This is a genomic window from Tenacibaculum sp. Ill (assembly GCF_051938915.1).
Classification (GTDB): domain Bacteria; phylum Bacteroidota; class Bacteroidia; order Flavobacteriales; family Flavobacteriaceae; genus Polaribacter; species Polaribacter larymnensis.
Genome location: NZ_JBPSCW010000002.1, coordinates 5,001 through 62,671, shown reverse-complemented (window position 1 = coordinate 62,671; position 57,671 = coordinate 5,001). Strand labels below are relative to the sequence as shown.

54 protein-coding genes and 1 rRNA gene (2 of these 55 cut by a window edge) are annotated in these 57,671 nt (G+C 32.7%); 32 read left to right on the top strand and 23 right to left on the bottom strand.

The window, feature by feature from the left end; translation table 11 throughout:
• A protein-coding gene (locus ACTPNM_RS00300) for a TatD family hydrolase (protein ID WP_440120138.1) crosses the window boundary here: on the bottom strand, positions 1-201 show its 5' portion. The gene continues 564 nt to the left of window position 1, outside the view; 201 of the gene's 765 nt are visible here — the first part of the coding sequence; the start codon lies at positions 199-201; the stop codon falls past the left edge of the window.
• Between the two features lie 36 nt (positions 202-237).
• On the opposite strand from ACTPNM_RS00300, the gene ACTPNM_RS00295 reads away from it, so the two are divergent.
• Positions 238-717, top strand: coding sequence for a retropepsin-like aspartic protease (locus ACTPNM_RS00295; protein ID WP_440120137.1), 480 nt, complete (start codon positions 238-240; stop codon positions 715-717).
• A gap of 61 nt (positions 718-778) precedes the next feature.
• On the opposite strand, the gene ACTPNM_RS00290 is transcribed toward ACTPNM_RS00295, so the two are convergent.
• Both ACTPNM_RS00290 and ACTPNM_RS00285 read right to left on the bottom strand, forming a co-directional pair.
• Positions 779-1,966: a pyridoxal phosphate-dependent aminotransferase gene (locus ACTPNM_RS00290; protein WP_028891394.1), complete on the bottom strand. Its 1,188-nt coding sequence runs from the start codon at positions 1,964-1,966 to the stop codon at positions 779-781.
• A 24-nt stretch (positions 1,967-1,990) separates the two neighbouring features.
• The gene (locus tag ACTPNM_RS00285; protein WP_440120136.1) at positions 1,991-3,082 is read right to left on the bottom strand and encodes a fatty acid desaturase family protein; all 1,092 of its coding nucleotides are present in this window, start codon (positions 3,080-3,082) and stop codon (positions 1,991-1,993) included.
• A 145-nt stretch (positions 3,083-3,227) separates the two neighbouring features.
• Between ACTPNM_RS00285 and rsmG the strand changes: the two genes are divergently transcribed.
• The gene (gene rsmG, locus ACTPNM_RS00280; protein ID WP_099215171.1) at positions 3,228-3,857 is read left to right on the top strand and encodes a 16S rRNA (guanine(527)-N(7))-methyltransferase RsmG; all 630 of its coding nucleotides are present in this window, start codon (positions 3,228-3,230) and stop codon (positions 3,855-3,857) included.
• An 11-nt stretch (positions 3,858-3,868) separates the two neighbouring features.
• On the opposite strand, the gene ACTPNM_RS00275 is transcribed toward rsmG, so the two are convergent.
• From ACTPNM_RS00275 to chrA, 6 genes are all read right to left on the bottom strand, one after another.
• Positions 3,869-4,678 carry a hypothetical protein gene (locus tag ACTPNM_RS00275; RefSeq protein WP_440120135.1) on the bottom strand — a complete coding sequence of 270 codons (810 nt, stop codon included), beginning with the start codon at positions 4,676-4,678 and terminating at the stop codon, positions 3,869-3,871.
• Positions 4,679-4,730: 52 nt separating this feature from the next.
• A complete protein-coding gene (locus ACTPNM_RS00270; protein ID WP_440122808.1) occupies positions 4,731-5,357 on the bottom strand; it encodes an arsenate-mycothiol transferase ArsC in 627 nt (208 codons plus the stop codon).
• 1 nt (position 5,358) lies between these two features.
• Positions 5,359-5,826 (bottom strand): DUF6428 family protein, encoded by a 468-nt coding sequence (locus tag ACTPNM_RS00265; protein ID WP_440120134.1) that lies wholly within the window; start codon positions 5,824-5,826, stop codon positions 5,359-5,361.
• A 47-nt stretch (positions 5,827-5,873) separates the two neighbouring features.
• Complete coding sequence (locus ACTPNM_RS00260; RefSeq protein WP_440120133.1) at positions 5,874-6,203, bottom strand: ArsR/SmtB family transcription factor; 330 nt, start codon at positions 6,201-6,203, stop codon at positions 5,874-5,876.
• Between the two features lie 78 nt (positions 6,204-6,281).
• A complete protein-coding gene (locus ACTPNM_RS00255) occupies positions 6,282-7,514 on the bottom strand; it encodes a DEAD/DEAH box helicase (RefSeq protein WP_440120132.1) in 1,233 nt (410 codons plus the stop codon).
• A gap of 48 nt (positions 7,515-7,562) precedes the next feature.
• Complete coding sequence (gene chrA / locus ACTPNM_RS00250) at positions 7,563-8,684, bottom strand: chromate efflux transporter (RefSeq protein WP_440120131.1); 1,122 nt, start codon at positions 8,682-8,684, stop codon at positions 7,563-7,565.
• A 155-nt stretch (positions 8,685-8,839) separates the two neighbouring features.
• Between chrA and ACTPNM_RS00245 the strand changes: the two genes are divergently transcribed.
• Positions 8,840-9,475, top strand: coding sequence for a YceI family protein (locus ACTPNM_RS00245; RefSeq protein WP_440120130.1), 636 nt, complete (start codon positions 8,840-8,842; stop codon positions 9,473-9,475).
• 108 nt (positions 9,476-9,583) lie between these two features.
• On the opposite strand, the gene ACTPNM_RS00240 is transcribed toward ACTPNM_RS00245, so the two are convergent.
• The gene (locus tag ACTPNM_RS00240; protein WP_440120129.1) at positions 9,584-10,318 is read right to left on the bottom strand and encodes a hypothetical protein; all 735 of its coding nucleotides are present in this window, start codon (positions 10,316-10,318) and stop codon (positions 9,584-9,586) included.
• A 98-nt stretch (positions 10,319-10,416) separates the two neighbouring features.
• The gene (locus tag ACTPNM_RS00235) at positions 10,417-11,328 is read right to left on the bottom strand and encodes a glutaminase (RefSeq protein WP_440120128.1); all 912 of its coding nucleotides are present in this window, start codon (positions 11,326-11,328) and stop codon (positions 10,417-10,419) included.
• Between the two features lie 326 nt (positions 11,329-11,654).
• Between ACTPNM_RS00235 and ACTPNM_RS00230 the strand changes: the two genes are divergently transcribed.
• Positions 11,655-12,041 (top strand): hypothetical protein, encoded by a 387-nt coding sequence (locus ACTPNM_RS00230; RefSeq protein WP_440120127.1) that lies wholly within the window; start codon positions 11,655-11,657, stop codon positions 12,039-12,041.
• 91 nt (positions 12,042-12,132) lie between these two features.
• Here ACTPNM_RS00230 and pruA read toward each other — a convergent pair whose 3' ends face one another.
• On the bottom strand, positions 12,133-13,758 hold the full coding sequence (gene pruA / locus ACTPNM_RS00225) for an L-glutamate gamma-semialdehyde dehydrogenase (protein WP_440120126.1): 1,626 nt from the start codon (positions 13,756-13,758) through the stop codon (positions 12,133-12,135).
• A 141-nt stretch (positions 13,759-13,899) separates the two neighbouring features.
• On the opposite strand from pruA, the gene ACTPNM_RS00220 reads away from it, so the two are divergent.
• Genes ACTPNM_RS00220 through ACTPNM_RS00205 form a run of 4 tightly spaced genes read left to right on the top strand, consistent with a single transcriptional unit; the run spans position 13,900 to position 18,449 of the window.
• The gene (locus ACTPNM_RS00220) at positions 13,900-14,616 is read left to right on the top strand and encodes an NRDE family protein (RefSeq protein ID WP_440120125.1); all 717 of its coding nucleotides are present in this window, start codon (positions 13,900-13,902) and stop codon (positions 14,614-14,616) included.
• A gap of 35 nt (positions 14,617-14,651) precedes the next feature.
• Positions 14,652-15,323: a hypothetical protein gene (locus ACTPNM_RS00215; protein ID WP_274638615.1), complete on the top strand. Its 672-nt coding sequence runs from the start codon at positions 14,652-14,654 to the stop codon at positions 15,321-15,323.
• A 7-nt stretch (positions 15,324-15,330) separates the two neighbouring features.
• The gene (locus ACTPNM_RS00210) at positions 15,331-17,112 is read left to right on the top strand and encodes a hypothetical protein (RefSeq protein WP_440120124.1); all 1,782 of its coding nucleotides are present in this window, start codon (positions 15,331-15,333) and stop codon (positions 17,110-17,112) included.
• 5 nt (positions 17,113-17,117) lie between these two features.
• A complete protein-coding gene (locus ACTPNM_RS00205) occupies positions 17,118-18,449 on the top strand; it encodes a hypothetical protein (protein WP_440120123.1) in 1,332 nt (443 codons plus the stop codon).
• On the opposite strand, the gene ACTPNM_RS00200 is transcribed toward ACTPNM_RS00205, so the two are convergent.
• From ACTPNM_RS00200 to ACTPNM_RS00190, 3 genes are read right to left on the bottom strand one after another with little or no spacing between them, the layout of a single operon-like run.
• Complete coding sequence (locus ACTPNM_RS00200) at positions 18,446-19,558, bottom strand: DUF3667 domain-containing protein (protein ID WP_440120122.1); 1,113 nt, start codon at positions 19,556-19,558, stop codon at positions 18,446-18,448. The two genes, ACTPNM_RS00205 and ACTPNM_RS00200, sit on opposite strands and share 4 nt — an antisense overlap.
• Positions 19,558-19,944, bottom strand: a complete 387-nt coding sequence (gene apaG / locus ACTPNM_RS00195; protein WP_440120121.1) for a Co2+/Mg2+ efflux protein ApaG — start codon at positions 19,942-19,944, stop codon at positions 19,558-19,560. Before apaG ends, ACTPNM_RS00200 begins: the two co-directional genes overlap by 1 nt.
• A 51-nt stretch (positions 19,945-19,995) precedes the next feature.
• On the bottom strand, positions 19,996-21,228 hold the full coding sequence (locus ACTPNM_RS00190) for a DUF5103 domain-containing protein (RefSeq protein ID WP_440120120.1): 1,233 nt from the start codon (positions 21,226-21,228) through the stop codon (positions 19,996-19,998).
• A gap of 162 nt (positions 21,229-21,390) precedes the next feature.
• Here ACTPNM_RS00190 and ACTPNM_RS00185 point away from each other — a divergent pair, with 162 nt between their 5' ends.
• The 6 genes from ACTPNM_RS00185 to nqrF are packed head-to-tail and all read left to right on the top strand — an operon-like array spanning position 21,391 to position 27,448.
• Entirely contained in the window at positions 21,391-22,743 is a 1,353-nt protein-coding gene (locus ACTPNM_RS00185) for a Na(+)-translocating NADH-quinone reductase subunit A (RefSeq protein WP_440120119.1), read from the top strand.
• A 3-nt stretch (positions 22,744-22,746) separates the two neighbouring features.
• Positions 22,747-23,952, top strand: a complete 1,206-nt coding sequence (locus ACTPNM_RS00180) for an NADH:ubiquinone reductase (Na(+)-transporting) subunit B (protein ID WP_440120118.1) — start codon at positions 22,747-22,749, stop codon at positions 23,950-23,952.
• 2 nt (positions 23,953-23,954) lie between these two features.
• Positions 23,955-24,695 (top strand): Na(+)-translocating NADH-quinone reductase subunit C, encoded by a 741-nt coding sequence (locus ACTPNM_RS00175; protein ID WP_440120117.1) that lies wholly within the window; start codon positions 23,955-23,957, stop codon positions 24,693-24,695.
• Between the two features lie 2 nt (positions 24,696-24,697).
• Positions 24,698-25,342: an NADH:ubiquinone reductase (Na(+)-transporting) subunit D gene (locus ACTPNM_RS00170; protein ID WP_099215191.1), complete on the top strand. Its 645-nt coding sequence runs from the start codon at positions 24,698-24,700 to the stop codon at positions 25,340-25,342.
• A gap of 31 nt (positions 25,343-25,373) precedes the next feature.
• Positions 25,374-26,132 carry an NADH:ubiquinone reductase (Na(+)-transporting) subunit E gene (nqrE, locus tag ACTPNM_RS00165; RefSeq protein WP_440120116.1) on the top strand — a complete coding sequence of 253 codons (759 nt, stop codon included), beginning with the start codon at positions 25,374-25,376 and terminating at the stop codon, positions 26,130-26,132.
• Complete coding sequence (nqrF, locus tag ACTPNM_RS00160; protein WP_274638606.1) at positions 26,132-27,448, top strand: NADH:ubiquinone reductase (Na(+)-transporting) subunit F; 1,317 nt, start codon at positions 26,132-26,134, stop codon at positions 27,446-27,448. Before nqrE ends, nqrF begins: the two co-directional genes overlap by 1 nt.
• A gap of 114 nt (positions 27,449-27,562) precedes the next feature.
• Here nqrF and ACTPNM_RS00155 read toward each other — a convergent pair whose 3' ends face one another.
• The gene (locus ACTPNM_RS00155) at positions 27,563-28,024 is read right to left on the bottom strand and encodes a Na(+)-translocating NADH-quinone reductase subunit F (RefSeq protein WP_440120115.1); all 462 of its coding nucleotides are present in this window, start codon (positions 28,022-28,024) and stop codon (positions 27,563-27,565) included.
• A gap of 68 nt (positions 28,025-28,092) precedes the next feature.
• Between ACTPNM_RS00155 and ACTPNM_RS00150 the strand changes: the two genes are divergently transcribed.
• The 7 genes from ACTPNM_RS00150 (at position 28,093) to ACTPNM_RS00120 (ending at position 36,674) form a co-directional block, all read left to right on the top strand.
• A complete protein-coding gene (locus ACTPNM_RS00150) occupies positions 28,093-29,451 on the top strand; it encodes a DEAD/DEAH box helicase (RefSeq protein WP_440120114.1) in 1,359 nt (452 codons plus the stop codon).
• On the top strand, positions 29,451-29,813 hold the full coding sequence (locus tag ACTPNM_RS00145; RefSeq protein ID WP_274638603.1) for a Na(+)-translocating NADH-quinone reductase subunit F: 363 nt from the start codon (positions 29,451-29,453) through the stop codon (positions 29,811-29,813). Before ACTPNM_RS00150 ends, ACTPNM_RS00145 begins: the two co-directional genes overlap by 1 nt.
• A gap of 346 nt (positions 29,814-30,159) precedes the next feature.
• A complete protein-coding gene (locus tag ACTPNM_RS00140) occupies positions 30,160-30,723 on the top strand; it encodes a uracil-DNA glycosylase family protein (RefSeq protein WP_440120113.1) in 564 nt (187 codons plus the stop codon).
• A 61-nt stretch (positions 30,724-30,784) separates the two neighbouring features.
• On the top strand, positions 30,785-31,984 hold the full coding sequence (hflX, locus tag ACTPNM_RS00135; RefSeq protein ID WP_274638601.1) for a GTPase HflX: 1,200 nt from the start codon (positions 30,785-30,787) through the stop codon (positions 31,982-31,984).
• Between the two features lie 365 nt (positions 31,985-32,349).
• Entirely contained in the window at positions 32,350-33,057 is a 708-nt protein-coding gene (locus tag ACTPNM_RS00130) for an energy transducer TonB (RefSeq protein ID WP_440120112.1), read from the top strand.
• Positions 33,058-33,168: 111 nt separating this feature from the next.
• A complete protein-coding gene (locus tag ACTPNM_RS00125; protein WP_440120111.1) occupies positions 33,169-33,903 on the top strand; it encodes an energy transducer TonB in 735 nt (244 codons plus the stop codon).
• A 44-nt stretch (positions 33,904-33,947) separates the two neighbouring features.
• Positions 33,948-36,674, top strand: coding sequence for a TonB-dependent receptor (locus ACTPNM_RS00120; protein ID WP_440120110.1), 2,727 nt, complete (start codon positions 33,948-33,950; stop codon positions 36,672-36,674).
• Positions 36,675-36,749: 75 nt separating this feature from the next.
• Here ACTPNM_RS00120 and ACTPNM_RS00115 read toward each other — a convergent pair whose 3' ends face one another.
• The 6 genes from ACTPNM_RS00115 to ACTPNM_RS00090 form a co-directional block, all read right to left on the bottom strand.
• Positions 36,750-37,823, bottom strand: a complete 1,074-nt coding sequence (locus tag ACTPNM_RS00115; protein WP_274638597.1) for a CNNM domain-containing protein — start codon at positions 37,821-37,823, stop codon at positions 36,750-36,752.
• A gap of 84 nt (positions 37,824-37,907) precedes the next feature.
• On the bottom strand, positions 37,908-38,747 hold the full coding sequence (locus ACTPNM_RS00110) for a DUF3078 domain-containing protein (RefSeq protein WP_440120109.1): 840 nt from the start codon (positions 38,745-38,747) through the stop codon (positions 37,908-37,910).
• A gap of 79 nt (positions 38,748-38,826) precedes the next feature.
• Positions 38,827-39,777: a DUF3078 domain-containing protein gene (locus tag ACTPNM_RS00105; RefSeq protein ID WP_440120108.1), complete on the bottom strand. Its 951-nt coding sequence runs from the start codon at positions 39,775-39,777 to the stop codon at positions 38,827-38,829.
• A 33-nt stretch (positions 39,778-39,810) separates the two neighbouring features.
• The gene (locus ACTPNM_RS00100; protein ID WP_274638594.1) at positions 39,811-40,320 is read right to left on the bottom strand and encodes a DUF2480 family protein; all 510 of its coding nucleotides are present in this window, start codon (positions 40,318-40,320) and stop codon (positions 39,811-39,813) included.
• Positions 40,321-40,380: 60 nt separating this feature from the next.
• Positions 40,381-40,701: a DUF59 domain-containing protein gene (locus tag ACTPNM_RS00095; RefSeq protein ID WP_115899355.1), complete on the bottom strand. Its 321-nt coding sequence runs from the start codon at positions 40,699-40,701 to the stop codon at positions 40,381-40,383.
• A gap of 15 nt (positions 40,702-40,716) precedes the next feature.
• On the bottom strand, positions 40,717-41,142 hold the full coding sequence (locus ACTPNM_RS00090; RefSeq protein ID WP_274638593.1) for a SufE family protein: 426 nt from the start codon (positions 41,140-41,142) through the stop codon (positions 40,717-40,719).
• A 192-nt stretch (positions 41,143-41,334) separates the two neighbouring features.
• On the opposite strand from ACTPNM_RS00090, the gene ACTPNM_RS00085 reads away from it, so the two are divergent.
• A complete protein-coding gene (locus ACTPNM_RS00085) occupies positions 41,335-42,261 on the top strand; it encodes a PfkB family carbohydrate kinase (RefSeq protein WP_440120107.1) in 927 nt (308 codons plus the stop codon).
• Positions 42,262-42,340: 79 nt separating this feature from the next.
• Positions 42,341-44,239: an amidophosphoribosyltransferase gene (locus ACTPNM_RS00080; RefSeq protein WP_274638591.1), complete on the top strand. Its 1,899-nt coding sequence runs from the start codon at positions 42,341-42,343 to the stop codon at positions 44,237-44,239.
• A gap of 78 nt (positions 44,240-44,317) precedes the next feature.
• Here the strand turns inward: ACTPNM_RS00080 and ACTPNM_RS00075 are convergent, their stop codons facing one another.
• Positions 44,318-44,680 (bottom strand): SPOR domain-containing protein, encoded by a 363-nt coding sequence (locus ACTPNM_RS00075; protein ID WP_274638590.1) that lies wholly within the window; start codon positions 44,678-44,680, stop codon positions 44,318-44,320.
• Positions 44,681-44,894: 214 nt separating this feature from the next.
• On the opposite strand from ACTPNM_RS00075, the gene ACTPNM_RS00070 reads away from it, so the two are divergent.
• The 9 genes from ACTPNM_RS00070 to ACTPNM_RS00030 all read left to right on the top strand — a co-directional run.
• Positions 44,895-46,187, top strand: coding sequence for a c-type cytochrome (locus ACTPNM_RS00070; RefSeq protein ID WP_440120106.1), 1,293 nt, complete (start codon positions 44,895-44,897; stop codon positions 46,185-46,187).
• Between the two features lie 32 nt (positions 46,188-46,219).
• Complete coding sequence (locus tag ACTPNM_RS00065) at positions 46,220-49,366, top strand: TAT-variant-translocated molybdopterin oxidoreductase (protein ID WP_440120105.1); 3,147 nt, start codon at positions 46,220-46,222, stop codon at positions 49,364-49,366.
• 27 nt (positions 49,367-49,393) lie between these two features.
• Positions 49,394-50,794: an NrfD/PsrC family molybdoenzyme membrane anchor subunit gene (gene nrfD / locus ACTPNM_RS00060; RefSeq protein WP_028891351.1), complete on the top strand. Its 1,401-nt coding sequence runs from the start codon at positions 49,394-49,396 to the stop codon at positions 50,792-50,794.
• Positions 50,784-51,311 (top strand): DUF3341 domain-containing protein, encoded by a 528-nt coding sequence (locus tag ACTPNM_RS00055; protein WP_274638587.1) that lies wholly within the window; start codon positions 50,784-50,786, stop codon positions 51,309-51,311. The genes nrfD and ACTPNM_RS00055 overlap by 11 nt, the downstream gene beginning before the upstream one ends.
• Before the next feature lie 9 nt (positions 51,312-51,320).
• The gene (locus ACTPNM_RS00050) at positions 51,321-51,869 is read left to right on the top strand and encodes a c-type cytochrome (protein WP_274638586.1); all 549 of its coding nucleotides are present in this window, start codon (positions 51,321-51,323) and stop codon (positions 51,867-51,869) included.
• A gap of 22 nt (positions 51,870-51,891) precedes the next feature.
• The gene (locus ACTPNM_RS00045) at positions 51,892-53,520 is read left to right on the top strand and encodes a quinol:cytochrome C oxidoreductase (protein ID WP_274638585.1); all 1,629 of its coding nucleotides are present in this window, start codon (positions 51,892-51,894) and stop codon (positions 53,518-53,520) included.
• A gap of 34 nt (positions 53,521-53,554) precedes the next feature.
• The gene (locus tag ACTPNM_RS00040; RefSeq protein ID WP_440120104.1) at positions 53,555-54,562 is read left to right on the top strand and encodes a cytochrome c oxidase subunit II; all 1,008 of its coding nucleotides are present in this window, start codon (positions 53,555-53,557) and stop codon (positions 54,560-54,562) included.
• A 33-nt stretch (positions 54,563-54,595) separates the two neighbouring features.
• Positions 54,596-56,365, top strand: coding sequence for a cytochrome c oxidase subunit I (locus tag ACTPNM_RS00035; protein ID WP_274638583.1), 1,770 nt, complete (start codon positions 54,596-54,598; stop codon positions 56,363-56,365).
• A gap of 1,156 nt (positions 56,366-57,521) precedes the next feature.
• Positions 57,522-57,671 (top strand): 16S ribosomal RNA (locus ACTPNM_RS00030) (it continues 1,374 nt past the right edge of the window).

Here is a 57,671-nt window from a genome sequence, read left to right as displayed (position 1 = left end):
CGAAGTAGGGTGCAATCCCATCATTAAAAACACATCGTTTGGATAGTTCTTTTCTAAATCGAACATGCGTTCAGTATAAGAACTATCAATCGCAGGAATAAAGAAACGAGAAACGCCAGCTTCTTTAGCACGTTGTATCATTTCGTTTCTGTCTTCGTCAAACTGACTTGAATATAAGTGGGTGTGTGTATCTGTAATCATTTATTGCCGTATCTTTACGAAACAAAAGTACAAGAAATGGCAAGTTTGAAAAAAGTATTACGAAAAAAGAAATACATTAAAATAAAACTCAAAAAAATGATAACAAATCATTTAGAGTTAGATGCGGAGATAAATGGTGTTAAAGGAAGGTTTATTTTAGATACAGGGGCTTCTAATTCGTGTGTTGGGTTAGATTTAATAGAGCGTTTCAAGCTTATTTCTGAAGAAAGTGAAGTAAAAGCGGCTGGAGCAGGAGCGACGGATATGGAAACACATAAGTCAGGAAACAATTCTCTTAAAATAGGGAAGTGGAAAAATGATTCATGTGATTTGGTTCTGTTTGACTTAACGCATGTAAATACAGCTTTAAAGCAACACGATGCTGATGAGGTAGACGGAATTATAGGAGCAGATATTTTAGAAGCTGGAAAAGCCTTTATTGATTATAACAAGAAAGCGTTGTATTTAAAGAAGCTTAAAAAGAAAAAAGTTAGAAAATTGAAAGCTCCTTTTTAGAACATAAAAAATCCGTAAGAAACATCTTACGGATTTTTTTATGCTTAATTGCTTAAGTTAATTAACTTAAAACTTCTTTAATTCTTTTAATTGCCTCACGTAATTGTAATTCAGAAGCAGCATATGATAAACGAACACAGTTTGGAGCACCAAAAGCTTCACCAGTAACCGTAGCTACGTTGGCTTCTTCTAATAAAAGCATAGAAAAGTCGTTGGCATCTTTAATTTCTTTTCCTTGGATTGTTTTTCCAAAGAAATCAGAAATATCTGGGAATACATAAAAAGCCCCTTCTGGTACGTTTAGTTTAAACCCATCGATTTCTCCTAATAACTGTAAAACTAAATCTCTACGTTTTTTAAACTCATCTACCATGTATTGTACTTTTTCTGGCGATGCTTTTACAGCTGTAATTGCAGCACGTTGAGCAATACAGTTAGTCCCTGAAGTAATTTGTCCTTGCATTTTAGTACAAGCCTTAGCAATCCATTCAGGAGCTCCAATATAACCAATTCTCCATCCTGTCATGGCAAAAGCTTTAGCCAACCCGTTAACAGTTATGGTACGGTCGTACATGCTTTCAATAGCAGCAAAACTAAACGGTTTTGTTCCGTAGTTAATGTGCTCATATATTTCATCAGATAAGATATAAATATCTGGATGCTTTTCTAATACTTTAGCTAATGCTCTGTATTCTTCCTCGCTATAAATTGTTCCACTTGGATTATTTGGCGAGTTAAAGAAAATCATTTTTGTTTTTGGCGAAATAGCAGCTTCTAATTGTTCTGGAGTGATTTTAAAATCATTTTCAATAGAAGAAGGAATTTCGGTAAATTTAGCTTCACACAAAGTTGCAATTGCAGAATAGCTTACCCAATAAGGAGCTGGCAATAATACTTCATCACCAGGGTTTAATAATACCTGAGCTACGTTAGCAATAGATTGTTTTGCTCCTGTAGAAACAACTACTTGGTTTGGAGCATATGTTAAGTTATTATCACGCTTAAACTTCTCGCAAATAGCTTCTTTTAATTCTACATATCCATCAACTGGAGTGTATGAGTTATAATCTTGATTAATAGCTTCAATTGCAGCATCTTTAATAAAATCAGGAGTGTTAAAATCTGGTTCTCCTAAACTTAAACTAATGATGTCTTTACCTTCAGCTTTTAATTCTCTTGCTTTAGCAGCCATTGCTAAAGTTTGCGATACTGGTAAACTGTTAATTCTGTTTGATAATGCGTTTGACATTGTGTTGTTATGTTGTATGTTGATTTATGCTAATTGCGGTTTTTTTCCTAATTCAGCTAAGTGTCTAAAGTGCTCAATAACTGCTCTACGTGTAGTATTGTATTCGTTATAAGGAAGGTTAAATTCCTTAGCAGTTTCTTTTACAATTTGAGCTAACTTCTTATAGTGAATATGAGAAATGTTAGGAAAAATATGGTGTTCTACTTGGTGATTCAATCCGCCTGTGTAAAAGTTGATAAACCAATTTCTAGGAGCAAAATTTGCTGTAGTGTATAATTGGTGAATAGCCCATGTGTTTTTCATATTACCATCTTCATCTGGTAATGGAGTTTCTGTTTTAGGAACAATGTGTGCCAATTGGAAAACCACACTTAAAATGATTCCTGCAGTATAGTGCATCACAAAAAATCCGATTAATACTTTCCACCAAGCAACATTCATCACAGCGATTGGTAATACAATCCAAAGAGAATAATAAATAACTTTAGAAACTACTAATTTAGTCCACTCTTTAGCTGGATTTGGAAACTCACCATACGATAACTTACGCTTTAAATAGCTATGCATTTGTTTAAAATCGGTAGTAATAGCCCAGTTAATAGTTAACAATCCGTATAAAAAGATTGAATAATATTTTTGGAATTTATGAATCCATAACCATTGTGTGTGTTTTGAAAAACGGATAATTCTACCAGCATCCATATCTTCATCATGGTCTTGAATGTTTGTGTATGTATGGTGTAATACATTGTGTTGTACTTTCCAGTTATACACATTACCTGCTAAAATATAAATACTGCTTCCAAAAAGCTTATTTACCCATTTTTTACTTGAAAAAGATTCGTGGTTGGCATCGTGCATCACATTCATTCCTACTCCAGCCATTCCAACACCCATTACAATAGCAAGTGCTAATTTTATCCATTGAGACATATCAACAGTTAAAATTAATATGAACGGAACGATAAACATAGCTAACATAATAATAGCTTTTGAATATAGTTTCCAGTTACCTGTACGCTTAATATTGTTTTCTTTAAAGTAAGTGTTAACTCTTTTATTTAGAGTTCTAAAAAACTTAGCTTTGTCTATTCTTGAGAAGTTTACTGTCTTCATTTGTTGTTTGTTTGTACCGCAAAAATAAACGTTTTTGGTTCACGGTTATTGCTAAAGGTTAACTTTTTAACTAGATTAATATCTTTTACATAAAAATTAACAATACCAATTAGTTTTTTATTTTTGCAGCGGAAAAAATCACTTCATGGAACTTATAAAAAAATACTTTGACAATTTATCAGAAAAGCAATTAGAACAATTTTCTAAGCTGCAAGAACTGTATCAAGATTGGAACTTAAAAATTAATGTTGTTTCTCGTAAAGATATTGATGAATTGTATTTACGCCACGTATTACATTCGTTAGGAATAGCGAAGGTTATGGAGTTTAAAGCAGGAGCCAAAGTAATGGATGTAGGTACTGGTGGAGGTTTTCCAGGAATTCCGTTAGCTATTTTATTCCCAGAAACACAATTTCATTTGGTAGATTCTATTGGAAAAAAGATAAAAGTAGTGAATGAAGTTGCTGAAGGATTAGGTTTACAGAATGTGAAAACGACACATGGACGTGTTGAAGAAGTAGACGACACCTACGATTTTATTGTAAGTAGAGCAGTAGCACAAATGGAAACGTTTCACCGTTGGGTGAAAAATAAAGTGCATAAAAAACAAAATCATGCACTTAAAAATGGAATTTTATATTTAAAAGGTGGTGACCTTACAGAAGAACTTGCGAACTTCCCTAAAGCCACCATTTATAACTTGCCTGACTTTTTTGAAGAAGATTTCTTCGAAACCAAAAAAGTAGTGCATTTACCTATGAAATTTAAAGGTTAGTCTAGTACTTTTTATTTTTTGAAAATGCCTTTTGAAAAAGTAAACTGTAAAGCTGATTTTTGTTTTTTTGCTTGTTCTGTTGATACAGAGTTGTAAGGAGTTAATTCATAAGTGTCTTCTCCTTCAACGATTGTAAGTTTATCAGAAGAAACAGTAACAGATACTTGTCTTCCGTCAACACAGTCTGGTATACTATCCCAGCTGTAGCATAAAGTTTTTTCTGTTTCATCTGACCATTTCCATTCAGCTAAACCGCCTTCGTTATCAGGAGTTGGGTTTGCTAACTCTACAAAATAAGTGCCTGCTTGTGAGAAAATTACAGTTAATTCGTGTTCTGTTCCAATAACACTTTCTCCATTAACAGTTTTCATTATCCAAGTTTTGCATAATAATTCAGTGTTAGTAGAATTTTCAATTTTTTCAATCTTAGCAGAAGTTACAGATACTTCAATTTCAGGATTTTCATCATTTACAATTATAAAATCCATAGAATCTGATTTTAAATCAGTAATAGTAATTTTCCCGAAATCAATTAAATTAATTGTAGTAGAATTTAAAATCTCATAATCACCAAATAATATAGATGGAGTACTGTTTTTTAATTGAGTTTCTTCGGTGGTTGGAGTATTTCTTACTAAAATATACTTACCGTCTTCGTTAAATTCAACAGATTGGTAAGTGTCATTATTATTGATTTCCCATTTAGCACTAATTTTTTCTTTTTCAATGGCTTTCACTATGTCTTCTTGTTCATTTTTACTACAAGAAATTGTGATAAAAACCGTTAAGAATAAAGCAATGAAAGTGTTTAAATTTTTCATAAAATATAATTTTTGAGTTAAGCGACGAATTTAGTAATTTGTGAGTTAAAGGTTAATTTTTTACAGTAGAAAATACATAGTGCATTTCAGCTGTAATTTGTAAACTACGCTCCAAGTATTTCTCTTTTTCTGATGATGTACCGTCATATAATTTAGGGTCTTCATAAGTAATAGGAATCCTTTTATCAGCACCTGCTATAAAAGGACACCCTTCGTCGGCTTGTGAGCAGGTCATGATAGCACAAAATGCTGAAGTAGGATTAAACTCATCATCATACTTTTTAGAAAAGCCTATTATAGGGGCTGAGTTTTCTGCGTACTTTATTGCATAAATAGGGTTTGTACCTTCAGATAATTGTTGAATATTAAACCCGTTACCTACTAAAGTATCTACAACTGTTGCATTCATAGCAGTAGCTTCTGTTCCTCCTGAATAAGAAAGTACATTCGGAATTTGATAATAAAACGCCATTGTTTGTGCCCATACTTGCGATAAATGACTTCTTCTTGAGTTATGAGTACAAATAAAATTCAGATTTATGACTTCTTTATTGTTCAGTTTTTCCTGAATGTAACTTACAAGAGGTTGTAAAACTTGTTTTCGCTCTTCTGAAACAGTTGGTAAACTTGAAAGAGTTTGTTGTATTTCAGTAAATAGTGATGAGGTTTGTGTATTCATATTAGCAGCACCCTGAATTTGGTTCACAAGCAGTTTGTTTTTGTAAATCTGATAGTTTTACTCTTGGCTTTTCTGTTGGAATTCCGCAGTTATCTTTAGCTAAACAATCCGTTTGTTTTGTAGTAAGTAAGAAGTTAGTTCCGTCAAAATCCAATCCATACTTTCCAATCGTACTTCCTTGGTATTCTACCTCGATTTCTAAATCAGGAATATTTAATACTTTTTCTGATAACTCAATAATATGAATTAATTTTTCTGGGTGTAATCTGTGATCATAATCATTTGCATTCCATAATTGAAAGTTAACTACTTCTTCATTTCTAACTGTTCCACCACAGTCGATAAAGTTTTTAGTGATTTTTCCTACTTCAGTTACGTGAAAATGATTAGGAACTAGGCTACTGTCAGGTAATTGAAAAGCAATAGTTTTTAATGCGCTTAAATGTTGTTTGATTTCTGATAGTTTCATGGTTACAGTGTTTATTGTAATATTGCGATTAATGATTCCAAATTTTTTTAGCAACAATTTTTATTGTTTGTGTCAAGGTTTAAAAATGAAGATAGTAAGGTTTTGATTTCTTTCCATGTTGATGGATTGATACAATAGCAAACGCTAGTTCCTTCAATAGTTCCTTTAATAATACCAACTTTTTTTAACTCTTTTAAATGCTGCGAAATAGTAGGTTGTGCCAAACCAATTTCATTTACCAAATCCCCACACACACAAGAATTTAATTTGAATAAATGTTGTATAATAGCAATGCGAGCTGGGTGCCCTAACACTTTTGCAATCGTAGCTAATTGATTTTGCTCTTCAGTAAATATTTCTGATTTGGTTAACCCCATTGATTAATTATTATATTGCAATATTACGATTAATAAATAAAACACCAACTATTTTTAGTGTTATTTTTTATAAAAAGTTTAATACCAGCGTTTTTTCTTCTTTTTAGAAGCTTCTGATTTTCTTCCTTTTTTGTGTTTACTAACAGTGTTGGGTTGTTTTTTCTTCTTAGGTTTTGCTAGAGGGAATGGATGGTCTTCTACAATTTTTATAGTTCTATCCATAAATTCTTGAATTGCCTTGATGTAAGAAGTTTCATCAGCACTACATAACGAAAAGGCGATTCCAGATTTACCAGCTCTACCTGTTCTACCAATTCGGTGTACATACGTTTCAGGAATGTTTGGTAAATCTACATTAATTACAGCATCTACTTTGCTTACATCAATTCCTCTGGCAGCAACATCAGTGGCAATTAAAATATTGGCTTTGTTATTTTTGAAGTCTTCTATGGCTTGATTACGCAAGTTTTGCGATTTATCACCATGAACACTAGTTGCTTTATAACCGTTCTTTTGTAGTGTTTTTTCTAACTTGTCAACTCCAAATTTGGTACGACGAAATATAATGATTCGTCCTTTTATGGTGTTTCGTAGTAAGTGCAAACACAAATCTACTTTGTGTTTTTTAGGGGTGTAGTATAGTAACTGACCAATGTTTTTAGAAGTGGTTTCAGTAGGAGAAATATCTACTTTTTCAGGATTGCGTAACATCGATTTAGCTAAATCGTTTACCTTTTCTGGCATCGTTGCAGAAAATAGTAGGGTTTGCTTTTTACGTGGACACAATTCTTCAATCTTTCTTACATCATCAATAAAGCCCATATCGAGCATTAAATCAGCTTCATCTAAAACAAAAGTTGTTAGTTGTCGAACATCAATACTTCCTTGTTTGTGTAGATCGATAAAACGACCAGGAGTAGCAATTAAAATATCAACTCCTTTTGCCAATACATCTTTTTGAGGTTGCGTAGACATACCTCCGTATATAACAGTGCTTCTTAAATTAGTATACTTACTATACGCTTTAAAATTTTCTTCAATTTGAATTGCCAGTTCTCTGGTAGGACTTACAATTAGTGCTTTTATCTTCTTAGCTCTTTTTTCAACATCTTCTTCTTTAGAAAGCTCTTGAATAATAGGCAACGCAAAAGCAGCTGTTTTACCAGTACCTGTTTGTGCAGCTACAATCACATCCTTTTTGTTAAGTACTAACGGAATTATTTCTTGTTGTACTAGCGTTGGTTTATGGTGTCTTTCTTCGGTAAGTGCTTTTAAGATAGACTTGCTAAGTTGTAGGTCTGAAAACTGCATCAAATATTTTTTTGCAAAGGTAGGCTAAAAGGAGTTATACTTTAAGATTTACCAAAAAGTTAAAATATATCCTAACATAGCACTTCCTAAAACAATAAAAGCGCTGTTTACTTTTTTAAAATAAAAAACAGCAAGCAGACTTATGATGGCAATAACAATAGTGCGCCAATCTGTAATAGTATCTTTAGCCATTGTTATACAAACAGCAATAATTAAGGCAACGGCAGCTACATTTACAGCATCTAAAATAGCACCAATAAGCTTAGACTTTCTCATTTTAGGAATCAACGGATTTAAAACTAAAACAAAAAAGAAGGATGGTAAAAATATTCCAATAGTTGCTACCAGTGCACCCGTTATTCCGTTCATTTGCCAACCAATAAAAGTAGCGGTAGATAAAACAGGACCTGGGGTTATTTGTCCTACAGCAACCGCGTCTATTAGTACTTGTCTAGAAAGCCATCCGTTAGCAACCAGTTCTGCATCTAAAAAAGCAAATAACACATAACCACTTCCATATAAAATTGCACCAACTTTTAAAAAGGTCAATAAAATTTTCAGGTTGTTGGCTTGAAGCGTTTCACTTGCTTGAAATAGAAAAAAAGGAAGTATGCTGGTTAAATTAGTACGGTTTTTGTTGAAAAAATAGAGTAATGCACCTAATAAGCCACATCCAAACAAAGCTGCTATTTCATTAACGCCTAAAAGGCAGGCAACTAAAGTGATTAATCCTAAAATAGCTAAAGAAGTGTTTTTTACAGCTTTTTTACCTAATCGATAAGCTGCCATAACAATAATGGCAATTACCGCAGGTTTTATTCCGTAAATAAAAGGTTCAACTTTAGGAAGCTGACCATATTCTTGGTACAACCACGCTACTATTGATGTAATTACTACGGCAGGAAAAATAAAACAAAAGCCAGCGACAATTAGCCCTTTCCAACCAGCTCTTTCATGTCCGCAATGCATGGTCATTTCAGTAGAGTTTGGTCCTGGTATTAAATTGGTAGCTCCCATTAAATCTAGAAAATGTTGCTGAGTCATCCATTTTCTTTTTTTAACAACTTCATCTTCCATCATGGCAATATGCGCAGCGGGTCCACCAAAAGCAATACAACCTAGTTTAAAAAATAATTTGGCGACCTCTTTAAGTTGAGTTTTTTGTGACATTTTAAAGTGTTAGAAAAATAGACTTTAGTGGTTTTTGGAGGTAAATTTAAATAAAAGTACACTGGTTAAAGCTTTTTTACACTTTTTTGACAATTGATTTACACTTTTAACGGAAGGTTACGATAGTTTTGATGAAAACTTTAAAAACGAATAGTATGAAAACCATTAAAAATAGAATTTTGTTAGTTGGGGCATTGTTAGTTATAGTACTTGTAAGCGGGTTTGCTAAAAGTACTTCAACAGTTACACCAAAAGAAATAAAAGAGGTAAGAGAAACTGTGAAAAATCAAACAATCAATATGTTTGTAACACACGGTCATTGTAGCACACCATTTGGAGGTATTGTAAACGATTTAAAAGTGGATATCCCTGTACGAATGGATGCTGGAAACCCGTTAGAAAACATGCGTATTTCGTTTGAGGTTAATCCAAACTCATTTAGAGTATGTAGAGGTGATGAGGCTGATTTAACAGCAAGAATAAAAACAAAAGGGGTTTTTATTAATGATCAAAACGACAACATAACGTTTAGAACTACGAATGTTTTTGTGATGGGAGTAGATTGGTATCAAATTAACGGTTTGATGTCTATTAAAGGGGTTGAAAGAGAAGTGAAGTTTTTTGCAACAGGAATTAGAGACTCATACAAAAGCATGTCTAGCGAACTGGTATTGCAAGGTCAGGTAAACTTATTAGATTGGGGGATTGATTATGATAAATTAGTAAACGGGCAATCATCAAACGTTCCAACAAAATGGTTGTACTTAAATATGAAAATTGAGTTGAGTTAGTTGAAGGAATAAAAAACAAAATAGTATTCAGATACTATTTTGTTTTTTAACGGTTTGTTTATGATTTCGTTGTGGAATCGTCCGTAGGTTTTTATTCCGCTTAGAAATTTAAATATCAGAACCTTTTATTTCATCAAAAATTATAACTTTTTCATATATCTTTTTAATATCACTAAGAACTTCCGAACTTGTAATTGTGTTCAAATATTTGTGTCCAGTTAAATTATGTGAATCGTAAGTTTTTTTTGTATGCTCGTATAGATCTTTTGAAATTTCAATTATCGAATGTGAATCGATTTTATAATATTTTGTAATTAGCTCTTTACTTTCAGTTGTAAATGAAATTCGGAATAAATGCTCAAAAAATCCAACTTGAAAATTTTCCCCGAACAAACTTCTGCATTCTCCGATTATTCTTTTTTTATCTTGAGTTGTATATGGTGATGTAATTATTGATGCTATATTACCTGTTGTATTGTCGGTTTCGTAGTTTAACCCAAAATAATCTATGGTCTTGAAGTAAAAACTAGTTTCAGATTTTATTATAGAATCGCTATAGTTTTTGATTATTAGGTAAGAGCTATAATCAGTATTAGGTTCGAATAAGTGATATCCCACATTATTTATCTTAAGGAATTCATAGTCATTTTTAAATTCTCTTTGAATATTAATTATTGGACTATGTTCTAGTCGTAATAATTCTAATTGATTTTTAGATGAACGAAAACTAAAATAGGCAACAAGTAGAGAGGCTATTCCAAGAAAAATAAACGAAAATACTTCAAAAAATATTTTGTTTTTTGTCAACCATTTTCTGGATTTTTTCACAGTTATTTTCCTCATTCAATTTTAATTAATTCCAGTAGCTTTTATTTATGCGTTGGTGTAATGGTTTATAGTAGCCGTTAGCGAATTTAAGTGAAAAAGAGTTAAGAACCAACCTAAAAAATAGACTGTTCAGAGAGTGTGGTAAACTCTTCTAAAAAGCGCATACCTCTGTAGGAGTTTCCTTTTTTGTTCAATTTAGGGCTCCATACTGCAATGGCATACTGGTTAGGATGTATGGCAATAATTCCGCCACCAACACCACTTTTACCAGCGAGTCCAACTTTAAAAGCAAACTCACCCGATTCGTCATAAAAACCGCAAGTTTGCATTAGTGCATTGATTCTTTTCGATTGACTTTTGGTCAATATTTGTTCTCCTTGTCGTGTTTGTCCGTTATTGGCTAAGAAGAAAAATAATTCAGAAAGTTGTTCGCACGTCAGTTCCAATGAACATAAATCGAAATAGAAATCGAGCACCACTTCAGGATCATTATATATATTTCCGTAGGACTTAATAAAATTACATAAGGCAACATTTCGATATCCTACCGATTTTTCAGAAGCCGCAATTTTTGCTGAGTAGTCAATGTCTTTATTTTTAGAAAGACTTTTAATGAAATTCAATAAATCTTCTTTAGGATTTACCAAGCTACTAATTAAAATATCAGCAATTACAATAGCACCTGCGTTGATAAACGGATTTCTAGGAATACCATTATCCGTTTCCAGTTGTATCAATGAATTAAAACTATTTCCAGATGGCTCAACACCTAATCTGTCCCAAATAGATTCACTAAGATGCTTGTAAGCCAAACAAAGTGATAATACTTTGGCGATACTTTGTATGGAGAACTTTTCTTGAAAGTTTCCTAAACCAAAATTGGTGTTAGCAACCGTTGAAATATGCACACCAAACTTATCAGCATCAATGGTAGCTAATTCAGGAATATAGGTAGCTAACTCCCCAACATTTTCAATAGGAGCTATTTTTTGATATACAGTTTCAAGTATTTCTTTGTAATTCATTGTTTTTAAACACTAAATATGTGTTAAACGAAATTAGTTGAATTCTATTTGAAAACAAAAAGGAAAGTAACTACTTCATTTATACTGTTTTAAAATGTATTTATGGTTGATTGTCAGTGTTTTATGGTGTTTTTTGTATGTCGAGTTTATTTATTTTTGAACTTAGCATTGTCGAAATGAAGTGCTATTAAAGCAAGAAATCTATATATAGTGATTATAGAGGTATAAAATGAAAAAGGTTTGGTAGTACTATGAATTTTAAAAGGTGGAATCCGAAAAACCTATTATAAATAGAGTAGGAAATTAACTAACCAAATTTTTATATTATGTCAAGTATAGCATTAGAAGCTCTAGGAGCAGAGATAGGTAAATTCCTTAGTCATGCAAATGATAAGGTGTGGCTTCAAAACGGAGTGCAAGGAAAAGGAGAAGTTTTTGAACTTAAAAAATTAAAAGATAATCGTGTAGCCTTAGCATGTAAAGGAGCTGAAAAAGGAAAGTATCTTAGTCATGCTTTTGGTAAATTATGGTTGCAAGATGGTGTGCAAGGAGAAGGAGAAGAATGGATAATGAAAGATCATGGAAAAGGAAATGTATCTTTTGATTGTTTAGGAGCAGAGACTGGAAAAACACTTAGTCATGCTTTTGATAAAATGTGGCTACAAGATGGCTATCAAGGAGAAGGTGAATTGTGGGCTAAAAAACACGAATAAAAACTTTTCTTTTTGAAGGAAAATAAAAAAGCAACCTCATTTGAGGTTGCTTTTAATATATAGTAAGACTCCTTGTTAGGAAGTTCTTTTCTTATCCTAAGAAAGGGTAACGGTAATCTACAGGAGAAACAAAAGTTTCTTTGATTAAACGAGGAGATACCCAACGTAATAAGTTTTGAGCAGATCCTGCTTTATCGTTTGTTCCTGAAGCTCTAGCTCCACCAAATGGTTGTTGTCCTACAACAGCACCTGTTGGTTTATCGTTAACATAGAAGTTACCAGCACAGTTTTCTAAAGCTTTAGTAGCTTCAGCAACTGCATAACGATCTGTAGAGAATACAGCACCAGTTAAAGCGTATTCAGAAGTTCCGTCAACTAACTTTAAAGTATCAGCCCAATCAGCATCTTCGTACACGTAAATAGTAACTACAGGACCGAATAATTCAGTTTCCATCGTAGTATATTTAGGGTTTGTAGTTAAGATAACAGTTGGCTCGATAAAGTATCCTTTTGATTTGTCGTAGTTACCACCAGCAATAACTTCAGCATCAGCATCCGTTTTAGCTTGATCAATATATTTTGCTAACTTATCAAAAGAACCTTCGTGAATTACAGCAGTAATAAAGTTACTCATGTCTTCTGGAGAACCCATTTTAAAAGAAGCGATATCTTCTTTTACGTAGTTCAATGTTTCTTCAGCTAACGATTTTGGTAAGTATACTCTTGAAGCTGCAGAACATTTTTGACCTTGGAATTCAAAAGCACCACGAGAAATACCTGTAGCTACTTGTTTTGGATTAGCAGAAGGGTGTGCAATGATAAAATCTTTACCACCAGTTTCTCCTACAATTCTTGGGTATGTTTTGTATGTATGAATGTTTTCTCCAATCTTTTTCCATAATTCCTTAAATACATAAGTAGAACCTGTAAAGTGGATTCCAGCAAAATCAGGAGAAGATAAAACTACATCAGTAATTTCAACAGGATCACCATAAATTACGTTGATAACACCGTCTGGTACACCAGCTTCTTTAAATACATCTACAATTACTTTTGCAGAGAAAATTTGACTGTCAGATGGTTTCCAAACTACAACGTTCCCCATCATTGCAGCTGATGCAGGTAAGTTTGCAGCAATTGCAGTAAAGTTAAATGGAGTAATTGCGTATACAAATCCTTCTAACGGACGGTACTCAACGCGGTTCCAAATTCCGTCGTCAGAGTTTGGTTGCTCGTTGTAAATTTCAGACATGTACTCTACGTTAAAACGTAAAAAGTCGATTAACTCACAAGCAGCATCAATCTCAGCTTGATGAACTGTTTTAGATTGAGCAATCATAGTTGCAGCGTTAATCTTTGCACGGTAAGGTCCAGCAATTAACTCAGCAGCACGTAAAAAGATAGCAGCTCTTTGTTCCCATGGCATTTGTGCCCACTCAGTACGAGCTTCTAAAGCATTAGCAATCGCTTTTTCAGCATGAGATCTATCTCCAATATGATATTGTCCTACCACGTGTTGGTGATCGTGAGGAGGAGTCATATTACGAGTATTTCCAGTTCTAACTTCTTCGTTACCGATGTACATAGGTACATCAACAGATCCGTTAAAATATTCTTTGTATTGTTTTGAAACGGCTTCACGCTCTGAAGATCCAGGAGCGTATCCTTTTACCGGTTCGTTAATGGCAGTTGGTACGTGAAAAAATCCTTTTCCCATTTGTATGTTGTTTGTTGAATTAAATTTCTTTCTTTGTTATTGAAAAAGTCCAATAATGAACTTTCTTAAATGACAAAGTTACGGTTATTTTAGGAATATTTAAATGGACATAAGGCTGGAATTATATAAAACTAAAACAACATGTGTACGGTAACTTATTTACCTTTAGGGAATAATGATTTTATATTAACTTCTAACAGAGATGAAGATCCGAAGCGAAAAACTATTTCTCCAAAAACGTATGTTGAAGAAGGAGTGAAGTTAACGTATCCTAAAGATGAGTTAGCAGGAGGAACTTGGATAGGTTTAAGTGAAAAAAATAGATTGATTTGTCTGTTGAATGGTGGATTTACAAAACATCAAAGAGCAGAGTCGTATAAAATGAGTAGAGGAGTTATTGTAAAACAATTATTAAAAGTTGATAATCCTGTTGAAATAATCAATCATTTTGATTTTGAGGGGATAGAGCCTTTTACTATAGTTCTGGTCGATTGGACTACAGAGTTAAAAGCATACGAGTTGGTTTGGGATGTAAAAGGAAAACATTTTCAAGAGCTAGATAAAACGCCTAAAATTTGGTCGTCATCTACACTCTATACTGATGAAATGAAGCAGTTGAGAAGAGATTGGTTTGCTGATTGGTTATCGGTTAATAAAGGTTTCGAACAATCAAAAGTCATTAACTTTCACCAAGATGAAACTAGAGGGAATAAAGAAGTGTCATTAAAGATGAAGCGTCAAAATGTAGAAACAGTAAGTGTAACATCTGTAATGAAAAATGAAGAAGAACTTACCATGAGTTACTACGATTTACATTCAAATATTAACAAAATAGAGGAAGAAATCATTCGCTTGTAATAAAAGCTATTTAATATCTTTGCAAAAAAGTTTTTATGAATAAAAGATTATTACTCCTATTTTCCGTAATTTCTATTTTCTTATTTACAAGTTGTTTTGAGTTTGTTGAAGAGGTAACTTTTAATAAAGATGGTTCTGGAAGTGCTGTACTTACTATTAACTTAAGTAAAAGTAAAACAAAGCTAGCTTCTATAATGCTACTTGATAGTATAAATGGCTACAAAGTACCTTCAAAAGTAACCATAAGAAAAAAAGTACAAGAAATAGTTTCTAAAATTAAAGGAACAAAAGGAGTTCATAATGTAAAAAACACATTAGATTTTAATGAGTTTATTGTTACAGTTTCGTGTGATTTTGATAATGTGGAAGCTTTAAATGAAGTAATAGCTAATTTTAGCTCAAAGAAACACATAGAAGCTATTAAAAAGAATAAACATTTTACATTTAATGAAAAAAGTAAAACATTTACACGTAGTCATCATTTCGATTTAGGAAAAGAGTTTAGGAAAACAAAAAACCAAGATCGTAAGGTGTTTGAAACAGCAACTTATACAAGTGTTTATAGGTTTGAAACACCAATAAAAACTACAGAGAATAATCAAGCAAGGATATCAAAAAGCAAAAAAGCTATTATGTTGCATTTACAAGCACAAGACATTATAGCAAACAAGCAAACAATCAAAAATAAAATACAATTAGAGAATTAAATTTAGAATGAAAAAAATTATTGCTACACTACTGTTATTAAACACATATACAGCTATACAGGCTCAGCGATTAGAGTCTAAAGTACCTAACAATGTAGATGTGTTAGTTTCTGCAAACGCAGAAAACTTATTTAAGTTAATAAAAGTATCAGATATAGATAAAAGCGCTATTGGAAAAGAGATTTTAAAAGACTTAAATAGAAGTAATAAAACTTACAGAGTAGAATCTGTAGTTGAGTCAGAGTCTGATGAAAATAAAGAAGACTCAAAAGAAATAGAAGAAAGAAAAAAAGTGTCTTCAGTAGCTAACGCAGGTATAGACATTAAATCAAACGCTTATTATTTTTTCAGTAAAACTGATAGTATTTCATATCATAACTTTTACGTTGAGTTGAAAGATAGAGAATTGTTTGAGTCAATGTTAAGTAAACGAAATAAAAAGAAGATAAGAAGAATGGAAGGCTACAACATTATTGAAGGACGTAGCGATATTAGAATTTGGAATGATGATTATCTTTTATTAGTGGATGGAGATGTTTCTAGAGGTTATTTCTCAACTCACAAAGAACGTTTAGATAAACTAAAAGAGGAAAAAGAGTACGGTTATTCTTTTAGAAAAAGAATAGGTAAAGGTTGGACAAAAAAGTATGTACTAGACTTATTTAATAAGAATGTTATCAGTTCTATTGCTTCTAATACTAAGTTTCAAAAGAGTAAAAAGAAAAATGCATCAGCAACACTTTGGGTTCGTAACTATGGTATGTTAATGACAGATTTATTTAAATCTTTTGGTAGTTCTTTGTACCCTTTGTATGCAGATGTAGGAGATCAAAATATTTATGGAGTTGAAGAAGTAACTGCTAATTTATTTTTTGATAAAAGCGATGCAAGAATTTTACTAGATATGTCAGTTAGTCCTGATATGAAGAAATCTTTTAAAAAGATTTATAATAAAAGAATGAGTCGCGATCTAGTAAATAGCTTTGATCATGATAAAGCATTAGCATTTTGGAGTATTTCTATTGATACTGAAGAAACATTAAAGCAATATCCAGAATTATTGAACAAGATGTACGGAGGTATTTTGCCTAAGTTTCAAGAAGAAATGGAAATTGTAGGAGATTTATTTTCTTTAGTTATAGATGAAGAAGCTATTGGAAGACTAATTACAGGTGATGCTCTTTTAGTGTTAAACGATTTTTCTAAAAAAGAAGTAGAGTATACTACTTACAAGTACGATGAAGACTATAAGCGTAAAGAAGTAACAAAAACTAAAGAAGAATTTGTTCCTGATTTTACGTTAATGATTGGCTCAAAAGAAGAAGATTTATTGAATAAGTTTTTCAAATTAGGAGAAAAACATAAAGCTGTTGAAATTGAAAATAACGTTGTAAAGTTTAAAACTAAAAAATCTGATATACCATTCAATTTATATTCGGTAGTTAAAAACGATGTACTGTATTTAACAACCTCAGAAACTAATGCATTAAGTATTGGAAGAGGAAGTAACAATTTCAATACTAAAAAGCATAGTAAATTAGTTAGAGATAATTCAACAGTGTTTTTTGTTGATGTTAATGCGGTTTTAAATAAGATTCCTAATAAGTGGATGAGTAAATCAGAAAAAGAAGCAATGCGTTTTTCAACAGATAACTTAAATGACGGAGTGTTTAGAGTGTCTAGAATGAGAGGGAATACAATTTCTTCAGAGTTGAAAATTTCTACTCAAGGAACTGAAGAAAACACATTAAAGTTATTGTTAGAGTTTATCAATGCAGTAGCGAAGTAAGCTAAATGATAAAAAGAATAGCATATATACTCATAATAGTATGCTGTATTATAGTTACGGTTGGGTTTTTTAGATATAATCCAACCGTAACTTATACAAAAAAAGTTCCAGCATCAGCTGAAACAGTAGTCTATATTAATCTTCGAGAAATAGAATACAACATAGTTCTTAGCTTTTTAAAGCATCCACTTTCTCAGTTAGACTTTAAGGAATCTTCAACTTCAAAAGAAGAGGAAAAGAAAGCAACATTATTAGATGAAATAGAAGTGCCCAATAGTTTGTTTTTCTATACCAATAAGCAAGAGTTTGAAGACTTTTTTATTAGTAGTCCAATAGTTGTTAAGGAGAAAATTATAGAAGCTTTAAAAGAAGAGAATTTTACTGCAAAAAATGTTAATAAAAGTACAGTTTATAGCAAAGGAATAATAAGTTGTGTACTGCAAAATAACTCTTTGCAAGTGTTATTGAAAAAGCATAAAAAAGCACAAATATCACCTGAGTTATTATCTAAATTAAATCAAGAAAATTACTTTTCTGAAAACGATTTAATTTTCAAACAAATAAAAAATAGTAAACAGCCAGTGGCTATAAGTACTTTGCAAGGAGATTTTTTTGAGTTTGTTATAGATGGAAGTAGTTTAAGAATCAAAGGTGAGTTGAGTGAAGAAAATAACTTGTTTGAACCATTTAAAGTGACATCAGTAGCTAGTTCAATACTGAGTGTGTCAGGAAAGTTAAATACTGAACTAATAGCTGATAAATTAGGTGAAAACCTAAAGAAAAAGTTTAAAAAAATCACAACATTGTCATTAGACTCAGTTACTAATAAATGGGGTGGAGTAGTAGAGGGCAATCTTACTTCTTTTATAGAAAAATCAGATACCATCGTAACTTATGAATATGATGATGATTTTAATAAGGTAGAAAAAAAGGATATTCAAAAAACGATAACACCTAAGGTTACTTTGGAGTTGCAAGGAAACGATCTTTGTGATTACTTGAAAGAAAAAGAAGTGATTAAGAGAGTTGAGAATGAAGATCTATTGACATTGATGCCTTTGTTTACTACTTACAGTTTTTGTAAAGGAAATGGCTTGAAATTTACATCTGAAAAAAATCAAAAGTTAACTAAAGATATCGACGGAAACAATAAGTTTTACTTCTTGTTTAATGTGGCTAATTATCAAGAAAAAGACAGAGGTATTTACTCTTTAAAAAATAAATACCTAGATAAGGTAAAAACAATACAGTTGTCAGTAACTAATAACAATCAATTAGATGCAACTGTAGAGTTAAAAAACACTTCTAAAAACGTCTTCTTGCAAATGCTAGATTAATAAAAGGCAAAAGCAGCAAACGATATAGCGATAGAGCCAAACATAGCTAATATAAAAAACATAGTATTGGCTAGTATGTATTTTATAAATGTTTTAAAGTACCCTTGACTGTAAAATCTTTTCATGGCTATGAATAAATAAATCATAAAGAGTAGTAAGAAAACAAGTAAAAAACTGTCTGAATGCTTGAAAAAATCTATTATATAAAAAATAGAAAACAGCAGAAAGAGTACGGTTTGTACATGAAATACAAAAACAAGATGTTCTACATATGTATACCTTCTTCTAAGGTAAATAAACTTTAAAAATAAAGTGAATATAGGTAGGAGTATAAATAGTGCGATAGAAGCATACGATAGTATTTGACGGAAAAACTTCTTAGCTTCATCTTTATCTAAAAATACAGAGTTAAAAACTTTTGCACGTGAATACCAAAAACGATTGCTAAAGTTTTTCTCTGCTTTCAAGCTGTCCAAAGCAGCTTCTATTGGTACTTTAGGATTAGCTTTTTGAAATTTCATGAACTTAATAATTCTGAAAGAATCATTAGGATCAGCTTTGGTTAGTTTTAGTTCAGAATTATATGAAACTGATGTAGAGTCAGATTTAGGTTGTGTTTTTTTTGCTTCAAGAGAGTCTTGCTCTTCAAGTTGTTTGAAAACTACATCTTGAATTGAATCAAGATCTACCTCAATAGTTTCGCTATTGTCATTGTTTAGTTTAATTTGAGAATTACTACTTGAAGATTTACCAATTCTTAATTCTTCAAATTTTTTATAGCTATCGGTTATACTTATAATTAAAAAGAAAATAATAGAAGTAGCTAAATAAAACCGAAATGGATTGGTGTATTTAGTTCTTTTTCCTTCTATATAATCTTTAGAAACTTTCCCCGGACTTATCAATAATGGAATAAGTGTTCTCCAAAATTTAGTATCTAAAGAGAAAAAACCAGCAAAAAGTTCACGAAGAAAAATGCTTAAAGTAATTTTTTTGCCTCTATTTTTTTGTCCACATTCAGGACAAAACTTTTCATTGTTAGTAAAAGGGTGTCCGCAGTTTAAACAGTTAGCATCTCTTACAACTGGAACTTTGTTTTTTTTAATCATTAGTTTAAAATAGCAGTAGTGGTTAATTGAAAAGTTGGAATAGTTACTAAAAACTCTTCTAGTGTTTTTACATTAATCATTTTATAATTACCTCCCATAGCACCAGTGTTAGAAAGTAAAAAACAATTAGATCTATAGTTGTAAATATCGTTAGGTTTTAAGGTTGGGGTTTCACCAACAACTCCTTCGCCTTCTACATATTCAGTGCCATTAAGAGCGTCAAAAATAACCCAAAAACGTTCCAAGAGTTTTACAGTGTCTTTTGATTTGTTTTCTATAGAAATATAGTAACTGAAAGCATAGTATTGTCGATGCCCTCTGTAAACAGAGCCTCTAAAAGATGTTTTTACAGAGATCTTGATGCCTTTTGTTACTTGTTGAAACATATGATAAAGATAGTTCTTTTTCAGTTTTTAGTCAATGTTTCTAAAGATACCTTACCTATTTTGGTTAAAAAATCCATAACCTACACCAATTACCCTGTCATAAATTTCACCAAAAGGTTTGTAGTAAACAATCACAGTGTACTCGTTTTCGGTTTGGTAAAAAGAACCGTCAACTTCATGTAGGTCAATATTTTTGTTATTGTCTAAAGTAGCGTAGCTATAGTTATAGAAGCCTTGTTTAAAGGGTAATGTAGCTTTGTAAATTTTCTGAGAAGAGTCGTAAGTCATTTTATTCTCTTCAGATAACTCGTAATTATTAAAAGCACCATACACGTATACATCTTCGTTCTCGTAAGGCTCAAAAGCTTCTAAAGAAAAATGAACTAAAGAGTAATCAGCTTCGGTATTATCTCTATTGTCAACAACATCACGTTCAGTAGTTCTTACAACAAACTGTCCATTGATATCGGGGTTATATGTGTATATTTTATCAATACGAGGTTCGTCTGTGTAAAGGTAGCTGTGGTATAGGTTTTTACGTTCAACACGGGCAATATTTAAGCTAGAATTTCTTATAAACTTTGTGTCAAAATTCAAAAACTCATTTCCACCCCAAAAATTAGTTTTTACAGTATGATTGTAAAGAAGTTGCTGAGGTTTAATAAAAATGGGCTGAAGATTGGTAATAGCAGTATTCCAATTATGATTTTGAAACAATGTTACATTAATTTCTTGAGAAGGAATGTTTATCTGTAAGCCTGGGTGGTTAACAGAAAATTGAACTGTTTGTTGCTCGTTGGTTGTTGCTGTATTTCTACTTCTAAAAGCGGCAACACCAACAGTGGTAATTTCTTCATAGAACACACAACGCCTAGTAAAAATGACCTCGTAGTTTTCATCAATAATAGAAATTAAATAATTGCCACTTTTAGTAATAATGGTATTTTGATTTGGAATTTCGACAGAGTAGTGTGTGTAGGGTTGGAGTGTGTTAAAGGAATTAGTAAAATTGATAATTTCATTTTGTTCAAACCCCTCAATATATTGATTGCTCGTCATTGAGCTAGGTTTCCAGTCATGGGTCATGTGTTCTATTTTATATTGATACTGTTTGCTGTCAGCATCTAAATCGTCAAAAGACAATTTTAAAACATCACCTAAACGTACAATTGGAGTATAAAAATTTGGGTTATTTTTAGGTCGTAATTGTACAGTTTTTATGTTTTGAGCAAAGCTCGAAATAACTAATAAAAAGGCAATTAAGGATAGTTCTTTTTTCATCATGATGTAACAAAAGTATCAAAATATAAGCCAAAGACAAGGTTTTTATTTAGAATAAATATAAATAATAAGGTTTCGTAAAGATAAAAATGTTTTTGTTCTGCAAAGGGATTCAAAATTTTTAAATTTGCGTGTTTTTTAAGAAAATCAAATTAATCAGTTCCTATGTCAAAAGACATCCGTATTAAGAGAGGCTTGGATATCAAGCTAGTTGGCGAGGCAGAACAGGTAACTACCGAACTTCAATCAGGTAGTGTGTTTGCAGTAAAGCCAGATGATTTTCACGGCGTTATTCCTAAAATTTTAGCAAAAGAAGGTACAGAAGTAAAAGCAGGTGAAGCACTTTTTTATTCAAAAAGTGATGAACGTATTTTATTTTCTAGTCCTGTTAGTGGTAAAGTTACAGAAATCGTTCGTGGAGCACGAAGAAAAGTTTTAGCAATTAAAATCACTGCTGATGCACAGCAGGAATACAAAGATTTTGGTAAAAAAGATGTAGACGCAATGTCTGGAGAAGAGGTGAAAAACCACTTGTTTGCTTCAGGTTGTTGGCCGTTTGTAAAACAACGTCCGTATGACGTGGTTGCAAATCCTAATCAAGCACCAAAAGCAATTTTTGTATCAGCCTACGCAAGTGCACCTTTAGCAGCTGATTATGATTATGCGTTAAAAGGCAAAGAAGCAGAATTACAAACAGCTTTAACTGCGTTAACAAAGTTAACAGCTGGTAAAGTACATGTTTCTGTAGCTAAAAACTCAACACTATCACCATTTAAAGATGTAAAAGGAGTTGAGTTGCATAAAGTTTCAGGACCACACCCAGTAGGAAATGTAAGTACTCAAATAGCACAAATAGACCCAATTAATAAAGGAGAAGTTGTGTGGGTAGTTACACCTCAAGACTTAGTAGTAATAGGAGAGTTATTATTAACTGGAAAGTTTAATATTACTCGTACGATTGCATTGGCAGGATCTAAATTTAACAAACCGCAATATGTAACTGCAAAAGCAGGAGCACAAATTGCTGATGTTGTTAAAGGAAGTTTAGATGCCAATAATGCTCGTATAATTAGTGGAAATGTTTTAAGTGGTTTAGAAGTTAAAGAAGATGGTTTCTTAGGATACTACGATAACTTAATTACAGCTATTCCAGAAGGAGATGACTATGAGTTATTTGGTTGGAATAAGCCAGTTTTTAATAAAATATCTACTTCTAGAGCATTAACTTTTTCTTGGTTAAACCCAAAGAAAAAATATGACTTAGATACGAATACTAACGGAGAGCATAGAGCATTTGTAGTAACAGGTTCTTATGAAGAAATTTTCCCGTTAGATATCTATCCGATGCAATTATTAAAAGCTTGTATGTACAAAGATCTTGACGAAATGGAAGGATTAGGAGCTTACGAAATTGCACCAGAAGATTTTGCGTTAACAGAATTTATTTGTGTGTCGAAACAACCTCACCAAAAAATAATTCGTGAAGGATTAGATTTAATGAGAGAAGAATTAGGATAAGATATGGGCTTAAAACAAAACTTACATAATTTAAAAAAGAAGTATGAAGGAACTAAAATAGCTCCGCTATTTAATGGTTTTCATACATTCTTATATATGCCGAATGAGACTACTCATGGAGGAACTCACATTAAGTCGGCAGATGATCTTAAACGTACAATGAATACAGTAATCATGGCATTAGTTCCATGTTTAATATTTGGTATGTTTAATGCAGGATATCAGCATAATCTTCAAATAGAAGCTGTTTCAAACGCAACTGGTTTCTTTTCTGGAGAATTTTGGAATATGGATAACTTACTAATCGGTTTAGTTAAAATATTACCATTAGTAATTGTATCGTATGTTGTTGGTTTAGCAATAGAATTTATTTTCTGTATAATCAAAGGACATGAGATAGAAGAAGGGTACTTAGTAACAGGAATGTTAGTTCCGTTAATTGTACCAGTAGATTTACCATTATGGATGCTAGCAGTAGCAGTAGCTTTTGGTGTTGTAATAGGTAAGGAAGTATTTGGAGGAACTGGGATGAATATCTTAAACCCAGCCTTAACAATTCGTGCGTTTTTATTCTTTGCATATCCAACATGGATGTCTGGAGATAAAGTATGGGTTCAAGGAGCTGTAGAAGCTGCAGGAACAGCTGATGCTATTTCAGGAGAAACAATCTTAGGAAGTTTAGCACAGTCACAACCATTAAACTATTCAGTTTCTGATATGTTCTTCGGGTTTATCCCAGGTTCAGTAGGAGAAACATCAACATTATTAATCTTATTAGGGGCTTTATTCTTAATCTTTACAAAGATTGGAAGCTGGAGAATTATGTTATCTGCAGTTATCGGAGCTTTAGTAATGGGATTCATCTTCAACCAAATAATTGATATGGGATGGATTGGTGAAACAAGTAAGTTTTACGGATTAATGAGCTTAGATTTCTGGAAGCATTTATTAATTGGAGGATTTGCATTTGGAGCTGTATATATGGCAACAGACCCAGTAACAGCATCGCAAACTAACAAAGGAAAGTGGATTTATGGATTCTTAATTGGATTTATTTCAATTATGATTCGTGTATTCAACCCAGCATACCCAGAAGGAGTAATGTTAGCAATTTTATTAATGAACGTATTTGCTCCAACAATTGATCATTACGTAGTTCAAGGTAATGTTAAGAGAAGATTAAAACGTTTAAAAGCTAAAACTGCCTAATTATGAGTAAGAAGACAGATAGTAATTTATATACGGTACTTTTCGCCATAGGAATGGTGTTAGTAGTAGGTGCGTTGTTAGCTTTTACAGCGTCATCACTTCGCCCAACAATCGATGCTAATAAACGTATCGAGAAGCAGCAAAATATTTTGTATGCAATGGGTGTTAACGAGAATGATGAAACAAGTGTAGAGTTTGTTTCAAAAGATAAAGTAGCAGAAGAGTTTGCTAAATACATTAAAAAACAATTAGTAATTGAAGGTGATAACGTTTCTGAAGATGCTAAAGCGTATTTAATTGATGTTAAAAAGCAACAAACAGCAGCTAAAGAAGGTAAAACAAGAAAACTACCATTATTTGTAGGTGAAAAAGAAGGTAAAACTTTTTATATCGCTCCAATTAGAGGTAAAGGTCTTTGGGATGCTATTTGGGGATATGTTGCAATGGATAAAAATATGGTAGTTCAAGGAGTTTTCTTCGATCATAAAGGAGAAACACCAGGTTTAGGAGCTAACATTAAGCAACGTTACTTTATGGACGATTTTATTGGAGAAGATTTAATGAACAACGGTTCTTTTAAAGGAATTGCAGTTTCTAAATCTAATAACGATCCAAAGAATGAAGATAAAAATGATAACGAGGTAGATGCAATTGCAGGAGCAACTATAACTGGTGACGGAGTAGCTGCAATGATTAAATCTGAATTAGGTTTATACGTACCTTACTTTAAAACATTAAAATAAATATGGGACTTTTATCAAAAAAAGACGCAGCATTAATTACTGATCCATTAGCAGATAATAACCCAATTACAATTCAGGTATTAGGTATTTGTTCTGCATTAGCAATTACAGCAGAGTTAAAAGCTTCTATTGTAATGTCTATATCGGTATTATTTGTATTAGGAGTAGGGAATGTAGTAATCTCGTTAATGAGAAATATTATTCCATCAAAAATTAGAATTATTGTACAGTTAATCGTAGTAGCTACATTAGTAATTATTGTAGACCAAGTGCTAAAAGCATTTGCATACGATTTAAGTAAAACCTTATCGGTATTTATTGGGTTAATTATTACCAACTGTATTATTATGGGACGTTTTGAAGCATTTGCTTTAGGTAATGGACCATGGAGATCGTTTTTAGATGGTATAGGAAATGCTTTAGGATATGCAGTAATCTTAATTATTGTAGGTTTCTTTAGAGAGTTATTCGGTTCAGGTACTTTATTAGGATTTAAAGTACTAGGAGATCCTATCGAAAAAACAGGATTGTATGCTTTAGGATATGAAAACAACGGGTTTATGTTATTATCACCAATGGCATTAATCGTTGTAGGTATTATTATTTGGGTACAACGTACAAGAAATAAAGCATTAGTAGAAGACTAACCTAAGTTAGTGTTCATTAAAAATATAGAAAATGGAACATATAGAATTATTTTTCAAATCGATATTTATAGATAACATGGTATTTGCTACCTTCTTAGGAATGTGTTCTTACCTTGCTGTATCTAAAAAAGTATCAACAGCCGTAGGTTTAGGAGCTGCAGTAATCTTTGTATTAGCAGTTACAGTACCAGTAAACTGGTTGTTAGATCAATACTTATTACAACCTGGAGCTTTAAAGTGGTTAGGAGAAGAGTATGTAGATTATGACCTAAGTTTCTTATCATTTATCATGTTTATTGCAACAATTGCAACCATGGTACAATTAGTAGAAATTATTGTTGAAAAATTCGCACCAGCATTATATAACTCTTTAGGTATTTTCTTACCGTTAATTGCAGTAAACTGTGCAATTTTAGGAGGATCTTTATTTATGCAATCTCGTGAAATTCCAACATTAGGTTTATCATTTACGTACGGTATTGGTTCAGGAATCGGATGGTTTTTAGCAATTTTAGCAATTGCAGCTATTCGTGAAAAAATCAGATACTCATCTGTGCCACCAGCATTAAGAGGTTTAGGTATTACATTCATTATTACAGGTTTAATGGCTATCGGATTTATGAGTTTCGGTGGAATGTTAACTGGAGGTGATGATGCAGGTAAAAAAGAAGAAACTGCTGAAGTTAAGGTTGAAAAGAAAGAAGTTGAAGAAAAGGTAGTAGAGGAAACTGAAAAGACTGAAGAGAAAGCAGATGAATTAGCTAATAACACTAAAGAAATTACAGAATAATGGTATTTTTAGAAGTAAGCACAGGAGGAACAGTTGCTATTACAGTATTAGCGTTTTTAGCGGTAATCTTGGTTTTAGTAGCTTTATTATTATTTGTTAAGCAAAAATTGGCACCATCTGGACCTGTAAAGATTACAATCAATGGTGAAAAAACAATAGAAGTAGCATCAGGAGGAACTTTATTATCTACCTTAGGTAATGAAAAAATCTTCTTACCATCAGCTTGTGGTGGTGGTGGTTCTTGTGTACAATGTGAGTGTCACGTTAACTCTGGTGGAGGAGAAGCTTTACCTACAGAAACACCACACTTTACACGTAAAGAATTACAACACGGTATCCGTTTAGCATGTCAGGTAAAAGTAAAACAAGATATGGATATCTCTATTCCAGAAGAAATTTTCGGAATTAAGAAGTGGGAAGCAACTGTTGTAAGAAACTATAACGTAGCAACCTTTATTAAGGAGTTTGTAGTTGAGATTCCAGAAGAAATGGATTATAAAGCAGGAGGGTATATTCAAATTGAAATACCACCATGTGAAGTAAAATATGCTGATATGGATATTTCTGCACATCCGCAAGATCATCCAGGTGAACCTGATAAATTTGAGGCTGATTGGGATAAATTTAACCTAAGGCCATTAGTAATGAAGAATGAAGAAACTGTAGAGAGAGCATACTCTATGGCTTCTTACCCTGCAGAAGGAAGAGAAATCATGTTAAATGTTCGTGTAGCAACACCTCCTTTTGACCGTGCTAAAGGCGGATGGATGGATGTAAATCCAGGGGTGGCATCTTCTTATATCTTTAATCAAAAGCCAGGAGATAAAGTAACTATTTCTGGACCTTATGGTGAATTCTTCATCAATGATTCTGAAGCTGAAATGTTATATGTAGGTGGTGGAGCTGGTATGGCACCAATGCGTTCACATATTTATCATTTATTTAGAACTTTAAAGACTGGTAGAAAAGTAACATACTGGTACGGAGGTCGTTCTAAAGCAGAATTATTCTACATTCACTACTTTAGAGCGTTAGAAAAAGATTTTCCAAACTTTAAATTCTACTTGGCATTATCTGAGCCATTAGAAGAAGATAACTGGAAGGTTAAAAAAGATATTAATGATGAAAGCGGAGATGGTTTTGTTGGGTTTATTCACCAAGTTGTAATAGACCAATATTTATCTAAACATGAAAGTCCTGAGGATTTAGAATTATATTTCTGTGGACCACCATTAATGAACAAAGCAGTACAAAAAATGGGTGAAGATTTTGGTTTAGATGACGAAAACATTCGTTTTGATGACTTTGGAGGATAGACACTCAGTGTTTTTATATATAAAAACCGATACAAATTTGTATCGGTTTTTTTATATTTAAAAAGATAAGTTTTAGATGTAATAAGAGCAGGAGAACGTTTTTAGAAAACAGTACTATTCATAAATTACATCAAATTTATATACAGGACTACCTTGTTCATATTCAAAAACTCTAGCATAATCCATAACGTTAGCTATTCCTTCGAATTCACATAGTTGTGAAACTACAGCGCATAAACCATTAAATAATCTTTCTTTATTAGTAGGATTTTGAGGTTTTGGATTGTAATGACATAATGGAACAACAAAACCACATGCTTCTAAAAATATTTTTTCAATGTGTAATAGCTCAAGTGGAGTATAACCATTAAACTTTCTGCCTAAATTTTGATGTACCCTACCCACATAGCTTAATCTCAAAGAACCATGACCATTTGTTAGGTGTTTCCAGCTATCTCGATTATCTAAAATATTCCCAACCGTACATGCTGAACAACATTCAGGATTCAATTCATCGTTATGAAAAGCATTATAAAGCTTAATAAGCGCTTGTTCTAATCGTTTAGGTATTTCCATAATCAAAAAGGATTTACTCCTTTAAATATACAAAATATTGGTTGTACCTTTGCAGCAAATTATTGTTAATGACGACTTTTCAAGATTTAGACTTATCAAATCCACTTAGAAACTCAATTGAAGAATTAGGTTTTGTAAATCCAACACCAATTCAAGAAGAAGCATTTCCTGTAATTCGTTCAGGAAAAGATGTGGTGGGTATTGCACAAACAGGTACAGGTAAAACCTTTGGTTATTTATTGCCAATACTTCGAGATTTGAAGTTTTCGAAGCAACAACATCCAAGAGTGATGATTTTAGTACCTACACGAGAATTAGTAGTGCAGGTGGTAGAAGAAATTGAAAAGTTAGCAAAATACATTACGCTTCGTACTGTTGGTGTTTATGGAGGTGTGAATTTAAACCGTCATAAAGAAGCAGTAATGCAAGGAGCAGATATTATTGTAGCTACTCCAGGGCGTTTGTACGATTTGGCGTTGAGTAATGTTTTAAAGTTAAAATCTATTCAGAAATTAGTAATTGATGAAGTAGATGTAATGCTTGATTTAGGGTTTCGCTTTCAGTTGTTAAACATTTTTGATTTATTACCTCAAAGACGTCAAAACATCATGTTTTCAGCAACCATGACGGAGGATGTGGAAGCTTTAATTGACGATTTCTTTATCGCTCCACATAAAATAGCGATTGCAGTTAGTGGAACACCACTAGACAATATTCAGCAAACGAGTTATGATGTTCCTAATTTTTACACAAAAGTCAATTTATTAAACTATTTATTATTTGATAAATCAGAGTTTAGTAAAGTGTTAGTGTTTGCGCCTAATAAGCGAAATGCAGACAGGTTGTTTGATTGTGTTGCAGAAGAGTATCCATCACAAGCTTGCGTAATTCATTCAAACAAAACGCAAAATTATCGTTTACGTTCTATAGAGCAATTCAACCAAGGAGAAAAACGAATTTTAATAGCTACCGATGTAATTGCACGTGGATTAGATTTAGAAGAAGTAACACATGTAATAAATTTTAACGTACCACACTTCCCTGAAAACTACATGCACAGAATAGGTCGTACAGGACGTGCAGAACGAGAAGGAAAAGCTATTTTATTTGCTACAGAAAAAGAGCAGGAAGCTAAACAAAGAATTGAGGAATTGATGGATTACACGATTCCGAAGTTAGAAATTCCAGAACAGGTAGAAATCTCAAAAGAATTAACTGAAGAAGAGCGCCCAAAAGAAGATAGAGAGGTCAATAAGAATAGAACGTCACAAGAATATATTCCAGGACCTGCTTTTCATGAGAAAAAGGAAAAGAATAAAAAAACAAACCAAGGAGGTTCATACAGAAGAGAAATTGCTAAGAAGTATAAAAAACCTAAAACAAGAGGAGACAAAAACTATAACAAACGCAATAAGAAACGAAAATAATGCAAGCACTTACAGAACAAGAACTTCATAATTTAGGGATGAACATTGTAGGTAAAAAGTTACAAGAAATGGGCTATGAGTTTATTGCAATAAACAGTGAGTTAAAAAGATATCCGCAGTTCGTGTTGTATAAAAAAGAAGAACCTACCATATTTGTTTTAGTAAAGACTACTAATAATATTCAGTCACCACAAGAGTATGATGTATTGTGGATGGAAACATTTAAAAAGCATGCAGAAAAACAAAATGCTAAGGTTTGGTATGCAGGTATAGGAATTGCAAATGCTGAAAGTGTAGATTTACCAGTTTTTAAAAACAAACCCTATTATGTTGCTTTCGATGATTTTATAAAGATTTTATAAATACGATATTACTAACATCTATAATTTTCTGGTGTTAATTCTCCTTTTTCACTGATAGAAAAAGAGTGGTTTAGTAGATTGAAAAGGGTAAAAACCCTATTAGTTTTCAGATAGTTGTATGTTAATTTTACCTCAGGGAAATTAATAAAATATCTAAAAAAATGAAAAGACAACTACTAACCAAAAAAGGAAAAAAATTAATGAAAACTATTATGGCATTTTTATCAGATTTAGGTAATGGTGCTAGTTATGCAATTAACAATTAAGACTTAAATAGTTAAAGTTAAAAACACTCGATTACATTGTAATCGAGTGTTTTTTTATGCATAAATATTAACTTTACAGTGTGGAGAATCTTCTAAGGAAAATAAAAGAATGTAAAATATGTGAGGAACATATAGAGCCTAACCCTGTGATTTTAGCTAATAAAAAGTCAAAAATTATTATTGTAGGTCAAGCACCAGGAATCAAAGTACACAAATCTGGAATTCCTTGGGATGATGCTAGCGGAAAACAACTTAGAAAATGGCTGGATGTTACTGATGAGCAGTTTTACAACACCAACAATTTTGGAATAATTCCAATGGGTTTTTGTTATCCAGGAAAAGGAAAATCAGGAGATTTGCCACCTAGAAAAGAATGTGCCCCGAAATGGCATCAACCATTACTAGAAGAAATGTCTAATGTAAAGCTGGTTATTTTAATAGGAATGTATGCTCAAAACTACTACTTAAAAGAGCAAGCAAAAAGGACACTTACTGAGACAGTGAATAACTTTGAAGAGTATTTACCCAGTTATTTTGTGTTACCTCACCCATCACCAAGAAATAGGTTTTGGTTAACTAAAAACCAGTGGTTTGAAAAAGACGTTTTACCCATATTGAAAACTACTATAAAAAAGCTGTTGTAGTGATTTTAATACCAAAAGAAAGTTAAAAACATGCGTTGATAAATTTGTACTTTTGCAATGTATGATAGAAACAAGAGAAGCCATATCAGAAAAAGCGGTTTTAATAGGTATTATAACCCAACATCAAGATGAAAAGAAATCAGAAGAATATCTTGATGAACTAGAGTTTTTAACGCTTACAGCTGGAGGAGTAGCTGTTAAACGTTTTGTTCAAAAACTAGACAAACCACACCCAAAAACTTTTATAGGAACAGGAAAGTTAGAAGATGTAAAAGCGTATATAGAGTCAAATGATATTGGAACGGCCATTTTTGATGATGAGCTATCACCAGCTCAACTTAGAAATGTTGAGCGTTTTTTAGATTGTAAAATTTTAGATAGAACCAACTTAATACTAGATATTTTTGCCAGCAGAGCACAAACGAGTTCGGCAAAAGCACAGGTAGAGCTAGCGCAATATCAATATTTATTACCTCGATTAACAAGAATGTGGACACACCTTGATAAACAAAAAGGAGGGATTGGTATGCGTGGACCTGGGGAAACAGAAATAGAAACAGACCGTCGTATTATTCGTGATAAAATCTCGCTATTAAAAAAGAAGCTGGTAACTATTGACAAACAAATGTCTGTGCAACGTAAAAATCGTGGCAAAATGGTTCGTGTTGCTTTGGTAGGATATACCAATGTTGGTAAATCTACTTTAATGAATGTAGTGAGTAAAAGTGAGGTGTTTGCAGAAAATAAGTTGTTCGCAACACTTGATACTACAGTAAGAAAAGTAGTAATAAAGAATATTCCCTTTTTAATGACAGATACTGTTGGGTTTATAAGAAAGTTACCAACTCAATTAGTAGAGTCGTTCAAATCTACCTTAGACGAAGTTCGTGAAGCTGATTTATTATTACATGTAGTAGATATATCACACCCCAATTTTGAAGATCATATTGCTTCTGTAAATAAAATTTTAGATGAGATTGATAGTAAAGACAAACCTACTGTTATGGTATTTAATAAAATAGATGCCTATACTCATGAAACTATTGATGAAGATGACTTAGTTACAGAAAAAACAAAAGAACATTATACGTTAGAAGATTGGAAAAGAACATGGATGAATGATTTAGAAACAGAGAGTATTTTTATTTCAGCATTAAATAAAGATAACCTAGAGAATTTTAAAGATAAAGTGTATGAAGAAGTGAAAAAAATACACATTCAGCGCTTTCCATATAATGATTTCTTATACCAAGAATATTAGTTTTTTACAGTAAAAAAACACAGCCATAACTTAAAAAGAACTTAAAGAATTGCAACTTTAAGTTCTTTTTTATTATATTTATATTCGCTAACATAGTTTTTTCTGTGTTTTATAAAGCATTGTAAATTAATATTTTTAACCATTTTATCCCCCTGAAAATGAAAAATAATAAAACTTCACAAACAAAATCTAGACGATTTTCATTAGATCAATTAGTTAATAAGAAATCCTAAAACTTACGTAAGTAAATTAATCTTATTTAACCAGCTAACTTACCAAGTATTCATAAAGTTTTAAATAATGAATTTAAGACCAGGTGAAATGTCCGCTCTTTTTGAGTTACCATGTGTTAATCTGAATAGATCATGATGAAAAATATAATTACCCTCTTGTTACTATGTTGTGGTTTACAATTTACTATAGCACAAGAGAAATGTACATCTGAAACTTCCCATTCAGTAGATGTAAACGTTGTAGACAAGTGTTTAGTAGAAAAAAAAGTAGAAAAAAGTAGTGAGGTAACTCCTACTGTTGTAACTACAATTTCTAGTAGAAGGCATTTTAGAAAACGTGTTTACTTTGAAAAAGTTGTTAGTTTAGCTAATGATATAGAAGCTAACAAAATTAAATTGATTAAAACAACTAGTGACTTAGCTTCATGTCGCTTGTATGATATATTTCCAATTACAAGAAAATTAATTAAAAAAGCTACTTCTTTTGATGTAGTAGATGAAATTCCTATGTTTTTATCTTGTGCTGATCCTTTAATGGATAAAGTAGACTGTTTTAATTATGAAATGCAAAACCATATAATTAATACATTAAAATACCCTGAAGAAGCCTTAGATAAAGGAATTGAAGGAGAAGTACTAGTAAGTTTTGTAATTGATGAAACAGGAAAAGTGACAGATATTAAAACGGAAGGAGTAAATGCACATGAAATCTTAAAAAAAGAGGCAAAAAGAATTGTGTTATTACTTCCAAATTTTACACCAGGGAAACAACAAGGAAAAAATACAAGAGTAGCATACAGCTTTCCTATGAACTTTAGCTTAAATAGCTCTGAATATTAGTGTGTTAAAATAATTTATTTTATGTAAAAAAAAGAATACCTTTGCACGCCATGTTTTTCACAAATAATGAACTATAATTAGTTGATTGAAAAAATGTTAAACCCCTTAGGTATGAGAAAAATTATTTTAGTTATTACATTAGTTTGTTTTTATGCTACTAATGTTGTGTCGCAACGTGAAGTATGTGAAACCCCTGAAGAGTCTTTAGTAGATTTAAATAGTATAACAAAATGTACTATTGCTCCAAAAGACAAGAAGAATAAAGGTACACGACAAATCTCTGTAAAAGTATCTGCTAATAGAAGGTATTTAAAAAAGAGAGAAATATCAAAAAAGAAAGTGGTTTCAAGTGCTACGGAATTATCGGGAGCAGGAACTGCGGCATTAGAAAGTACAACTCCTCAAGAAGAATTGAATCAACCTTTAACCTTTAAAAATAATCTTGAAAACATAACAAGTAAACTATCAGCAGAAGAAGTAAGAAAAGCTGAAAAATTTACTACAGTTGATAGAATCCCTTTGTTTACTGCATGTAAAAAGGCAAAGAAAAATGAAAGGTTAGATTGTTTTAATGTTGAAATGGTAAAGCATATTCAAAAACACTTCAGATACCCTAGTCAAGCGGTAAAAGAATCTATTCAAGGAGAAGTTTGGGTGCGTTTTATTATTGATAAAAATGGTCAGGTTAAGAATATTAAAACTTTAGGACCAAAAAATGGAGAGCTACTAAACAACGAAGCTATTCGTGTGGTATCTCAATTACCACAGTTTGTGCCTGCTAAAAAGTCAGGAGATGAAACCTCTGTAAAATACGGATTCCCTATTATGTTTGCTCTAGATGAGTAAATAAACCAATAATAACTTAATACAAATCAATTAAAATAAACATTATGTTTAAAAAACTACTATCCATAGTTTTGGTAGTGTGTAGTATGGCTATTTATGCACAAACTACAGTAAATGGAAAAATTTACGACGAATACTTGGAGCCTTTTCCAAATGCAGTAATTCTTTCAGGAGAAGCAAGAGCAACTTCTGATTTTGAAGGAAAATTTACGTTACAAGTTAAGTCAACCTACCCTATAACTATACAAGTTTCTGCTTTTGGATATAAAACAGAAATCATAGAAGTTACTTCACAAGATCAAGAAGTAAATGTAATATTAAAAGAAAGTGTAGCATTAGATGAAGTTGTAATTTCAGCATCTAGATCTCCTGAACGAGTTATCGAATCTCCAGTAACTATTGAAAGAATGGGTATTGTTGATGTTAAGAGAAATACTTCTGTTTCATTTTATGACGGATTAACAAACTTAAAAGGAATTGAGTCGCGTGAGGCGAATTACGGATTTAAATCTGTAAACTCTCGTGGTTTTTCTACTTTTGATAATACTCGATTTGTACAGTTAGTTGATGGAGTAGAAACATCAATACCAGCACTGAACTTCTCAGCAGGAAACATTCTAGGATTGTCTGATTTAGATGTTAAGAATGTTGAAATTCTACCTGGAGCTTCTTCTGCTTTATATGGGGCAAACGCCTTTAACGGTATTTTGTTAATGAGAAGTAGAAATCCTTTTGATGATGCGGGTATTAGTACTTATATTAAAACAGGTACTATGTCACAAGAAGCAGCAGGTAATAATCCTTTTTATGACGCAGGAATTCGTATGGCATATAAGTTTAATGATTATGTTGCTGCTAAAGCAAACTTAACTTATTTCTCTGCTGAAGAATGGCATGCTGTTGATACTAGAAATACAACAGGAATTGGTGGAGTAGCTATTGATGGAGATAGAAATACAAATACTGATTATGATGGTGTAAATGTATATGGTGATGATTTTAATTTTAACTTAAATGATTTAAATTCAGCATTACCTTCTTTGGATGTAAGTAGAACAGGGTACAATGAAGCTGACTTAACTAACTATAATGGTTATAACTTAAAATTTGATGGATCTATACACATCAGACCATGGGCAAATGATGCATTAGAGATTGTATTAAATTCTCGTTTTTCTCGTGGAGATAACACATATCAAGGAACAAATAGATTCTCTCAAAAAGGATACTTTATTGAGCAGTATAAATTAGAACTTATAGGGAAAAATTTCTTTGTAAGAGGATATTATACAGGAAATGATTCAGGAAAAAGTCACGATTTACGATTTGCAGCAATTGCTTTAAATGAAAAGTACAACCCAACGCAAAACTGGTATCAAGAATATGCAGGTATATATAGTGGAGCAATAACGGTTCCTGGGTATACACCTCTTAATGATGCTGATGCAAGAAGGTTTGCTAATAGAAACAGATATGTTCCTGGGTCACCTGAGTTTAAAACAGCTTTAGAAGAAGTAATCAATACTCCAATAAACAAAGGAGGAGCAGGGATAAAAGACGAAACTTCTTTTTATCACTTTGATGCTAATTATAACTTCAAGGATTTAATTCGTTGGGGAGAGATTCAAGTAGGAGGTTCTTACCGTAAATTTGATATTAACTCAAACGGAACTTTATTTACAGATGAAAATAGTAGTATAGAGTTTGATATGGTTGGGGTTTACTCTCAAATTCAAAAGAAATTTTTAGATGATAGATTAAAGTTTACTGGATCTGTTCGTTATGATAAATCTAAAAACTTTGAAGGAAACTTCTCACCAAGGGTAGCGTTAAACTATTCTTTAGGTGAATCAAAAAACCATATTTTAAGAGCTTCTTATCAAACAGGATTTAGAAACCCTAGTACTTTAGAGCAATACTTTGGATTACGTTCAGGTCCAAGTAAGTATATCTTAGGTACTTCTCAAGAAAACTTAGATCGTTTTTCTACTATAGTAGCTAATCAAGATGGCTCTACTAGTGTAATTACAGGTAGACAAGCTTTTGGAAATGCTTTAGTTGGAACAGATAATAGAGTTAAACTTGACGTGAATCCAATTAAACCAGAAAAGGTTACTTCATACGAAGTTGGATATAGAAGTATTATCGACTTAAATAGTAGAAATATATTAGAATTGGATATAAATGGTTATTATAACCAGTATAACGACTTTGTAGCATTCAAAGATGTTATTGTAGCTAATTATGGAACTTTAGAAGCAGATGGAACACCAGATGCACAAGCTGATGCAGCAATAGATAATGGAGATTATACATCATTTGTACTTAATACAAATACATCAGCTAATGTTGATTCGTATGGTGTAGGTGTAGGGTTAAATACAAAAGTATTTAAGACGTTTAACTTAGGAGCCAACTATACATATTCAAAATTAGTTTTTGATCAAAGTGATGATCCAACTTTTAAAGCAGGATTTAATACTCCAGAACATCAAGTAAAAGTAATGTTTGGAAATCCGAACTTGTTTAAAAATTTTGGGTTTAATGTGAATTTAAGATGGCAAGATGAGTTCTATTGGCAGTCAAGTTTCTTAGATGATACAGTAGATGCAAGAACTGTATTAGATGCACAAATAAACTATAGAGTGCCTGCTATTAAATCAAGATTTAAATTAGGAGGAACGAACTTAACTGGTAACGAATATATGGTTGCACCAGGATCAGGATTAATTGGTTCTATGTACTATGTTTCTTGGACAATTAATGACTAGAAATAGTTTACTATAAAATAAAAAAAGGCGTGAATTAATTCACGCCTTTTTTTATTTTATAAACTTGTAAGTTTACTATTCGTTTTCAGAGTCATTAATTATCCCTAATCGTTTAGCACGCTGTTCCCAGCTTTTTCTAGCCAAACTTTGTAGGTTTGCTACATTGTCACTCTCATCCATTATTTCATAGCCTAAAAGGGTTTCTATAACGTCTTCTTGAGTTACTAAACCGCTAACTGCTCCATATTCATCTACAACTAAAGCTAAATGCTCTCTTTGCTCAATTAACTTTTCAAATAAATTAGGAATAGAAAGCTCTCTGCTAGCAATAATAATTTCTCTTTTAATTGTTTTTAAAGGTTCGTTTCCTTTGTTGTCAACCAAAGAAAGCAACAACTGATCCTTTAAAACATATCCAGTTATGTTGTCTGGATTTTCAGCATACACAGGTATTCTAGAAAAGCGTAAAGGTCTATTTTCATTAAAAAACGATTCAATGCTTTGGTTTTCGTCAGCAGTAGTAAGTACCGTACGAGGTGTCATAATATGTTTAGCTTGAACTTCTTTAAAGTTTAGCATGTTTCTAATTACTTTACCTTCACTTTCATGAAAAACACCTTCTTGCTCAGCAATATCGGTCATGGCGGAAAAATCTTCTCTACTTAAAACACTTTCACCATGTGCTCCTTTACCAAATAGTTTAGTAAATAATTGAAGTACCCATATAATACCAGTGTATTTACAGAAGAAAATTAGCACATTTAAGGCCTTGGTTGTAAAACCAGCTAGAGATTTCCAATAAGTTGCTCCGATAGTTTTAGGAATAATTTCAGATGCTACTAAAATTAAAATAGTCATTATAGCAGAAACGATAAAAACACCGTTTCCTTCGTCGTTAAATATTTTCTTTGCTTGAGCACCAACTAAGATAGCTCCTACTGTATGGGCTATGGTGTTTACTGTTAAGATAGCAATAAGAGGCTTGTCAACGTCTTTTTTTAAAGCTTCAAGATCGTTTGCGTAAGCTTTTTCTTCTTTCTTTTTAACATTCACAAAAGTAGGGGTAACACTTAGTAGTACAGCTTCTAATATAGAGCATAAAAAAGAGAAAAATATAGATAAGGTGGCGTAAACAATTAATAATGTCATTCGTTAAAATTTTTAGGCTAAAATACGTAAAAAAGAAAACCTCAAGAATATATTCTTGAGGCTTTACTATTATGTTTTGTTTTTCTAGAAACCGTAATTTACTCCTAGACCAAACACTTCTCTCGTTTGGAATCCTCTAAAGGCGTTGTCGTCATAAATAGCTTGCATAGAAAGATTCGCAGATAAGTATTTGTTAACTTTCATTACTACGTTAACAGTGTAGTCAATATCTACATTTTGAAAATCTTCCAAGTAGTTACTGTATAAGTTCAATATATTTTCTACAGACACATTTTTCATTACATCTAATTTGTAATAGGCATTAACTGCAGCACCTAGTTCATAACGAGTAGTTTCGTTTTGCTCTACTCCAAAAGCAGGTCCAAAATCAGTCAAGTGTTTGTGTACATATATTAACTTAGAAGTTGCAGGAGCGATGTTTACTTTTAAATTGTCATGTTTTTTCCAAAGCATACCAGGTCCAAATTGGAAGTATGCAGGAGAAAAGAAATGAGATGTTTGCTCGCCAGAAACATAGGTTGAAGACATTTGAGTCTTAAAGTTGAAAAAAGCAGAGTAATACCAATATCCGCCGGCTTTTTTTCCTAATAAAGAGTTTAACTCTAAACGGTCATCTGTTTTTTGTACTTCTTCTCCTTTTAACTTTGTTAAACCGTAAGAAGCAATTAATTTATTATCCCAAGTCCAATCACCTTTGGTGTAATTAAAATCATAGTTTAATCCAATAGTACCAGAAATGTTATTTGTACCACCAGCTAACCAATTATTAAAAGCAGATTGGTTGAATAAAAAAGAAATGTTACCGCTTCTTTTCCATCCTTCTTTAGGTTCTTCTTTTTTTTCTTCTTGAGCGTTAACTGTTAGTGCTCCAAACAAAACAGCAATAGCTAATAATTTTTTCATTTTAATAGTTTTAAATTAATTTTTGAGGGCGCGAATGTACGCTTAACCTAGGGGTTAGACAATAACATTACGCCAAAAGTCACGTCTTATGAAAAATATAATTTAAACCAAGACCAAACACTTCTTTAAATTGTACTTTGCTTGAAGCATCGTCATCAATAATGGCGTGTAAGCCAAGGTTTGTAGACAGGTTTTTATTAATTTTAACAAAGATGTTTAATTGATAATCGATATCAATGTTTTGTGGTTTGTTCAAATAATCAGAATATACTGCTACAATGCTTTCCATGGTAACATCTTTCATTATTTCGCTTTTAAAATAAGCTGAAAGGTTGAAACCTAAACTGAAATTTATATTCTTACCTTCATCTACACCATACTTTCCTGAAAACTCATCTGAAACAAATGTGTAACGAGCTGAAGCAGGAGCAACGTTTATTCTTGCATCATCATTTTTTTTCCATAACATACCAGGGCCAAAACTCCAATATGCAGGAGAAAAGAAATCTGAAACAGCTAGCTTTGGTTCTTGTTTATAATCATAACCTCTGGTGTACTGCGTTTTAAAATTACTAAAAAATGAGAAAAACCATAGTTTTGAAGTTCTTAAACCAAGTAAAGAGTTATATTCAAATTGATCTTCTGTTTTTCTTACTCCTTGACCATCTACATAACTAATTCCATAAGCAGAAATAACTTTATTATCCCAGTTCCACTTTTTTCTTTTGTAGTTAAAATCATAACCAAGTGTCATATTTCCAGCAACGGTGTTATTTCCACCTGCTGCCCAATTAGAAAAAGATGATTGATTGAAAAGAAAAGTATATTTTCCTACAACAGTCCATTTTTTGGGAGGATTCTTTTTGACCAGAGGTTCTGCAAATACTCGTCTATTAAATATATAGAAAGCAAAACTAGTGTCTAAAGGTGAGTTTTGTAAACCTACAGTAGAAATACTATCTTTTTTAGTTTCTTGTGAAACTATAGAAAAAGAGTAACAAGAAAACAGGATTAAGAACAGTTTTTTCATTTGTTATTAAATTGAGGAGTTCTATGAGTTTAATTATCTTTTTCTCTTATAAAGCGGTACTGTTGAACAAGCTTCACCAAACATGATGGTTTTAGCTACAGGTTTGATTTTTTCAATTAATAAGGTATATGCTGATGGTGGTATAGGCTTATTTGCACACCCTTTAATTATTACAGGCTTGTCCTTATATTCAGAAGTGTCTAGCTTGTGAATAATCTCTTGATATATTACAGTTTCTAATAATATTAAGTCACCAACAACAACTTTTTTAGCAAAAGGAGTAAGTTCAGTAGTCAATAAAAGATAAGCCCAAGAAGGAATAATGGCATCAGTGGAACAGGTTAATGAAACATAACTATCTTGGTATTGAGTCCAGTCATGATTTTTTACAGATTCTCTAAAATCCTTTTCACGAAGAATCAATTCTTCAAACAACCAATTTTTAATATCAAACACTACACGCTTACCTTTAGGGTAAAAATCTTCTAAATCTATCGTAGTAAGCTTACTGTTAGCAACTCTATTTATAATTTCTTCTGCCATATTTAGTTGAAAAGTTTAAAAGTTGTACGCTTTGTGTTTTTAATAGTTATATCAAAGGCCTTATAGCATTCCTAATTCTAATTTTGCTTCTTCACTCATCATGTCTTGAGTCCAAGTTGGATCAAAAGTGATTTCAACCTCACAGTTGTTGATTTCTTTCAAAGTTTTTACTTTTTCCTCTACTTCAACAGGTAATGTTTCAGCAACAGGACAGTTAGGAGAAGTTAATGTCATTAATATTTTGGCATCATTCTCTTCTGATATAAAAACATCATAAATTAAACCTAGTTCATATATGTCAACAGGTATTTCAGGGTCGAAAATGGTTTTTAATACACGAACTATTTTATCTCCTAATTCTTCTAATTTATCTTCAGTCATAATTCTAAACTTCTTTTAATTCGCTAACTTGCTTTGTTGCGCAATTGCGTACATTTTAATTTGTTTTACCATTGATACTAATCCGTTAGCACGTGTAGGGCTCAAATGTTCCTTTAAGCCAATTTCGTCTATAAATTCAGTATCGGCGTCTAAAATGGCCTTAGGTGTTTGGTCAGAAAATACCCTCAATAATAAAGCCACAATTCCTTTTGTTAAAATAGCATCACTATCGGCAGTAAACTCAATAGTGTCACCTTTTAACTCAGAGTGTAACCATACTTTCGATTGACATCCTTTAATTAGGTTTTCATCTAATTTGTATGCTTCGTCTATTAATGGTAGCGATTTACCTAGTTCAATAATGTACTCATAACGCTCCATCCAGTCTTCAAACATAGAAAACTCGTCAATAATTTCTTCTTGTATTTCTTTGATAGTCATTTTTTAAAACTATTTTTGCAAAGTCAAAAAGACCGTTTTTAATTAAAGACGCAAAATTACGACAAAAAAGGCAGTTGACATGAGAGTTTAAGCCTTAATGAGTAGAATTAGTAAAATTTTAAGTCTTAGTAATTTATAGAGACTTAAAGAAACAAATAGATTTCCTTAGGTAAAGGAATATTAAGTAGAGTTATGAGTAAATTATTAGCAGTAGGAACAGTAGCATTTGACGCTATAGAAACACCATTTGGAAAAACTGATAAAATCTTAGGAGGGTCAGGAACTTTTGTAGGATTAGCAGCTTCACAGTTTGGAGTGCAAACAGGAGTAGTTTCTGTAGTTGGAGGAGATTTTCCACAGTCATACATAGATATGATGAACGATAAAGGAATTAATACTGATGGAGTGGAAATAGTAAAAGAAGGAAAAACTTTCTTTTGGAGTGGAAAGTATCATAACGATATGAACTCTCGCGATACTTTAGTAACTGAACTGAATGTGTTAGAGCATTTTCAACCTGTAGTTCCAGAATCTTTTAAAGATGCGCCGATTGTAATGTTAGGTAATTTGCACCCATTAACACAAGCATCGGTATTAGATCAAATGAATGAAAGACCTAAGTTAGTAGTGTTAGACACTATGAACTTTTGGATGGATATAGCATTAAACGATTTACATGAAGTTTTAAAACGTGTAGATGTTATTACAATTAACGATGAGGAAGCACGCCAGTTAAGCGGGGAGTACTCTTTGGTAAATGCAGCAAAGAAGATTCACGAAATGGGACCAAAATACGTTGTAATTAAAAAAGGAGAACACGGAGCTTTATTGTTTAATGAAGGAAACATGTTCTTTGCACCAGCATTACCACTAGCAGAAGTATTTGATCCAACAGGGGCTGGAGATACATTTGCAGGAGGTTTCTGTGGATATCTAGCTAAAACAGAAGATATTTCATTCGAGAATATGAAGAGTGCAATTATTTACGGATCTAATTTAGCATCGTTCTGTGTTGAAAAATTCGGAACACAGCGTATGGAGGCGTTAACTAGCGAAGAGGTACAAGCGCGCTTAAAAGCGTTTAAAGAATTAACACAATTTGATATAGCACTATCATAAACTATAAATCCGCGCTTTTTGCTGCGGATTTTTTTATACAACACACAAAACTACAACACAACTAAATACTTGAAATTAAATGAGTGACGCTATTAAACACGAATGCGGAATTGCAATGGTTCGTTTAAAAAAACCATTACAGTACTATAAAGATAAATATGGTACCGCGTTTTATGGTGTAAATAAAATGTACCTGTTAATGGAAAAACAGCACAATAGAGGACAAGACGGTGCTGGATTAGCAAGTATAAAATTTAATGTAGAGCCTGGAACAAGATACATAAGTAGAATCCGCTCCAACCAATCACAACCAATCCAAGATATTTTCGGAAAAATCAACCATAGAATCAATGGAGTTTTTGAAGAGAACCCAGATAAGGTTGATGATGTAAAATGGCAAGAAGAAAATGTACCTTACATTGGAAACCTATTTTTAGGGCATGTTCGTTACGGTACATTCGGTAAAAACTCTATAGAGAGTGTTCATCCATTTTTACGTCAAAGTAATTGGAGGCATCAAAGTTTAATTGTTGCAGGAAACTTTAATATGACGAACTCTAAACAGTTATTAAATGATTTAATTGATTTAGGACAGCACCCAAAAGAGTTTACAGATACTGTAACTGTGATGGAGAAGATAGGTCATTTTTTAGAGTCGGAAGTTTCTGATTTGTACTTAAAGGCTAAAGAGGAAGGGTTTAATAAAAAAGATGCTTCACCTTATATAGAAGAAAACTTAGATATTCAACGAATTTTACAGCGTTCAGCTAAAAACTGGGATGGTGGTTATGCAATGGCAGGACTATTAGGTCATGGAGACGCTTTTGTATTGCGTGACCCTTCAGCAATTCGTCCAGCATTCTTTTATGAAGATGATGAAGTAGTAGTGGTTGCTTCAGAACGACCAGTGATTCAAACAGTATTCAATGTTCCAATTGATACTATTAAAGAAATTGATAGAGGCCATGCATTAATCATCAAGAAGAATGGTCAGACAACAATGGCTCCGGTTTTGGAAGAAAGACCTAAAAAAGCATGTTCTTTTGAGCGTATTTACTTTTCAAGAGGAAGTGATGCTTCAATTTATGAAGAACGTAAAAACTTAGGAAAATATGTGTTCCCAGAAGTTTTAAAGTCTATTGATAGTGATATAGAAAATTCAGTTTTTTCTTACATACCAAATACGGCAGAAACATCGTTTTTCGGAATGATGGAAGCAGCAGAAGATGTATTGAATCAACAGAAGACAGATGCAATTTTAGCTGGTGAAGGAAAGCTTTCAAAAGAAAGAGTAATTGAAATTCTTTCTAAAAGACCACGTTTTGAAAAAATAGCAATTAAAGATGCAAAATTACGCACCTTTATTACTGATGATAGTAGTCGCGATGATTTAGTTGCTCACGTTTATGACGTTACTTATGGTGTTGTGAAGCCAACAGATAACTTAGTTATCATAGATGACAGTATTGTAAGAGGTACTACTTTGAAGAAGAGTATTATTAAGATTTTAGATAGACTAAACCCTAAGAAAATAGTAGTAGTTTCTTCTGCGCCTCAAATCCGTTACCCTGATTGTTATGGTATTGATATGGCTAAGATTAACGATTTCATTGCGTTTAAAGCTGCTTTAGAATTGTTGAAAGAGACAAATCAATATAATATTGTTGATGAAGTATACCAAAAGTGTAAACAACAAGAAGGTAGTGAGGATAAAGATGTAGTAAATTATGTAAAAGAAATTTATGCGCCGTTTACCGATGAAGAAGTTTCAGCAAAGATTGCACAAATGCTAAAAACAGCTGAAATTAAGGCAGATGTAGAGGTTATATTCCAGCCAGTAAGTGGATTACATAAAGCATGTCCAGATAATTTAGGAGATTGGTATTTTACTGGAGATTATCCTACAGATGGAGGTCATAGAGTAGTAAACCAAGCATTTATCAATTTTTATGAAGGAAGTGATAAAAGAGCTTATTAATTACTAGTAGGTCTAATAAATAAAAAAGAGTAATCGTTTGTTCGATTACTCTTTTTTTATGCTGTAAAATATGTTTAATTACATAGGAACCACAATTGCACCAGAGAACTTTTCACGAATCTCATTTAAAGCTCTGTCCGCATGTAAACGTGTTTTATAATTTCCTACTTGTATTTTCCATTCTGGAGCTTTGTAAGTTAGTTTAGTATAAACATCAGGGTATTCAATTTTAAATCTATTACGTAAGCTTCTTGCACGTCTTTCAAGTCCGTTATATAATTGTATTCTATACCCACTTCCGTTATGTTTATTGTAAGCTCGTTTTTTTTCTATTAACGAAATAATGTCTTTGTTTTCAGTAAGTTTATCTTGAGCTTTTACATTAAAAACACTACCTCCAATAATAAATAAGAAGGTGATTAATATGCTGTATTTTTTCATTTTGTTGAATCTTTTTACAAAAGTAATGACTTGTCAGTTAATACATTGTTAACGTTGTTTATTTAGAATTATTATAAATTATAGATTAGGATTCTCTTAACATTTCACAATTTAGACAGAAGTAGTACTTTTGTGCAACTTTCTGTGTACTATTTTTTAATAGTGTAACAGAAAAAATTGTACCAAAATAGATACAAAACTTATATTTTATAGTATGAAAAGTGTGAATCATCACAGTAGATTAACCAAAACTCTAGTAAGGAGTTTAGCTTTCTTTTTAGTTTTCTTAGTAAGTTCTTCCGCGTTTTCACAAGATATTGACGAAGCGCGTCAAAAAGAAGGAAAGAAATTATTTAAATCTCTTTGTGCTTCTTGTCACAAGTTAGATAAAAAACTTGTAGGTCCTGCGTTAGCTGGAGTAGAAGAAAAAAGAACTAACGAATGGTTAAAGGCATGGATTAAGAACAATGCTGAGCTTAGAGCATCTGGAGACAAAGATGCGATTGCTATTTTTGAAGAGTATAACGGTTCTAACATGACTGCTTTTCCGCAGTTAACAGATCAAAACATCGATGATATTCTTTATTATACAACTGTAGGTGAGGTTAAAAAGGCTGCTGTTGCAGGAGCTGAAGTTGCTGGTCAGCCTCAGGGAGATCAGGCACCTAAGTGGTTGATTTATATATTAGCTGCGGCAATTGTTGTAGCGTTTTTAATTATTGGTAGTTTACTAAAAACTATTAGTGAATTAAAAGGAGCTCCAAAAACTCCAGGTTTAATGGGGCAAACAGCTGAATTATGGCAAGGAATTAAACAGAATACATTCTTAAAAGTATTAACCGTGATTTTCGGAGCTTTAGTAGCTGCTTACTTCTTGTTTGGTACGTTGTTTAAAGTAGGTGTTGATGAAGGGTATCAGCCAATTCAACCAATTGCTTTTTCGCACAAGATTCATGCAGGAGATAACAAGATCAATTGTCAATACTGTCACTCGTCTGCTAAGCACAGTAAAACATCTGGAATTCCTTCAGTCAATGTTTGTATGAACTGTCATAAAAATATTTCAGAGGTTGCTGATGATACTAAAGTAGTAATGGATGACCATACATTAGTAAAAGCAGATTTAGATAAGGAAATCGCTAAGATTTATGAAGCAGCAGGTTGGGATGCAGATAAATTAGAGTATACAGGAAATACTAAACCAGTTAAATGGGTTAGAGTTCATAACTTACCAGATTTTGCATATTTTAACCACTCACAACACGTAACAGTTGGAGGTATAGCTTGTCAAAAATGTCACGGACCTGTAGAAGAAATGGAAGAGGTGTATCAACATTCTCCATTAACAATGGGATGGTGTATAGATTGTCATAAGGCGACTAAGGTTGACTTAAAAGGTAATGAGTACTATGCTAAAATTCATGAAGATTTAGCTAAAAAGTACGGTGTTGAGCAAGTAACTATTGCGCAATTAGGAGGAAAAGAGTGTGGTAAGTGCCACTATTAATCAATTTAGAAAGTAGAAAAACACATATATAAATGGCTTCAAACAAAAAATACTGGCAAAGTGTTGAAGAACTAAAAGGTAGTTCTGTTGTTGAAACGCTACGTAATAATGAGTTTGTACAAGATATTCCTACAGATGAATTTTTAGGCGACAAAGAAACCTTAGAAACATCATCAACTTCACGTAGAGATTTCTTGAAATATGTTGGATTTACCACTGCAGCAGCTTCTTTAGCAGCTTGTGAAGGTCCAGTAAGAAAATCAATTCCTTATGTAGTGCAACCAAATGATATCGTAGTAGGTGTTGCTGATTGGTACGCAACTACAATTGCAGATGGTTTTGATTTCGCAAACGTATTAGTAAAAACACGCGAAGGGCGTCCAATTCAAATCATGCCAAACAAAGAGGCAGGAGGTGTAACTAGCGCACGTACTCAAGCATCAGTTTTATCATTATACGATGAGAAATTACGTTTAAAAGAACCTAGAAAAGGTGAAACTCAAATTTCTTGGGCAGATGCAGATAAAGAAATTATTGCAAAGTTAAACGAGTTAAAAGACGCTGACGAACCAGTTGTGTTTTTAACAGGTACTTTAGCGAGTCCTTCTACTGAAAAAGTAATTGCTGACTTTATTACTGCTTATCCAAATGTGAAGCATGTGGTGTATGATGCAATTTCTGATAGTGCAGCTGCAGATGCTTTTGAAGCTATGTATGGTAAAAGAGCATTACCAGATTATGATTTTAGTAAAGCAGAAGTTATTGCATCTATAGGAGCAGATTTCTTAGGAGATTGGCAAGGTGGATATGAAAAATCTTATGCAGATGGTCGTAGAGTTGAAACTGGTAAAATGTCTTACCATGTTCAAATAGAAAGTAACATGTCTTTAGCAGGAGCAAATGCTGATAAAAGAATAGTTGCTAAACCATCTGAACAAGTTTTCGCTTTAATAAACTTATACAACCAAGTAACAGGAAGCAATCTTCCTTCAAAAGCAACAGCTTTTGATGCAGAGGTAAAGCAATTAGCTAAAGACCTTAAAAAAGCAGGTTCAAAAGGAGTTGTTGTTACAGGTTTAAATGATAAAAATGCTCAATTAATTGCTTTAGCAATTAATAAAGCATTAAATAGTGAAGTAATCGATACTAAGGCAGTGAACTTAAAACGCCAAGGTAACGATACTCAAGTTGCTCAATTAGTAGCAGACATTAAAGGAGGTAAAGTAAAAGGATTAATTACTTACAATGTAAATCCTTTATACTCATTGTCAAATGCAGCTGATTTAGCAGAAGGAATTAAGAACTTAAAATTATCTGTTGCCTTATCTACGCAAGATGACGCTACAGCTAATGCTACACAATATACATTACCATCACCTCACAACTTAGAAAGTTGGGGAGATGTTATGGCTAAACAAGGTGTTTATGGTTTAATGCAACCAACTATTCAACCATTGTTTAATACACGTCAGGTTCAAGATGTATTATTAAGGTGGTCAGGAAGTACAGTAAACTATTATGACACTTTAAAAGAATTTTGGAGTACTAATGTATTAGGAGGAGCTTCATGGAATCAAGCATTACATGATGGATTCTTTAAAGCTGAAAATGTTACTGTAGAAGAAGAAATAGCTTTTGAATCTACAGCAGATGTAAATGCAGCAGCAGTACAATTAGTAAGAAACGCGAACAACGCTTCAGGGTTCGAATTAAACTTATATTCATCAACAGCTTTAGGAGACGGTAAACAAGCAAATAACCCATGGTTACAAGAGTTACCAGATCCAATTACACGTGCTTCTTGGGATAACTACTTAACCGTTTCTATGGCAGATGCCAAAGAATTAGGTTTTGAAAACCCAGTAAAAGATAACGGCGCTATTGATGGTAACTATGCTAACGTAACAGTTAATGGAGTTACAATAAACAAAATTCCAGTTATTATCCAACCAGGTCAAGCAAAAGGATCAGTTGGTTTAGCGTTAGGTTACGGTAGAACTCAAGGATTAAAGTCAGAAATGCAAGTAGGTATTAATGCATATCCTTTCTACCAAAACGGAAACAATGTACAATACAATGTTTCTATAGAAAAAGCTTCAGGATGGCACAAGTTTGCTTGTATGCAAGTACAAAGTACTTTAGCTGGTCGTCACGATATCTTAAGAGAAGCTTCATTAAAAGAAGTAAACGATAAAAAATTAGATCCTAAGCATACTTGGAATAAACCATTTATGGTTTCTTATGATCATCAAGAAGTTGAAGGAAGTAAAATCGACTTATGGGATGAGCATGATAGAAGTTTAGGACACCACTTTAACTTATCTATCGATTTAACATCTTGTACAGGTTGTGGAGCATGTGTTATTGCATGTCACGCAGAAAACAATGTTCCAGTTGTTGGTAAAGATGAAATGAGAGTTGGTAGGGATATGGCTTGGTTACGTATTGATCGTTACTACTCTTCTACTGTAGAAGATAAGCAACACGATGCTAAAATGACGTTGGAAGAGTTTAAAGCTCAAAATCCAAACATAGCAAACCAAGAAGTTGAAAGACGTTATACTGAAAAAGTATTAGAGTTAAGCAAAGGAGATTTATTTGATGCTTTAGAAAATCCAGCAGAAAACCCACAGGTTGCTTTCCAACCTATGATGTGTCAGCACTGTAATCACGCACCATGTGAAACAGTATGTCCGGTAGCAGCAACATCACATGGTCGCCAAGGTCAAAACCAAATGGCATATAACCGTTGTGTAGGTACTCGTTACTGTGCAAACAACTGTCCATATAGAGTTCGTCGTTTCAACTGGTTTAACTATGCTGAAAACAATGAGTTTGACTTCAACATGAACAATGAGTACGGAAAAATGGTATTAAATCCAGACGTAGTTGTTCGTTCTCGTGGAGTTATGGAAAAATGTTCTATGTGTATCCAAATGACGCAAGCTACTATCTTAAAAGCTAAGAAAGAAGGTAGAGCTGTTAACAAAGATGAGTTTGAAACAGCATGTTCATCTGCTTGTTCTACTGGAGCTATGGTGTTTGGAGATATAAACAACTCAGAAGATACAGTTACAGCGTTAAAAGAAGATAAAAGAGCTTTCCACGTGTTAGATTATATTGGTACAAAACCAAACGTAGTGTATCAAGTGAAAGTAAGAAATACAAACGAAGCTTAATAGTAAAATTAATAAGTATATAGATTTATGTCGTCTCATTACGAATCATCTTATAGAGAACCTTTAATACTTGGTGACAAGAGTTACCATGATATTACTGAAGATATTGCTAGACCTATTGAAGGGAAAGCAAACAAAAATTGGTATATAGCATTCTATATCTCCTTAGCAGCAATGTTATGGGGATTTGGATGTATCTTCTACACCGTAGGAACAGGTATTGGTGTTTGGGGATTAAGTAAAAACATCGGTTGGGCATGGGATATTACCAACTTCGTATGGTGGGTAGGTATTGGTCACGCCGGTACACTTATCTCTGCCGTATTATTATTATTCCGTCAAAAATGGAGAATGGCAATTAACCGTTCAGCAGAAGCGATGACAATTTTTGCGGTATTCCAAGCAGGATTGTTCCCAATCATCCACATGGGACGTCCATGGAACGGATACTGGGTATTACCAATTCCTAACCAATTCGGATCATTATGGGTTAACTTTAACTCACCATTATTATGGGATGTATTCGCAATTTCTACGTATTTATCGGTATCATTAGTTTTCTGGTGGACTGGTTTATTACCTGATTTTGCAACGATTCGTGATAGAGCTGTAAAACCTTTCCAAAAGAAAATTTATGCATTATTATCTTTCGGATGGTCAGGTAGAGCAAAAGACTGGCAACGTTTTGAAGAAGTGTCATTAGTTTTAGCAGGTTTAGCAACGCCACTAGTACTTTCTGTACACACAATTGTATCGATGGACTTCGCAACTTCTATCAACCCAGGATGGCACTCAACAATTTTTCCTCCTTATTTCGTAGCAGGGGCAATTTTCTCAGGATTTGCAATGGTACAAACCTTATTAGGTATTATGCGTAAGGTTACAAATATGGAAGCATATATTACACGTTTACACGTTGAGTATATGAACATCGTAATCATTTTAACAGGAGGTATCGTAGCAGTAGCTTATGCAACAGAATTCTTCATTGCATGGTATACAGGATCTCCTTATGAAAACTACACATACTTATCGTTTGGTGCAGAAGCAGGAGCTTATGGATGGGCATTCTGGTCGTTATTAATTTGTAACATTTTCACACCACAGTTATTATGGATTAAAAAAATCAGAAGAAGTTTTATCTGGTCTTTTATTATCTCGATTGTAATTAATATCGGTATGTGGTTTGAGCGTTTTGATATTATCGCAATTGTATTAAGTAAAGGACAATTACCATCTACTTGGTGGCGTTTTGAGCCAACGTTTGTAGACGTAGGTATCTTCATAGGAACTATTGGGTTCTTCTTTGTATTATTCTTATTATATGCAAGAACTTTCCCAGTAATCCCTACAGCAGAGATTAAGACTATTTTGAAATCATCAGGTGAGAATTTTAAAAAATCAAGAGAAGAGAACAATGAGCACTAATAAAGTAATTCACGCATTATATAATGATGATGATATCTTAATGGATGCCGTTAAGAAGGTAAAAGCAGAGAATCATCACATTGAAGAAGTATTTTGTCCATTCCCAGTTCACGGATTAGACAAAGCAATGGGCTTAGCACCAACACGTTTAGCAATTACTGCTTTTTTATATGGTATTACAGGTTTATCAGTAGCAGTTTGGTTAACATGGTATACTATGATTGCTGATTGGCCTCAAGATATTGGAGGAAAGCCAAACTTTTCTTGGGCAACAAACATGCCAGCTTTCGTTCCAATTTTATTCGAATTAACAGTGTTTTTTGCAGCACACTTAATGGTAATTACTTTTTATATGAGAAGTAAAATTTGGCCATTTAAAGAAGCTGAAAATCCTGATCCAAGAACTACAGATGATCACTTTTTAATGGAGATTCCTGTTGAAGGAAGTGAAGAAGAGTTAGTGTCATTGTTAGAAACAACAGGAGCTGTAGAAATCAACGTAGTAGAAACGCACTAATAAAGAGATATGAAGAGTTTAAAAATAATTATCGCTTTAGCTGTAGTAGCAACAAGCTTAAGTTCTTGTAACGATAAACGCAAACCACAAGTACAATACATGCCAGATATGTATGTATCTGTACCTTATGATGCCAATGGAGCAGAAGGATTAAATAAGGAAATGGTAAATAAATTACCAGTGGCAGGTACTGTAAGTAGAAACGGAGTTGTAGCTTATGATATTCCTGATACAAATGAAGGATACGAAAAAGCAAAAGCTGAATTAAAAAACCCATTACCAACAACTGAGGCTAACTTAGAAAAAGGTAAAGAGTTATACGGTATATACTGTGCTTCTTGTCACGGAACAAAAGGTGATGGTAACGGAGTATTATCTCAAAGAGATAAATTTAACGGTATTCCAAATTATGCAGATAGAGAATTAAACCCTGGTAATATTTATCATGTAATTATGTATGGTAAAAACTTAATGGGATCTCATGCATCACAGTTAAGGTACAATGAGCGTTGGCAAGTTGTACAATACGTAGAAAAATTAAGAAGCGAATTAAAATAAGTCTATAATAGATAGTTAAGATATGTACCAGTTTTCAGGAAAATTAAAAATGCTTGCTATTGTTTTAATGGCTGTAGGACTTTTAGGAACAGGTTATAGTTTCTTTTCAGCACCTAAAACATTAGAAGAAGCAAAAGAAATTTTAGCAAAACAAGATGCACACCATGGAGGTGGTCATGAAGCAGCTACTACTCATAATGAGGAAGAGCATGCAGATGAAGCTAAAGTTGAAAAGCATGTTGAAGTTGAAAATCACGAAGAAGATACAACAACTGAAACGCATGTTGCAGATAGTACTGCTACACATACTGAAGAAGTAGCACATAATGCTGAGCAAGAAGACTCAGGAGAAGCTACAGAAAACACACAAGCGCAAGATAGTTCTGCTGTACACGTAGCGGATGATGCTCATACAGAAACTGCAACAGATGAAGCGCATGAAACAACAACTGAAGCTCACGCTGAAGTAGCTGCTCATGGTGAAGATCATGGAGATGCTCATGCAGAACACGCTTTACACCAAATGCAAAATAGACCTTGGTCTGCATTGTACGTTGCTTTATTATTCTCATTAGGTATCACATTATTAGTATTAGCTTTTTATGGATCACAAATAGTTGCACAAGCAGGATGGTCGGTAGTATTACATAGAGTAATGGAAGCTATTTCTTCAAACTTACACTATGTGAGTTTAGTAATGTTAGTATTCTTAATAGTAACGGCAATGCACATGAACCACTTATTTACTTGGATGGGAGAAGGAGTAACTGATCCAACAAGTCCAAACTACGATGCTATTGTAGATGGTAAGAAATGGTGGTTAAATACTCCAGGATGGTTAATTAGAAGTATTATATATTTAACAGGTTGGAATGTTTATCGTTTCCTTATTAGAAAGTGGTCTTTAGCACAAGATAATGGAGACTTAAAACAACACAAGAAAAACTATAATGCAACAGTTATCTTTTTAGTATTCTTTATGCTTACTGAAAGTATGGCTTCTTGGGACTGGATTATGGCAATAGACCCACACTGGTTCTCAACATTATTTGGATGGTACGTATTAGCTACCTTCTTAGTATCTGCATTAACAGTAATAGCAATGGTTACAATTTACTTACGTTCTAAGGGAGTATTACCATTAGTAAATGATAGTCATATTCATGATTTAGCTAAATTTATGTTTGGTTTTTCTGTATTCTGGACATACTTATGGTTCGCACAGTTCATGTTAATATGGTATGCAGATATGCCAGAAGAAACTACTTATTTCTTATTACGTTTTAACGAATATAAAGTACCATTCTTAGCAATGGTTGTAATGAATTTTATTTTCCCAGTATTATTATTAATCAACAGTGATTTTAAGAGCAGACCTTGGTTTGTAATCTTAGGTGGTGTTGTAATCTTAGCAGGTCATTATATCGATTTATTTGTTATGATTATGCCAGGAACCGTTGGTGGTCAATGGGGATTCGGAATTGGTGAAATTAGTGGATTATTATTCTTTACAGGATTATTTATCTTCGCTACTTTTAGTGCATTTGCAAAAGCAAATCCAGTACCAAAAGGTAACCCATATTTACACGAGAGTGAAACATATCATTACTATAATATCGAACACACAGGAGAAGATAGTAATCATCATTAATAAAAAGAATTAATAAACAAATAGTTTAGATAATATGCTCGCTTTATTTTATATTTTCATAGCAGTTGCAATTGGAGTAAGTTTTTGGCAAATTACTCGCATAATGAATTTCCGTTCTGTAATTGCTACAGATAAAGACAACGAAAAACAAGGTAAATACGCTTTAGGTTTCTTAGCATTCCTTTATGGAATGATGATTTACTGCTTAATTGCCATGAACGTAATCATGTTACCAGAAGCTGCTTCTTTTGAAGGAGAGCATGATGACAACCTTTTCAATATTACTTTTTGGTTAATTGGAATCGTTCAGTTTGGAATGCAGTTTTTAATTTTCTTCTTTACTTATAAGTATAGAGGAAACAAAAACAACAAAGCATTATTTTATGCAGATAGCCATAAATTAGAATTAATTTGGACAACAATTCCTGCAGTAACAATTGTATTGTTAATTGGATACGGTTTATGGGCTTGGAACAACATTATGTATGTTGGAGATGATGAAAACCCTATCGTAATTGAAGTATACTCTCAACAATTCCGTTGGGATGCACGTTATGCAGGTGAAGACAACCAATTAGGTTTAGGTAATGTAAACTTTATCAAGGGAATTAACACTATGGGTGTTGATATGTCTGATCCAAGTGCACAAGATGATAAGCAAGTAACTGAATTATATTTACCAAAAGGTAAAAAAGTATTATTCAAGTTCCGTTCACAAGATGTATTGCACTCTGCTTATATGCCTCACTTTAGAGCACAAATGAACTGTGTTCCAGGTATGGTTACTCAATTCGCATTTACGCCAAAGTATACTACAGCAGAAATGCGTCAGAATTCTGAGGTAATTGCAAAAACAGAAGGAATTAACAAAATTAGAAGAGCTAAAGGAGAAGATCCATATGAGTTTGATTACTTATTATTATGTAATAAAATTTGTGGAGCATCTCACTACAATATGCAAATGAAAATTACTGTTGTTGAAGAAGAAGAATACAACAAGTGGTTATCAGAACAAAAAACATTAGCTCAAGCAATTAAATAAGATATTTTTAAAAAGTATATAAAGATATAGATTATGTCAGATCATCATCACAAAGAAACATTTGTAACTAAATACATTTTTAGTCAAGATCATAAAATGATCTCGAAACAGTTCCTTGTTACAGGTATATTTATGGGTATTATAGGAGGTTTCATGTCTATGTTATTTCGTTTACAAATTGCATGGCCAGATACATCGTTTTCAATTGTTGAAGCATTCTTAGGAAACCACCAAACTGATGGAATTATGAATCCAGATATGTACTTAGCGTTAGTAACAATACACGGTACAATTATGGTATTCTTTGTATTAACGGCAGGTTTAAGTGGTACATTCTCTAACCTATTAATTCCGTTACAAATTGGAGCTCGTGATATGGCTTCTGGATTCTTAAACATGGTATCTTACTGGTTATTCTTCTTATCATCAGTAATAATGATTATTTCATTATTCGTAGAGGCAGGACCAGCATCAGCAGGATGGACAATTTACCCTCCATTATCTGCATTACCACAAGCAATTCCAGGTTCAGGTACAGGTATGACATTATGGTTAGTGTCTATGGCAATTTTCATTGCATCGTCATTAATCGGATCGTTAAACTATATCGTAACAGTTTTAAACTTACGTACAAAAGGATTGAAGATGACAAGATTGCCATTAACAATGTGGGCATTCTTCATTACAGCAATTATTGGTGTAATTTCATTCCCAGTATTATTATCGGCAGCATTATTATTAATCTTCGATAGAAGTTTTGGTACTTCTTTCTACTTATCAGATATCTTTATTTCTGGTGAAGTATTACATTACCAAGGAGGATCACCAGTATTATTTGAACACTTATTCTGGTTCTTAGGTCACCCAGAGGTATATATTATCTTATTACCAGCATTAGGTATTAGTTCAGAAGTAATTTCGACAAATGCACGTAAACCAATTTTTGGATACCGCGCAATGGTTGGATCTATTATGGCAATTGCATTCTTATCTACGATTGTATGGGGTCACCATATGTTCGTATCAGGAATGAATCCATTCTTAGGTTCTGTGTTTACTTTTACAACTGTATTAATTGCAATTCCATCAGCTGTAAAAGCATTTAACTACGTAACCACCTTATGGAAAGGTAACTTACAGTTAAATCCAGCAATGATGTTCTCTATCGGATTAGTTTCTACATTCGTAACAGGAGGTTTAACAGGATTAGTATTAGGAGATTCAGCATTAGATATTAACGTTCATGATACATATTTCGTAGTGGCTCACTTCCACTTAGTAATGGGAGTATCTGCTTTATTAGGAATGTTTGCTGGTGTTTACCACTGGTTCCCTAAAATGTATGGTAGAATGATGAACAAGACATTAGGATACTGGCACTTCTGGTTAACAATAATCAGTGCTTACGGAGTATTTTTTCCAATGCACTTTATAGGGTTAGCTGGTTTACCACGTCGTTACTATACAAACACAAACTTCCCAATGTTTGATGATTTAGCTGATATTAACGTATTCATGACTATCATGGCTATTCTTGGAGGTTTTGCACAGTTAATTTTTATAGCAAACTTCTTTATCTCTATGTATAGAGGTCAAAAAGCTACGCAAAACCCATGGAATGCAAATACATTAGAGTGGACTACTCCAGTTGAACATATACATGGAAACTGGCCAGGAGCAATTCCTGAAGTTCATAGATGGGCTTATGATTACAGTAAAACAGATGAAAATGGTGAGTATGTTCACGGAAAAGATTTCGTACCTCAAAACGTACCACTATTAGATGGTGAAGAACCATCTTAAGAAAAAAAATATAAAATAAAAAAGTCTCCCAATTGGGAGGCTTTTTTTATTAAGGTATTCCTTCGGTCAGAAATATGTTGAATTATTTTAAGTTCAGAAAAACAAAAAGAAAAATTGACTTATTGGATTCTTTAGAAGAAGAAACAAGTAAGTTCATAATGTTGTTATTTATTATTTAAAAGCTCATGTTAGGGAATTGACATATATAGTTTCTAGTAAATAATTAACTTGAACTAAACTTAGTTAGTAAAGTACTAATGAGGATTATTTAGTAGAAGATATAATACAGCGAGCATATATAGAAGATAAGTTAGAGTACCAAGAGCCTAAATTACGCAAGAACTATTTGGTAATTGTATCGAAAAGTAGGGGATATGTTGACGTATCCGAGTATAAGGAGATGTTTGCAAAGATGCGAAAGAAGCGAAAACGAAAGAAAAAGTAAACAAATTAGGGGTTAGACTTATTACTAGAGTTCATAATTAAGTACTATAACAGCTATATGTACTTCCATATTATAAGCATCCAAATAGATATAAAAGGAGTAAATAAAGGTATGAGAGGGGTGTATTGAAAAAAACTTTTGTATGTAACTAATTAGGTTTTAAAGTATTAAAAAATAGTTTAGAAAAAAGGCAAAAAAGATGCTTGTTGAATGGAAAAAGGTATCTATATTTGCACCCGCAAACGGAAGAGCGGTAAGCTAAGAAGTTAGTAAGAGTTCATTAAAATAGGGTTTAAGATATTTAAAGAAAAGGTTAAAAAATAGTTTAAATTTTTCTTGTTTATTAAGAAATAAAGTGAGTATCTTTGCAGTCCGAATTTTAGGGGAACAGTTCATTAAAATAGTGTAGCAAACAAACGAAAAAAAACTTCAAAAAAAGTTTTGTCAGATTAAAAAGAGTTTGTAGTTTTGCATCCGCTTTCACAAAGCGACACGATCACAGAAATTTTGGAAGACAGTAAGTCACTAGTTCGAGTCTAGTATTTCTACAAAAGGTTGAATTAAAGAGATGAGTTAACGCTTATTATTGGAGGTTCACCAAGTTCATTGAAAATATTGAAATTGACAGCGTAAAACAAAGAGTAGAATAACCATAACTTTACGAAGTTAGAAATTCTTTTGGAACTTAACATTTATAATATTAAAGATTATACAATGAAGAGTTTGATCCTGGCTCAGGATGAACGCTAGCGGCAGGCTTAACACATGCAAGTCGAGGGGTAACAGGGAAAAGCTTGCTTTTTTGCTGACGACCGGCGAACGGGTGCGTAACGCGTATAGAATCTGCCTTGTACAGGAGGA

What these genes read in the sequence shown, in the direction of transcription:
- ACTPNM_RS00295 (WP_440120137.1), top strand. Translation starts at nt 238, where the DNA reads ATGGCAAGTTTGAAAAAAGTATTACGAAAAAAGAAATACATTAAAATA.
- ACTPNM_RS00290 (WP_028891394.1), bottom strand. Translation starts at nt 1,966, where the DNA reads ATGTCAAACGCATTATCAAACAGAATTAACAGTTTACCAGTATCGCAA.
- ACTPNM_RS00285 (WP_440120136.1), bottom strand. Translation starts at nt 3,082, where the DNA reads ATGAAGACAGTAAACTTCTCAAGAATAGACAAAGCTAAGTTTTTTAGA.
- rsmG (WP_099215171.1), top strand. Translation starts at nt 3,228, where the DNA reads ATGGAACTTATAAAAAAATACTTTGACAATTTATCAGAAAAGCAATTA.
- ACTPNM_RS00275 (WP_440120135.1), bottom strand. Translation starts at nt 4,678, where the DNA reads ATGAAAAATTTAAACACTTTCATTGCTTTATTCTTAACGGTTTTTATC.
- ACTPNM_RS00270 (WP_440122808.1), bottom strand. Translation starts at nt 5,357, where the DNA reads ATGAATACACAAACCTCATCACTATTTACTGAAATACAACAAACTCTT.
- ACTPNM_RS00265 (WP_440120134.1), bottom strand. Translation starts at nt 5,826, where the DNA reads ATGAAACTATCAGAAATCAAACAACATTTAAGCGCATTAAAAACTATT.
- ACTPNM_RS00260 (WP_440120133.1), bottom strand. Translation starts at nt 6,203, where the DNA reads ATGGGGTTAACCAAATCAGAAATATTTACTGAAGAGCAAAATCAATTA.
- ACTPNM_RS00255 (WP_440120132.1), bottom strand. Translation starts at nt 7,514, where the DNA reads ATGCAGTTTTCAGACCTACAACTTAGCAAGTCTATCTTAAAAGCACTT.
- chrA (WP_440120131.1), bottom strand. Translation starts at nt 8,684, where the DNA reads ATGTCACAAAAAACTCAACTTAAAGAGGTCGCCAAATTATTTTTTAAA.
- ACTPNM_RS00245 (WP_440120130.1), top strand. Translation starts at nt 8,840, where the DNA reads ATGAAAACCATTAAAAATAGAATTTTGTTAGTTGGGGCATTGTTAGTT.
- ACTPNM_RS00240 (WP_440120129.1), bottom strand. Translation starts at nt 10,318, where the DNA reads ATGAGGAAAATAACTGTGAAAAAATCCAGAAAATGGTTGACAAAAAAC.
- ACTPNM_RS00235 (WP_440120128.1), bottom strand. Translation starts at nt 11,328, where the DNA reads ATGAATTACAAAGAAATACTTGAAACTGTATATCAAAAAATAGCTCCT.
- ACTPNM_RS00230 (WP_440120127.1), top strand. Translation starts at nt 11,655, where the DNA reads ATGTCAAGTATAGCATTAGAAGCTCTAGGAGCAGAGATAGGTAAATTC.
- pruA (WP_440120126.1), bottom strand. Translation starts at nt 13,758, where the DNA reads ATGGGAAAAGGATTTTTTCACGTACCAACTGCCATTAACGAACCGGTA.
- ACTPNM_RS00220 (WP_440120125.1), top strand. Translation starts at nt 13,900, where the DNA reads ATGTGTACGGTAACTTATTTACCTTTAGGGAATAATGATTTTATATTA.
- ACTPNM_RS00215 (WP_274638615.1), top strand. Translation starts at nt 14,652, where the DNA reads ATGAATAAAAGATTATTACTCCTATTTTCCGTAATTTCTATTTTCTTA.
- ACTPNM_RS00210 (WP_440120124.1), top strand. Translation starts at nt 15,331, where the DNA reads ATGAAAAAAATTATTGCTACACTACTGTTATTAAACACATATACAGCT.
- ACTPNM_RS00205 (WP_440120123.1), top strand. Translation starts at nt 17,118, where the DNA reads ATGATAAAAAGAATAGCATATATACTCATAATAGTATGCTGTATTATA.
- ACTPNM_RS00200 (WP_440120122.1), bottom strand. Translation starts at nt 19,558, where the DNA reads ATGATTAAAAAAAACAAAGTTCCAGTTGTAAGAGATGCTAACTGTTTA.
- apaG (WP_440120121.1), bottom strand. Translation starts at nt 19,944, where the DNA reads ATGTTTCAACAAGTAACAAAAGGCATCAAGATCTCTGTAAAAACATCT.
- ACTPNM_RS00190 (WP_440120120.1), bottom strand. Translation starts at nt 21,228, where the DNA reads ATGATGAAAAAAGAACTATCCTTAATTGCCTTTTTATTAGTTATTTCG.
- ACTPNM_RS00185 (WP_440120119.1), top strand. Translation starts at nt 21,391, where the DNA reads ATGTCAAAAGACATCCGTATTAAGAGAGGCTTGGATATCAAGCTAGTT.
- ACTPNM_RS00180 (WP_440120118.1), top strand. Translation starts at nt 22,747, where the DNA reads ATGGGCTTAAAACAAAACTTACATAATTTAAAAAAGAAGTATGAAGGA.
- ACTPNM_RS00175 (WP_440120117.1), top strand. Translation starts at nt 23,955, where the DNA reads ATGAGTAAGAAGACAGATAGTAATTTATATACGGTACTTTTCGCCATA.
- ACTPNM_RS00170 (WP_099215191.1), top strand. Translation starts at nt 24,698, where the DNA reads ATGGGACTTTTATCAAAAAAAGACGCAGCATTAATTACTGATCCATTA.
- nqrE (WP_440120116.1), top strand. Translation starts at nt 25,374, where the DNA reads ATGGAACATATAGAATTATTTTTCAAATCGATATTTATAGATAACATG.
- nqrF (WP_274638606.1), top strand. Translation starts at nt 26,132, where the DNA reads ATGGTATTTTTAGAAGTAAGCACAGGAGGAACAGTTGCTATTACAGTA.
- ACTPNM_RS00155 (WP_440120115.1), bottom strand. Translation starts at nt 28,024, where the DNA reads ATGGAAATACCTAAACGATTAGAACAAGCGCTTATTAAGCTTTATAAT.
- ACTPNM_RS00150 (WP_440120114.1), top strand. Translation starts at nt 28,093, where the DNA reads ATGACGACTTTTCAAGATTTAGACTTATCAAATCCACTTAGAAACTCA.
- ACTPNM_RS00145 (WP_274638603.1), top strand. Translation starts at nt 29,451, where the DNA reads ATGCAAGCACTTACAGAACAAGAACTTCATAATTTAGGGATGAACATT.
- hflX (WP_274638601.1), top strand. Translation starts at nt 30,785, where the DNA reads ATGATAGAAACAAGAGAAGCCATATCAGAAAAAGCGGTTTTAATAGGT.
- ACTPNM_RS00130 (WP_440120112.1), top strand. Translation starts at nt 32,350, where the DNA reads ATGATGAAAAATATAATTACCCTCTTGTTACTATGTTGTGGTTTACAA.
- ACTPNM_RS00125 (WP_440120111.1), top strand. Translation starts at nt 33,169, where the DNA reads ATGAGAAAAATTATTTTAGTTATTACATTAGTTTGTTTTTATGCTACT.
- ACTPNM_RS00120 (WP_440120110.1), top strand. Translation starts at nt 33,948, where the DNA reads ATGTTTAAAAAACTACTATCCATAGTTTTGGTAGTGTGTAGTATGGCT.
- ACTPNM_RS00115 (WP_274638597.1), bottom strand. Translation starts at nt 37,823, where the DNA reads ATGACATTATTAATTGTTTACGCCACCTTATCTATATTTTTCTCTTTT.
- ACTPNM_RS00110 (WP_440120109.1), bottom strand. Translation starts at nt 38,747, where the DNA reads ATGAAAAAATTATTAGCTATTGCTGTTTTGTTTGGAGCACTAACAGTT.
- ACTPNM_RS00105 (WP_440120108.1), bottom strand. Translation starts at nt 39,777, where the DNA reads ATGAAAAAACTGTTCTTAATCCTGTTTTCTTGTTACTCTTTTTCTATA.
- ACTPNM_RS00100 (WP_274638594.1), bottom strand. Translation starts at nt 40,320, where the DNA reads ATGGCAGAAGAAATTATAAATAGAGTTGCTAACAGTAAGCTTACTACG.
- ACTPNM_RS00095 (WP_115899355.1), bottom strand. Translation starts at nt 40,701, where the DNA reads ATGACTGAAGATAAATTAGAAGAATTAGGAGATAAAATAGTTCGTGTA.
- ACTPNM_RS00090 (WP_274638593.1), bottom strand. Translation starts at nt 41,142, where the DNA reads ATGACTATCAAAGAAATACAAGAAGAAATTATTGACGAGTTTTCTATG.
- ACTPNM_RS00085 (WP_440120107.1), top strand. Translation starts at nt 41,335, where the DNA reads ATGAGTAAATTATTAGCAGTAGGAACAGTAGCATTTGACGCTATAGAA.
- ACTPNM_RS00080 (WP_274638591.1), top strand. Translation starts at nt 42,341, where the DNA reads ATGAGTGACGCTATTAAACACGAATGCGGAATTGCAATGGTTCGTTTA.
- ACTPNM_RS00075 (WP_274638590.1), bottom strand. Translation starts at nt 44,680, where the DNA reads ATGAAAAAATACAGCATATTAATCACCTTCTTATTTATTATTGGAGGT.
- ACTPNM_RS00070 (WP_440120106.1), top strand. Translation starts at nt 44,895, where the DNA reads ATGAAAAGTGTGAATCATCACAGTAGATTAACCAAAACTCTAGTAAGG.
- ACTPNM_RS00065 (WP_440120105.1), top strand. Translation starts at nt 46,220, where the DNA reads ATGGCTTCAAACAAAAAATACTGGCAAAGTGTTGAAGAACTAAAAGGT.
- nrfD (WP_028891351.1), top strand. Translation starts at nt 49,394, where the DNA reads ATGTCGTCTCATTACGAATCATCTTATAGAGAACCTTTAATACTTGGT.
- ACTPNM_RS00055 (WP_274638587.1), top strand. Translation starts at nt 50,784, where the DNA reads ATGAGCACTAATAAAGTAATTCACGCATTATATAATGATGATGATATC.
- ACTPNM_RS00050 (WP_274638586.1), top strand. Translation starts at nt 51,321, where the DNA reads ATGAAGAGTTTAAAAATAATTATCGCTTTAGCTGTAGTAGCAACAAGC.
- ACTPNM_RS00045 (WP_274638585.1), top strand. Translation starts at nt 51,892, where the DNA reads ATGTACCAGTTTTCAGGAAAATTAAAAATGCTTGCTATTGTTTTAATG.
- ACTPNM_RS00040 (WP_440120104.1), top strand. Translation starts at nt 53,555, where the DNA reads ATGCTCGCTTTATTTTATATTTTCATAGCAGTTGCAATTGGAGTAAGT.
- ACTPNM_RS00035 (WP_274638583.1), top strand. Translation starts at nt 54,596, where the DNA reads ATGTCAGATCATCATCACAAAGAAACATTTGTAACTAAATACATTTTT.